Below are 57,671 nucleotides of genomic sequence, written 5' to 3' on the forward strand. Positions count from 1 at the left end.
AGGTCATGCAGGACCACAACCAGAACCGAAAGGGACGTAGCCTGCGTAAGTATTGCAAAGATGAAGCAGTGGATTATGACTGGCTCATCCAGTACAAGAAGAACTATCGTCTTTTATTCCAAGGACTATCGTAAGGTAAAAATCTTGCATTATGATATAAATGGTTGGGTTCTTTGCTCGAAGTGGTTTACTGACGGTAAGTTTCTCAAGCCGTTAAATTTTAGAAAATCAAAACTTTATTCAAAAATACTGATATGTGTTACTGATTGTAATATAGTAGGGATGCAGTATTGGCGATATATAAGATTCTGAAGAATAATTATTTCGTCCTCTTGACAAAGGACACTATATGAATACTTTTATGACTATTACTTTTTTGCAAGCTTATAATGGCGATGGCATTCACATAGAACACGATGGGCACCATGTTATAATCGATGGTGGACCAAAGTGTGAGGAGTTGGAGTCGTTGGTTGGGGAAATTGTAGCTAATCACGAAATCATCGATTTGCTAATAATTACTCATTACGATGAAGACCATATATTGGGAATTTATAAAATCTTATCAAAACTGTCCTCAACAGTAACTACTCAGCACCCCTATAGAAAACTTCTCGTTAATAAAGCATAAACTTGATTTTGCTTATTTTCTTCATCATTACAAACTTTTTAATGATTGAGTCGATGAGGACGTAGGCTGTTTAAAACAGTTCATTTAACGAGTTCTTTTCCGATGATGCCTCCAACATGTCTCCTTTGTCTATTATCGCCTTTCAACAGATTATCTGCCAGGAGATGCGTTTTTGCATTCCCCGTAAGTCAAAAGTCTGCGTTAATGGATGTAAATCGTGATTTTGCCATGTGGAGAAAAATGCTTATCTTTGCACCAAAAAAATGGCAAGCGACTGTACTGACATAGATGTTGTTTTGCGCCAGATAAACCAGCGTCTGCGCAAACTTGAGAAGTCCGACTCCGAGAAGACTGAGGAGATCGGACGCCTCAACCGTGTCATTAACCAGAAGGACGTGGAGATACATAATCTAAAGACAGAACTTGCTTCCACAAAGGCAGAACTTGCCGTTGCTAAAGAGCGCATCAAGGAACTCGAGGGAGCTGATGACGATACATCAAGTACACCAGGAAAGCCCGAGAAAAACAGCAGTAACAGCAGTATCCCTCCATCCCAAGAAAGTATCGCTTCCCGTGAGCTGCGCAGGACAAAGTCTCTTCGCAAGCCAAGCGGAAAGCCGAGCGGTGGACAGCCTGGCCACAAGGGTCACACACTGCAGACTATAGCAGAACCAGACGTAATTGTAAAGCACGAACCAGTCTATTGTAAATGCTGTGGTCGGCTCTTGATTGATATACCATGCCAGAAGATCCGTAAGACACAAATTGTTGATATCAAGGTGGTCGTAGAGACCTGCGAGGAACAGTATTACGAGAAGGTCTGTGAATGCGGTTGCGTAAACAACTGCGAAGCTCCCAACTGTCGTATCAAGTATGGTGACAACCTCCGTGCACTGGTGACATACCTTAATGTAGTGCAGTGTATTCCGTTCAAAAGGATTGCAGAACTTATATCCGACCTGTCCGGCCAGAATATAAGTGAGGGTACAGTGCAGAACATACTCAAAGAGAATAGCGGCAAGGCAGACTGTGCATATGAGGAAATACGCAAGAGGCTGGAAACAGCGTCTGTCGTAGGAGCCGATGAAACTGGTGCTACGGTAGGAAAGCATCTGCATTGGAACTGGATATTCCAGAACGACCTGCTTACATACGTGTTCCAGTCAGAATCGCGAGGTCAGAAGGCCATAGATTCCAGGTTTCCAAAGGGACTTCCCTATTCGACACTTGTGACTGACAGACATCAGAGCTACTTCAAGATGAATGTTAAGGACCATCAGGTCTGCCTGGCTCATCTTCTTAGGAATGCAGAGTATCTGAACGAACTGGATCCAAACCAGAACTGGTCACGGAGATTCATCCATCTGATAGAACACTCTATAAATCTCAGAAGAGAGGACAACATTACCTCTAGAAAGATAAAGGTACTGAAGACAAAGATGAAGAACCTCTTGGGTGAAAGCCTCACGCATTTAGATAACGAGTTTGAGAAATTCAAGAGGGGTATCCTTAAAGTCAAAGACTACCTATTTACCTTTCTCTCCAATCCAAGTGTGCCTTACGAGAACAATGCCAGTGAGCGGGGAGTTAGGAAAATCAAGATAAAGCAGAAAGTCAGCGGTTGCTTCCGAACAGACAGCGGTGCCGATGATTTTGCCAAGTTGCACTCCATTGCTGAAACTGCTATGAAGAACGGAAATTCTAAATTCAATGCAATTCTTGCTGTAGTACAACAGTAAGACGATTACTCATGCCCATAGGGGTGCTGAGTAGTTACCCTCAACAGTATCGCTAAAAAATATGATTGGCGAAGTGTGGTTTAATGCAACTAAAATAGGGGCTAAAGGAAATCCATATATGTTATCAGCCAATCAGGCATTGAAAATGGGAAAATTGCTTATACGAAATGATGTAAATTGGATTTCCGAAGTGCAAACAGGTAAGCAATTCAATATTGGAAATGATGGATGGTTGGAAGTGATTTATGGAGGTGAAATATTTGAAATAAACGCTGAAAATACCAACTTAAGTAGTGTTTATTGTGATTGGAAAAGTACATTTCAAGTTCTGGAACCTTTTGTTGATGACAAAGTAAAGGATGTATCTCCTGTAAATGCTCAATCAATGATATTGGTTCTACATATCGGCAAAGACAAACAGGTGCTTTTAACGGGTGATGCTACTCCTGATAAATTGTTTGCTGCTCTCGGAGAATATCTGGAAAAGGGAAACTCTAATTGTTTTGAGCTAATCAAGCTTCCTCATCACGGCAGCTACAGAAATTTAACAAAGGATATTCTAGAGCAGGTTGTTTGTTTTGACTATGTGATTTGCTCTAATGGGGATAGATATTATTTGCCTGATAAAAAGGCTTTAATGAAGATTTTCAAGTGGGGGCGAAAAAAGGCGACCGAAAAAATTCGAATTCATCTTAATTACTATGCAGACTTGTTTCCAAAACTGAATATTTCGGAACAAGATATGCAAAATAATCATTTCTTCTGTGATGGTAAACGAATCTTTGAACTATAATTATAACTCTTGTAGTCAGGGCGGACGCATCAAAATGCGTTCGCCTCCAAAAGTTTTGACAGGTAATTTTCGTCCCAGCCAGCTTTCATTCTTTTTAAGTTGAGACTTCCCTTGATCGTTTTATCCTTTTTAAGGATGGACAAAGCAATCTTAGTAATAGTAGAGAAGTTCCTTGCTGCATTTTTCACCTTTCTACTTTCGTCTTCTCTAAAGGTAAAGTCTAATTGCCAGTGCAAATTATTCTCTATTCCCCAGTGCTTTCTTATTGCATTGGCGATTCCCTCAGGCCTTTCATTTCCTAGGGAAGTTACGTAGTACCTGTTTTCCTCGGAAGTTTCACCTGTTGAAACGATAGTTCTTCGTGACAGAATGCCAACAATAGATTTTAGCCCTTCAAATTTGTTCTTGAACATTTTTTGAGTAGTGCTGCCATAACTCACCACTATACATTTCCTTTCTTCTAATCTGCCATGCCCTCTGTCAAAGGAAGTATGCTTTGAAACTATACCCTGATAGTCACGATCAGTGTATTCGGCTATGATATCCTTTGCAAAATCATAGCTTGTCTTTTGATTTTTCTTCAATGCAATAATATAATCTCCGTTTCCCTCTCTTATTTTCTTGGTTATAGAGGTTTGGCATCCCATGGCATCAATCGTTACAATGGTGTCTTTTAAGTCTATTGCGCTAAGCAACTTTGGTACAACGGTGATTTCGTTAGTCTTGTCGCCCACCTTCTCTTGAGCCAGAGAGATATTGTTATCAGAAGACCATGCCGACACAATCCACATGCGAAAATCATCTTTGCCCAATGTGTGCTCTGAATCGCATTTGCTGGAGCCACGCATTAACTTGCCGTCAATGGCTACTATGCCTTTGACCTCACCAACAATTTCCTTGACCCAATCGCGAAAAATTTGTTCAAAGCCCTTTGGGTCAAATATAGAGAAGAAACGATTGAAGGTGTCATGGCTTGGAATGTGCTCCAAACCTACCAAACGAGATTTGAAGAACTCCTTCTTAGTTCTTCCAAACTCAGCAATATCATCCCATGTTTGACATCCAGCCAGTACTGCTGCTATGGTAATATAGATAATATGTTCCATTTTATGAACAGTTCGTCCTGTGACTCTTGGGTCTGGAATTTGTTTAGATAACTTAATTATGCTCATTTTGTAACTTTTAAGTGTTTAATTATTCTTTACAAAGATACAAAATATTTTTGGTACAAGCAAATATAAATAGTTAATATTCAATAAGATACAACATTAATATCTATATGTTAAAAGGTAAAAAGTTTGATGCGTTTACCCTGCTCTTGTAGTATATCTCTGTTAGTAGCTGGATCTATGCAAAGCGGATCTGGTTTTATCTATGTAACTCCACCTACCTGTGATTACAATTACATCATAACGGCGAAACATATATTCCAGGAGGGTAATTCAACTGTTGCAATTAATAGGCTAAGTGATATTACCGTAAAGAGGTATTTACTTGAGTCTAAGTTAGAAGAGCTTATAGTGAAGCAAGCTTCTTTGGCAAACAGATTGTATTGCTCGGATAAAATGGATTTAGCCATCTTGAAGATTGACAAGGAATGGATGCCTAAAGCTAAAAGAATATATGTCCGGAATATTATGGATGTAGAAAATGAATCTTTGTGTGAATCGGTATCCTTTCCAACAATATTGAGGGATGAGCGAACTAAGCTGACTTTTGAAGTAAAAGACAATGAGCAGTTTTGCTTGAGATTAAAGGATGCTGTTAAAGACATAGCCCATTTTAGTGCGATTTCTGGATCTGGAATATTCTTGAAATCTGCTCCATATCTGATTGGAGTGATTGCTTCATATAGGCTACAAAACTTTGAGCTGAATGAGATTTGCGTGTCTAAAATAGACTGGGGAATCGTTAACTTAGATCTGAAAGCACGTAAATGGTTTCAGCTGGAAATGAATGAGTCGAAATATTCAAAGATTTCAGATAATAGAGAAATCATCAATATAGGCGATGTTCTGGTTAATGGGGTTTCATTTGATTTCTACAGAGGTATAGATAATCTTGGATATGATTTGAGAGATGATTGGTTTTTCGATCCTTTGCATTATGCTGATATGTGTAATAAGGCATTTGTTCTTGAATATTTCTCAATTCAAGAAAATCCTGACTTTGACTATGCGTCACCCATCTTGGATTTTTCTATTTTTCGGGGGCAGAATCGTCACTTTTGCCCCCGTCTAGTATCTTTTGAACATCAAACAAGGGCTTGATAGAGTGTTGGGCAGGAGTCAGCAGCAATGTTTCTTGCCTGACCTTCCCATTATTCGGCATGTTGATTCTGATAGTAGCTATGGTCTTAGCAATTTTCAAAACTGAATCTACACTTTTGTTTATCTTGGCAATTTTTAAGATACGCTCCAGTTCTTTATACACCTTGTATGCAATGAAGCATATGCAGATATGTGCCTCTATTCTTTTCTCTGTGAAATGAAAGATGGGGCGTGCCTCCAAGTTCCCTTTGGTTACACGAAAGGCTCGTTCCACGACCCATAGACCGTGGTATTGTTCGACAACTTCCTTTGGTGTGATGGAAGTATTGGTTATATAACCTTTCAAGCCATCCCACTGTGAATCTTCCTTGATTTTGTCTTCGCTGATAACTACATCTATGTCTTTGCTGATTTCCAAGAATTTATTATAGCCACGCTTATTTACGGAGGCTTTTGTGATTTTTCCATTTGCATATGCCTTCTTGAGCCTTGCCACTCCCTTATCACGATTATGTGCATCCTTCTTTGCTCGTTCTTCGGAATAGCCGAGGATCAATCTTGCATTGTCACCATATCTGTATTCGTGAAATTTTCCAGGCATCTTGTCTTGCTGCAAGATCCATTCTTTTATCTGCTCAGACTCTGTATGAATACGAGCACCTATTATATATTTGTATCCTGCATCCTCCAGTAACTTTACATTGCGCTTACTCATGAGCCCTGCATCAGCCACCACTACAAAATCGTCCAGAAAGAAGCGTTGTATGAAATCATCTATGATAGGTAGCATGGTGTATCCCTCGTATTGGCTTCCATTGAAAATACAATACGACAGAGGATAGCCATCACGGCTGACCAAGAGGCCTAGCACTATCTGCGACTCTGATGTCTTGCCATCCTTTGAAAAACCAGACTCTCGCAGCACATCTGTTCTACTGGTCTCAAAATACAGTGTGGTCACATCATAGAACATCAGACCTACATGTCCACCGAGTATGCGCTTGGTGTGCTCTACACTGATGCGTTGTACCTCTTCTTTTTGGGTATAGTACAACTTGTCCATGTAGCGATAAAGCTTATACAACTCGACATCTTCATCAAAGTATGACTTCAGGTAATCTACTGTTGCGTGTTTGCTCATGGGTTGAGAGATGCGAGCGATAACCAAATGGCGAAGTATGGAATCTTGAATTTGGTTGAAACCTATGCTGTCATATACTTGGTTTAGGATAATTTGGTGTCCATTTAGAAGCAGGGAGTCTATGTTAGACAGTACTCGTTCTGTCTCTTCCTCTTCGTTTTGCTTGATGTCTGGTTCTGTGAAGTTAATCTCTTGCTGTCCACCATAAGTTCTTATCCATTTGTTCGCTTCTAGGCACAGAGCATCCGCTTCGGCATCTGTCTTCGCAACACCGAAACTCTTGATTTCACGGAACTTGCCATTGCTCTTGTCCACCACAAGCACTCCGATATGCCCACTGCGGTGCTTCTTCTTACGTACAAACATGGTGCAAAGATACAAAAAATAGTCGTTGCGTCACCCATTTACAGAGATTATTTTTGCTAAATGCCTGAAAATTAGGATATGTTATTTTATAGGTACACATTTTGTCAAAGTCAGGAAGAAAATCGAATAAACTATAAGGCTGAAAAAATGCCAATAGCTTATTTGCCTAAAAAAACACTTATCTTAAGAAAGGCTATGATAGGTAGATTCATAGACCGCCTTGTTTACACTTCTTTACTGCAAATCCTAGGTCCTGCTATAGATAGAAACTTGAGCCCTTATGTCTTTTCGGCTAGATATAATAAGGAGAATGTTCCAGGCTTGATAGTAAATGGGGTCCAGCAGTGGATAAAAATGAATTATCTTATCAAGGATTGGATTGAGGAAGGAAAAGGCTGCCTGGTTAAAGTTGATTTACTCAATTATTATGATACAATCAACAAGGAAATTCTCATCAGGTTATTATATGAGATAGCTAGTTCAAATGAAGAAAAAAAAGCAGTAGTTTTTTTAAATGGGTTCTTACAGCAGATTGATGAGCCTGAAAACAAGGTGGGGATTCCGCAAAACTGTGACGCTTCTTCGTTGTTGGCAACTTTCTATGTAAGCCATGTTGATGAATTTATGCTATCAAGAGCTCTGAATTATTGTAGGTTTATGGATGATATCTACTTCGTTGCAGCTGATGTTTACGAAGCTAGGCATCTGCTACAACTTATGGAGAAAGAATTGCGTTCTATCGGCTTGGCCCTAAATGCTCAAAAAGTGGAATTCATAAGCTTAGATGACCAGGAAAAAACTTTTCGTTTCAGGGAGAACATTTATTCTTATGATCACACCAAGCAAATGATTTATGTGCTAATGCGCAGTCATCAAAAGGCAAGACGTATGAACGCAATGGCTAAACTAATGGAGGAGGTGAATCAGGCATTGTTTAATAGAAATGCGCAAGACATTGATAGAGCAGAAAGATCGCTGAAATTCTGTTTGCATATACTTAGTACTTGTCCAATTAAACTATATACAGGTTGGGAGGGATTTCTTAATGCTCTGCTTGAACTTGTAGATATGCAAGAGAATGATCCTTCTTTAACGCCATTGTTGTGTCAAATACTGGCTTCATTAAGTAAGGCTAGAGATATCAGTAACATAAAGGAAAAGATAGCTGCTTCTCTGATGAAAGGACATTTTACTTATGAATGGCAAACATACAATCTGTGGATGTTATTGGCGTATCTCAAATATCAGACTCCAGAATTACTAAAGTATGCAGCCCAGCAGATTGATTCTAATGATGAAACTAGAAGAATAGAAGTTGCTGCTATTATGATTTATATGGCAACAATCAAGCCTAAATACAATAGAATCTTATTGCATAAATTGAGAAATGGGCAAATTCATGGTTATGTTCAGCAACGATGTGCGTTGATTGCATGTCGGGCTATTGAGAGTGAGGCGATAGATGATGCGGTAAAAGCTGTACTTCCTAGCGATTTACAGGTATGCCATTCTTTCTTGAATAAGCATAAAGAAAGTGGCTTAATCTATTTTCATCGTATTAGTTCTACTTATCTAAAAAGTAGTAGTAGTTTGTTTCCTGAATTTTATTCTGGCTTATGAAAATTTATATCGTAGTAGTATATGAACAGGTTGCTTATGCCATTAGTGCTGAAGAAAGTGATTCTATAGAGACTATAAAGAAAAACCGATTGTATCCGAACTGTCTGTTTGTGACTCCTCATGTATCTGAATTGTTAAGCTGTCTTGATGACGGCTGTATGGCTAAGATCTTAGATTTTGAATGTCTGGATAAGGAAATTAGACAATCCTTAAACTATGTGGATATACATAAATGGGAATGGAACGAAGCGGAAATGATCAAGTATTATCTAGATAAAGATTTGGAAGGAGAAGAGAATCAAATTGATGCGGTATTACTTCTTTTAAAGGAGTGCTTCTGTGAAATGAAAAATAAGGGAAATGGTGAATGGGAGAGAATAGAGAAGATAGAAATTCCTGTCAATTCATTATTATTTAGAGCTCAGCGCAGAGGATTCTATGTAAACCATGAGGCAATTTTGGATGAATGTGAAAATTGTTTTTCTGAGATGTATCATCTGAAAAATAAAATTCAAATAGAGTATAATCAGGTTGTACCAGACGTTACTCAATATATGCTTGATCATCATATTTCTCAGTGGACAATTGATCATTATAAACTTAAAATATTGGCAAAAAAACATCCAGAATTAAGTACTTATATTCAGTTGAATAAAACAGAGAAGGCCTTCGAGTCTTTGATATATATGTCATCTTTTTCTGAAAACAGAAGATGTCAACCTCAATATAAAGGTTTTGGTTCTGCCACAGGAAGGATAATGATGAGGGAACCGGCTTTGCAGAATTTAAAAAGAGAATACAGAAAATTTCTGAAGGATCCAGATAAGGAATACATCTATATAGATTATAGTCAATTTGAAGCTGGAATTTTGGCTGGAATTACAAAAAATAAAAATCTTATAGATTTATACAATAAGGGTACAATCTATGAAGAATTGATGAATTTGACAAAAGTAGATAAGGATATGGCCAAAACTTACTTTTATTGTTTTGTTTATGGAGGTATAGTTGTTGATGGTGCAAAGGATTTTTTTGAAAAGTATTGTCCGCAATCAGAAATAGATAAAATTATAAAAGAGTATTCTCAAAAAGGTTATGTTAGTTCTCCATTAGGAAATGCTAGAATGTTGGATGCTACTAGTGAAAACAAATGGGTTGTAAACCATCTTATTCAAAGTACTTCCTCCTTGATTTTCAAACAGGCTTTGCTAAATGTAGAGAATTCCATTTATTCAAACAGGTATCAACTTGTTATGCCTATGCATGATGCTGCATTGTATATTGTTGATAATTTGGATAAGGCGTGTAAAGATGATATAGAAAAACAGTTTAAAATGGCTTTTAAACACTATTTACCGAATATAACTCCCATTGTGAAGTTTAAAAATTACTTTGAAGGAGAGTAGGGTTTGGAAACAATAATGATTTATATTGAGGGCTATTTCGTATCGGGAGTTTTCGCAGTGATAATGTTGAAAGCATCTTATCCTGATGCTCTTTTATCTTGATTCCTATCAAATGATATGAAATAGGGGACACTTTACGTTAAAAAGATATTATTTTTGATAAAAAACTTGCTTGATGTTGAAAAAAATAAGTATATTTGCGCTGTTAAATAAAATGCATCGTTATGGATGAAGATGAAAAATTATACTTAACCAATAAGCATCGTGGCGGTGAAAGTGGTAGACGAGGTAATCTCTATGAAGCCTATTATGCTGTTTTCGCAATATTCCGTGAAATAGCTAATGGGAATGATTCGACTATCGTCTCAGGGCAAGTTGAAGATGCTTATGTGGATGATTTGCTTATTTCTGATGGTACAACGAATGTTTATCATCAATTAAAGAATAAGAAAAATCCATCTTGGGGGAGTATGAAACATGGTGAATTGAAATATGATTTCTCCATGCAGAAGAAGCTATGTGAAGAGCGGGCTGAAAGGTTCTCTTTAAAACTCGTGGTTAGTGGCAGAAAAGATAGTTTAATAGAGCGTATGCCTGATGGCTTGAAAGGGGTTACCTCTGTAGAATCCTATCCGATGTTGCACTGCTTGAATGAATACATTTATTGGCAAGATTTTGCAGATGTTGCTTATAAGGCTGTAGGTTGTAAACCTGGCGAGAATAACAAGATTGAAGTAGTTTCAATGATTCTCATTTCGCTATGGCAAGCTGATGCGTATAGCAACTTGGATGTAAAGGGGTATTGGACTCTGATGGAAGATAAGTGGTATGGTGGAATGCCAATAGATGAAACTTTAAAAAATCAATTGGTTACACTGCTGAGTGGCATGGGCTTCTCTTTAAAGGTTGATAAAAATGTGATAGAATGGAGTTTTCGGCATTTTGAGGGTACTCTTAAGTTAAACGACAAAAAGATGAGTAGCTTATTGGAAATTCAAGATGTAGAAACTATGATCCAAAACTTGATTTAAAATGGAAAGGTTATGGCAAGAATATTTGAAAATTTAAATCATGAGAATAAACTGAAGGTTAAACAAGCTTTAACTCAGCTCATAATGCCGAATGTTGATTCTGCACAATATCGTATGGCCTTTTCTGAATTAGGTTCAGAACTTGGGGTGTTGATTGCTAAAAGATATCCTGAGTTAGGAAATGTACTGCTTGTCTGTGCGTCTGAAGATGCTGATTGGTTGGCGAAAGGTTTGATTGATAGTTTGCATCATGATATTGGACTGGCTGTCTTGTGGTCTAATAGGATTACTATCAGCCAAGATCCAAAGATAGAGGTTTCTGAAATCAATAAATCTTATGTAGACATGGAGGGTGATACTTGTGATACGATGATAGTCGTAAAATCGATTATCAGTACTTCCTGTGTTGTAAAATCACAGTTGAACTATCTTGTGAAACGTGTAAACCCTCAGAATATTATAATCGCAGCTCCTGTCATGTATGTAAATGCCAAGGATAGTTTAATGAAGGAGTTTCCTGCTTCTGTTTCATCAAAATTTAAATTCCTTACATTTGCAATTGATGATGTCAGGGATGATAATGGTGTCGTATTACCGGGAGTTGGTGGTATGGTGTATCCTAAACTTGGTCTTGGCAATCAGGTTGAGAAGAATTCATATATGCCGCAGATTGTAAGGGATAGAGCTTTTGCTTCCTTGAGAGCCTGATATCTTTTGGTACTGATTCACCGCTACAATTATATGATAATAGCGGTATATTGGTACCAAAAGTTATGATGTTACTTCTCTCATATCGAGCTTAGCAATCCTTCACCCTATAAATAATATTAAATGTAAAAAATAAGCGTTTAGCTGCGTGTGTTTTTTTATGATGTTAAATCGAAATAATCATTCTTATACAGTAGATGAACATTTTCTTCCAGGAAAGGTTGTAGTAATGTATATAAGATATAGATTTCTTCATAACTGGGTATTTATTTTTCTTACATTATTATGGCTGTCATTCTCTATATTACTTTTGAGCCTTATTTGGAATGAAGAATTTAAAATGTTGTTTGGTGCAGGTTTTATATTAATTATCTTATACTGCTTTTTGATGGCTGCATGGAGTAAGATAGTTGATTATAGAAATCTAGGTCTTGAAAAGAAAATAGTATATCCTATCGTTGATAGGTTACTAGCCAAATCAACAAAACTATCTTCAAGAAAATGTAGAGTAAAAAGAAGAAAACTTATAAGTATAGAAGATGGTTCTATAGATTCCCCCAGTGAATCTGTTGTCGTTTTCTTTGGAGATGGTAGCATTTGTGAATATCCTTTTTCCTTTATGGCAGAAAAATGTAAGGGGGCAGTAATCGTGAGATCTTTAAGTCTTACTCATTATGTCTGTAAGAATGAAAGGAGAATATCCGAAGCAAAAAGTTTGTTACCGGAACTGTCCTTCAATAGTTGGCTTAAGCTTGTGTCATTCTTAATTTTATTTTTAGGTGGCATATCGTTTTGTATATTTACCTTTCTGCCACCAGAAGTATTTTCCATCATTATCTTTTTGGGGGTAGTTTTAATAATGTTGTTTATATATTTATGTCCGCAACTGGAGTCACATAATGTCCAAAAAGTGACTTGGAAGATGGCCCTGTTTAAAGTAATGAAAACTCCGATTAGTGTAATTTATCTTTTTTCTACATTAAACTTGCCGTTTATGGCATTGCTTATCGTGAGTGTTGTATCTGTTATCTCGGCTGTGCTTCCTGTATTTATTGTTATTTTTCTCACAAATAAAGTCGCTCCGGGACTGATTTGTAAGCCTACAGAGTATTTTGTTATTTTAGTACTGAGTTCATTTATCCTAGTATATTGTCCATCTTATATAAAGCGGGTAATCTGTAAAACTCCATTCGTTACTCATACCGAAGGGAAAAGGCTTAAAAAAAGAATAGCAGAATTAATTATATATATTTACGATGCAGGTTCTGTAGAATTTCTTTTGAATGTGGCCTATGCTGTATTTGTTTGTATCATATGCATAAAGAAATTTCAATTTTCAGAATTTTTGTTTAGCAAAGATATTGATGAAGCAATTCTGAACGCCTTTGTTGTGTTTCTGTCTTTTGAAGGGATTAGAAGTTCATATAAGAGGATTCATTTATCTGCAATATCATTATTTCAGAAAATATGGAGGCTATTAGATACATAGTAAGTATTTTGTGATAGCCGTAATAAGAATCGTAGAGATAGAAAACTTCGTAACTCTTCTGCGTATTCCAGTCGATACTCGTTCACTAATTCCGATGATATCCGTTTACTCCATTAGTAATCTTCGTAAGCGTCCAGTAAATTACCATTAGCCCGTATGGCGGTACCTATATAATATATTACCTTTGCATCCGTAATCAAAACAGCTTGATAATGGAAACAAGGGAATATTTCGAAAAAGTAATGCAGGATTACAACCAAAATCGTAAAGGTCGTAGCTTGCGCAAGTATTGTAAAGATAAGGCAGTGGATTATGACTGGCTCATTGAGTTTAAGAAATCATATCGTTCAAATAAGCTTCACCCAAATGAAAACAAGAAGCTAGGCGAAGGTGAGTTTATCGCTTTGACAGTTGAGGAGAATTTTGTTTCTGAGCAACAAATCTCCTGCAGGTTGGCAAGTTGAGAGACTGATATTGAAGTCTCCGACTGGTGATGAGATGGCTCGCTTCTTGGAGGCAGCTTGCTGTCATAAAATAAGCCGTGAGACATTGATACTGTTGCTATCAACATCCGTACAAACGGAAATCATATTATGAATACTGATATTTTGGTACGGAAAACATAGCTTTTATGTTCTCACTTTTTGAGAGCTGCAAGTTGAATGACATTAATTTTGGTGATTATATAGAAGATATACTCACCCGACTGATGGAGGGGGGGGGAGCAAGACTTCATGTCCCTAATCCCATGTAATTATAACTCGAACAAAAATGTGAATGTCAAGGCTGCCTAATTGGCTGCTCTGACAATACCAATTAATAATATGCTTTTTTTGAAAAATGTTGGATGTGCTAACTGCTGAAAATCAGTAGTTACGTTCTAACGGTGATTTACTAATGTGTTAATAGTTTTATCTTATGACTCTTATAGAACGTGTTTTAGACGAACGGAACATTTATGCTGCTATATATGCATTGCCAAGTTATGTTAATGAAATAGGTCTTTTAAAGCAGGAAGATATAAGTAACTATAGTGCTTTGTGTCTTGATCGTTATCTTGCTAACAAGGAGTTTGTTTCCTCTTGCCAGCAAACATTGAAGAATGCCTTAGAAGACGGAGATTATGTTTTCTCGATTTCTGTACATTTCCAATTGAAGAAGGTTAATGATGATGGCTCGCCAGAATATAGACCCATTCATTTTGCTGATATACAGACATTGGTTTGTCTGCAAGCTTTGAGCAATATTGTATTCTACGATGATGAATTAGAAAAAAGTATAAGGCAAATCAATCCTATCTGTATGCTTATCCCAGATAATTTCTGGGGAAATAGGCTTACTAATCAAGTTGAGTTTGTTTATAAAAACTGGGTTGGTCAATACAAAGGGTATGTGCAGGCAACAATAGATAAGCACCGCAATTATGCTAATACGAAACAGTTTACTCATGAGGCCTATCTTGACATAAAGGATTTTTTTCCAAATATTAATGTTAATAGTGTTTATGAGGAAATATTGGGCCGTTTCTCATTCTCTTTAAATGAGAATTGCGAAGATGCTAAATATGGCAATCCCGGTAAGGTTTGTAAGTCCGATAAGGATTGTTTGGCAAGAATATTGCAACTCTTATTGTGTTTTAAGCTCAATGAATGCCTGAATGAGAAAGAGCGGTATATTTATTATGGTACAAATGTTGGTGAAAGTAATGTATACTATGCAAAAGGTTTGCCACAAGGATTACCTCATTGTGCATTTTTTGCCAATTGGGTAATGAAGGATATAGCTAAGATTGTCGATAGACATTTGATAGGAGATAAAGATTATTATGTAGATGATATTACTGTATTTTGTAATGAAGATCAGAAAAAAATAAGAGATTCAGTAAAGAAGATAAATCAGGAATTGGCTGCTTTTACAAAAGAGTGCCTTGCTCCTGTGGATAAGGTATGTTCATTTCTCAAAGAGAATAAGATACCGTTTATTCTCCAATTACATGATGTTGATGATAAATGTTGTTCTTTTCCTATAGATAAAGTAGACGAGTCCATTGGAAATCTCATGATATTGAACCGAAAGACTTCAGGGCTCATGCAGCATATCAAGGTAAATCTTGGTGAGAATACAGATAAGTCATCTCTTTCCTTAATAGAGTGTTTATTGAATGCTATTGATAAGGAGAGGAAAAATATCGCAGGTAATTTAGAACAAGGATTATATAAGAAGCGTCTTGATAGTTTCTATAAGTTTTATGCCAATAGAAAAGTACAACTGGTAGATCGTCTCGAGACTTATAATAGTTCCTGTAAACTTATAGATATAGAGGATAATTTAGTTGAATTAGTAAATAATGGCTGGCTTAGGCAATATTATCGAGATTCTATAAAATTAAAAAGTAATGAAAGGAAACAAATTTTATCTGCAGTTGAGAATTTGGATCTTCGATATGCTAATGAGGTAGGAATTAATCATGGGAATTTATACTATACAACAGATTGTAAAGGTTATAAATACTATAAGGATACTACAAAACAAATATGTTATTATTTTTGTCTGGACAAAGAAGTAAGTGCATTCATAAAAGAAATGGATTTGGTAAAATGTACTTCATTGTGTGATTGGAAACAATTGTTTGACGTATATGAACGATATTTTCCAATAAAAGATTGTCGAAGATTTGTATTCAACGTTAGTCAAGAATACCAGCGTGTTCTGTTTCTTGCTATATTTTGCAAGTTAAACCACGTGTCGCTATCTCAAGTTGATTCTTATCAAACCACTAATTTTCAGCAATTGTCTTGGAATGAGGTTAGAATTCTTCATTATCTGAGGCAGACAGGATTTTCTTATAGCAAATTTAAAGCCTTTGTTATAGCCCTATTAGAGAATGACATTTGGGGAAATGGTGAATTTGAAATGGATTGTTCTGTTGCAAAAGTGTTGCCCCTAATACGTAGATATGTAAAAGGTCACACAAAAAATGATCAGTTGATTCAAGCACACCTTCTTGTGAGTGGGCTTTGGAAAAACGGCAGTAAGTTCTTACATTTCTTTACTCTCCATAATGTTGAACATTCTATAGCATTAATAGAAAAGTGCATTGAGATTAGTCGTACTTTTGCAATGTATGATTTGACGAGCTATGATTATTTTCTATTGTTTATGGCTTGCTATTTTCATGATATAACTTTAGTTGATTATCCGGATGTCAATAATTTCAATCGTGATAAGTTGGATGCGCCGATAGAAGATAGTATAGAGGCACAGTTTGTAAAAGCTTATAAAGAGGTAGATAGCTATTTTGAGCAAAAAATAAGAAGTAGTCATGCAAAAGATAGTTCAAATGCGATTAATTATCGTCAAATGTTTGCATTCTTGAATGAAACTACAAGAAATTTAATTTCCAATATAGCTTTTGCCCATGGTGATGACGCTGTGAATGTGTATGAAGCACCAGAAAAACTTATGGATGAATTACAAAAGTTGCAAGATAAGACAAAAAGCAAGGAGTATTTGGACAATACTTGCATATTAGACGGTGTGGTTTCTAAAGTTCATATAAAGTTCTTAAAGTCCATCATTAGGTTGGCAGATAGTTTGGATATGAGCCAAGATAGAGTAAGCCCTGTTTATTTAAAAGAAGTCTTAAGGAATATCCCTGATATTTCACGTTTTCATTGGATAAGTCATCTGGCGGTGAAGAAAGTCATGTTAGAAAGTACTTATTCTCTTGATAAGGATATAACAAATGTTAGTTATTTATCTCCTAAGGGAATGAATGAGGATGTTACTCTTCGCATATTTTTGAATACAAACAACAGATTGTTAGCACCTAGTCCTCTAAAAAAGACTTGTCAAGGTATGAATGTAAATAATACAGAGGAGGGATTTGAAGTTGCAATAGAAGAGGGCCAATGTAAGACAACGTGCTGTCCTTTTGTTTGTCAATGGATGCATTATAAGAATCCTTATTTGAACCAGGAACTTGTGAATATTAGAAAAATGTCGAATCAGATAGATTATTCTAATTTCAATACTTCAGTTAAGATCATATATGAGCTGACACAAAATAAATGTAATGTGGATAAATACTTGCATTATATAGATGACTGGCTCAGTGAGCTGAATTCTAAAAATGAGAAATCCGATGTTAATTTGAACATCTTGGTTGAAGAATTTGAAAACAAGCTTAATAGATTAGAAAAAATATCAGCATTGTTGAGTGATATGGCTATAAAGAGCAAAGATAATATGTTGTTTGTTTTGGTACATAAAAAACTGATACATACATTATACGTTGAATTTTCACAATTATGTCAGGGGTTGTCTGAACTTGGCAATGATATAATAGCAAAGTTTGGTGCGCAGATTTCTGATGTAGAAATGGTGTACTATTTGGGTGAGTTTGCTAAAGAACATTCATCTGAAAAAAATACGCTTGTTGATGTCTTTAAGCAATTACTTGACTTATTTAAGTTTTTATTAGATAAGCTACCTAAAAAAGATAGTTTTTAAATAACTGCTGGTATATGTCAATAGAGTAGTATCGGTACAATGTTCACTATTATATCTGATATTGAGCGTGAAAAATTATTGAAACAATGGTTGGGTATCTCTATAGGCATAGATGATATATCAAAAGAGCTCTTATAAAAGAGCTGCCAAGATATACTGAAACAAGCACAGATGGAATATGGCAGATAAAAAAATAAGAGAATAATATGAAGAAGAATATTATTTTTGCACTATTTTCGGCATTCATGGTCATTGCTATTGCTGTCGGTTTTTACATGCAATGGAATCCTACAGTAATAGTTATATTGTTGGGAATGTCATTTATGGGTACCATTTGCTATTTGATAGGTATTTGTAGACATTTGATTATGTCAAGAGTTATTTTCTGCAAGGAAAAGATAGATAAAGCCTATCGAAAATACATTCGTAAAATAGCTGTCAATTGTAGTCGTAAAGTCAACCGATGGAAATTAGAAGATACGGGGGAAAACCACATATCCTTATTGTCTCCTATAGACGATTTCAAGAGACATAAAGAATATATTATCCGTCTAAAAAATGCGATAGACCAACCAAATGTATTCAATATAGCTTTGACTGGCTCTTATGGAGCTGGAAAGAGTTCTATACTTAAAACTTTCAAAGCATATTACCCGGAATATCATTATGTGAATGTGTCGCTTGCGTCTTTTGTTGAGGTTAATATGTCTGAAAGTGATAGTACACCAAAGAGTAATGAAGACAGCTTTGAGGAACAGTTGGAATATAGTATATTGCAACAACTTTTCTACCATGTAAAAGCTACAAATATACCAGAATCAAGATTCGGACGAATTGAAAGGACATCACGCAAGAAGAGAATTTTTGTGGTTGTGTGCATATTGTTGTTTGTTGTAGCAAACTTGTGCCTGTTTTGTCAGGAACAGGTGACAAAGTACTTCTTGATTCCAACAGAAGTCTTAAAATCTTCATTCTTATTTGGGTTAAGTATATGTGTATTCATTCTTGGTATATGTGTTATTCTGTTTCAACTTATTCTTTTTATAAAGAAGATTAGTATCAAAAACCTAACGTTAGATAAGGCTACCTTAGAATTTGAAGAGAAGAAGAATGTTTCCATTATGAATCGCTATTTGGACGAGATTCTTTATCTCTTCCAGGAAAAGAAGTATAATGTTGTAATATTTGAAGATATTGACCGCTTTGAAAATACTCATATATTTACAAAATTGAGGGAATTAAACCTGATTCTTAACCAGTCTGAAGAAATAGGAAGGAGAATTGTCTTTCTATATGCATTGAAAGATGACATTTTCGCCAATGCAGAAGAACGAACAAAGTTCTTTGACTATATCGTTCCTGTTATTCCTTTTGTGAATGCTTCTAATTCTGGTGACTTGTTCAGGAGAAAAATAGCAAATTTACATATTCCAGAGGCTGAGGTGCGCTCTTCATTTATTACGGATATATCCGCATTTGTAAACGATATGAGGGTATTGACGAATGTCGTGAATGAGTTTGACCTATATCGTAACTTACTTGACAAAAAATTGAATAAGGAAAAATTATTGGCTATGATTCTGTATAAGAATCTCTATCCTACAGATTTTTCTTTGTTGCATCAAAACAAGGGCGTGGTCTATGAGACTTTTATATCTACAGGATTATTAAAGAATGAAATCAAAAAAGATGATTGGAAACGATTAGAGGAGATAGACTTGGAGATACAAGCTATATCAGAAGAGTCTCTTCGGTCTATAGAAGAATTACGCGCAGTTATTGTTGGAAAGTTATTGAAATTATGGCCAGGCCTTGATTGGGAAATATACTGTGATGGTTGCAAAACAGATATAAGCAGTCTATTTTCAGAAGATAATATACATCATATTCTTGAAGGGCATATATTCTTTAGAAATACCTACTACAGTTATGATGTAAAGCATCTTACAGCAGATGAAATCAAATCTACTTTAGGGGAAAGTTATAAATATAGCGTAAGGAAAAAAATCATTCAATCAGTTGCAAATAACAAAATAGAAAATCTTAGAGATGAGCGCAGGGCTTTTATGGATGAAATAGCAGCCATAGATAAATATACACTCACAGATATTGCAAAATCAGATAGGGATATCTTCGAGCATGTGAACATACCAAAAGGTGAAGAAGAAAAACATAAGGTCCTCAAATATCTCTTGGAAAAGGGATATATAGACGAAGAGTATTTCTTCTATATTTCAATATTCCAAGAAGGAAGACTAACACCTTCTGATCAGGAATTCCTTCTTTCTATCAAATTCAATACACCAAAGGAATTTGATTATAAGTTGCAAGAAATTCCTTCTCTTATCCAGAACCTATCTGTTGTAGATTATGACCATAAGGGAATATTAAACAAAGACCTGTTGAAATTCTGCTTACTGCATGAAGATGAATATGAGGATGAATGTGATGCTATTCTTAAACAAATGGTTGTTCATGAACAATATATAGATTTGCTGTATCAATTCATGCAAGAAGGCAATTGTGTACCGACCTTCATCAAGCGATTAGTCCATATTGATAAAAATGTTTGGAAATCATTAAATATGGATATGAATCATACTAATAAGGATAAAGACAGGGTTATATCCACGATGTTTAAGTATGCAGACATAAACGACATAAGATCTGTAAATACCTCATATCCATTCAATACTTATGTAAACGATAACTACAATTATCCTGATCTGTTTGAAGATATAGATCAAAAAAAGGTTCGGGAGCTTCTTGATTTGCTGGATTTAAATGTTCAATCGTTGATAGATGACAGCAATGCTGCTGACACATATTCTTATATATATGAGAATAATATGTATGCTCTAACATTGGATAATATCAAGGTGATATTCAAGCATAATGATTTGCCTGTAGTTAATTTGGATTCTGCAATTTATACTTCTATAGAAGAGACAGAACTGAATGAACTTCAGGATTATGTTCTTCTGGAATTACCAGCATTTGTGGAAAATCTTATGCTTACTTCAAGCAACACCCATGAATCTTCTGATACAATAGTGTCTTTAATGGATGAAGATATTAATTTGGACGATATTATTAAACTTATCAAGCATAATAATACTTTGTGGGATGATTGTAAGGATATTACTGATAAAGATGTTGTAAGTACCTTGTTCGCTGAAAATAAAATAAAAATGACGTTTGAAAATGTGAAACATTACTGCTCTTGCATAGGTTCATGGAATATCGACGGTACACTGGTAGCATTCATGAATTGCAATGAGGAAAAATCCATGGAAGAATTCACCAAGCTTGTGGAAAGTAATGATGAACATGAAAAAGAGTTGTTGTCAAGTGTTGTAGAATCTGATGGTATTAATGACAAAATTGCTTTCTCAATATTCAATAATCGTATTCTTATTGATATATGGTGCAAGGATTTATCACAATTAAACGTAAAGAGAATAAGATATGTTGTAGATGAAGGCATTATTAGTATATCTCCAAGTACTTATCAAGACATAATAGCAGAACATCCACTGCTGAGCAAATACCTCCTTTGTAAAAATCCAGATAGTATTATTTCTGAGTGGGATGAATTTGCTTTTAGTATAACTGATGTAGTCGAGATGCTGAGTTGGATAGAATATAAGAAATACCATAACTTCATATTGAATAAGATTGAATTGGAAAGTATTACGCCAACTATTGCGAATGCTTTATTATCGTATTTCTGCAAATCGTACAGTGAGTTTAACTTGTCTTTGTATACAGAAGCTATGGAAAAGTCAAGTAATCCAGTTCTAAAGGTTTTAGCAAGTACATGTTGTATTGCGAAAAGATTAATAGCTATGAATGAACTGGCTGGCATCTTCGCTAAAACAAAAGGTATATTTGAAGGACTTGAAAAGCAAGGAGAGGTTTATTCTATTTCTAAGCAAGTGGAAGGAGCACAGAATTTTATGAATGTCCTACACCAATTCAGATATATTGGTCAGGTGAAAAAGAAAGGTGATTATCTGACAGGAAAAGTTTTAAAACGTAAACCAAAGTAAAATGGAAGTCAACACCTCCCAACACAAATTCTTTCTCTAGCATCTCGACTTCGAACCATTCACTTGGCACACCTTCTACGGAGAGCAATGCCCGCCATTCGTTACCGAAGAGAACAAGGAGGCATGGCGGCGTTATCTGACAATAGTCATCAAGAAGCATCTGAAGGCAGAGGTGATGAATACACCTGAATTCAAAGATATTGAAATCCAGATAAGGGAAGAAAAGCTGTTGCGGATCAAATGGGACGAGCAGCGGAAACGGTCTATTGAGAAGCAACGGTATCGCGCCAAGATGGAGCGACCGAGGAGAAACGCCAGGAGGTATGCCGTTATATCAAAGAGACAGCAGGACAATACCCCAATCATCGGGGGATGAAGAAGAAGTTGATGGACTTGATGCCAGAGACACCATTTGAAGGAGAGCCGATGGCTGTGACTCGTGAGCCAAACGACATGGAGAAATCACTCCTGTAAATTATCAACTACACCAATGATGAAACAGAAACAATGAGATAATCATAGCACTCTAACAGTACCGCTTGCATCAATCAAATGATACCACCTCGTTAGCGTGGTTACAGGTGTCGCCTACTACGAGAGCTGGAGACACCTGCTGTAATGACATCTTATAGTTCGTTGTCTAGGATTTCCATCATTTCTGCAGCTGTAATCACTTGCGGTTCTTTTGGGAAGTGTTTGAGATTACCTGTTACTAAGAAGGAGTCTTCCTCGCTCAGGCAGACTTCGTAGAAGACTCGGTCGTCCTCATCTGGCATGTTGCCAGCATAAGGAAAACGGGACGTATCAATGACTGCATATACCATTGCGTTCTTTTCTTAATCGTCTGACTTCTCTGATTTCTTCATTGATCTCATCAAGTGACATATCAATGTTATTCTCTCTTGCAGTGTCACACATATACTGGAACGCAGCTTTTGCTTTTGCAGTCACTTCATCTTCTTCTTCATTCTTTGCTTGAATGGAGAAGGGAATGCTCTTACTGCGAATTACTGCCTTAACAAAGATGTTGATAGCGGTATTCGCACTCATGCCGAATTGCTCGCAGAGTTTATCAAACTGTGCTTTCTGCTGGTTGTCCATACGGACTGTCATTGCTGTCTGTGCCATAAGCTTATAATGTTTAATTGATAATCATTCTGATTGCAAATATACATCATTATGACGTAAATTGGTGCGATAGTATTAATAATTTAATAAAGATTAATAGTTGAATGAATGATATAACTGCTTTTTTCGCTTTCCTGAGATATTGCCTTGGATATAAGGTTCCTTACCGTTAAAGAAGGCTCCACCTTTCATCTCGGTCTTCTTCTCTTAGGGAAGAAGAGGGAAACCGCCCTTAGTGCTATATTTGCCCCACCTGTCTTCAATAGTCTTTACGACCCTTTCGGTTCCCCTTGTAGGGGACAGAAACCCCTGGGGGAGGGTCCTTAACCCACTCCCAAGCCCTCGCCCTTTCCAAAAGGGCAAGGGATGTAACCGCCCTCCGGTGCTCGGAACCGCTACGCTCTAAGGTTGGCGGACCAAAGCGGTCTTCGCCATATTTTGCGGGATGGGACCGCCTGGGAATAGCAGTTTATAGTTTACAGTTAATAGTTTATAATTTACGGTTGATTTCGTGGTTATTTGCAGATAACTTGCAGATTTCTTTTGATTTTCTTTGGCGGTTTCAATAAAAAAGCGGAACTCTGCGGCAATAAACTATAAAATGAATAATGACTATGATGGGAATATTACAAGTTGCCTCTTATATATACAAGCGCTATATGGATGATTTTGGCGTTCGTATTGATGAAATGAAGTTGCATAAGCTACTTTATTTCACGCAGCGTGAGTGCTTGATTCAAAAGGGCGAGCCTATGTTTGATGCACAATTTGAGGCTTGGAAATATGGTCCTGTCATGGTTCAGATTCGCCAGCATTATAAAAATGATTCTCTCCCAGAATTGATGGATAAAGAGCAGCGTGGCTGTAGGATGAATATAAAAAGAATATAAAAGGAAAAAGCGTGCAAGCCACATCATAGTCGCCTGCACGCTTTTTTTTTGTCATCTAAATTTCTGATGATTTCCAATCGAACACGATGGTGTTGTCATCTTTGATATTGAAGCTCATACCTACCTTGATAATTTCCTTGCCGCTCATGGCAAAGGCATCGGCATAATGCTTGCTTTCTATCTGCTCAAGAGCCTCCTGGGCAGTCTTTCCAAACTTCAGCTCCATTACATAGATAGTATCGTCCGTCTCCATGGTTATATCAATTCTCCCCTTTGACGTATGTTGCTCCACTATAATCCTGAAATTCGTGAGCAAGGCAAAGATGATATACATCGTTTGCTGGTAATGACCTTCGTAATGGGTGTTGTTGCAATAAGGCACAGTCTCCCAAAACGATTTCAGCAACTGTAATGCTTCGTCTATCTTGCGCTGTTTAATAAGCACCGACATCTTGGCGATGGTGGTATTGCACATTGCAGTCTTTGAGGTCAGATAATGAGGCAACAAACTTCTGTACAATCCAACTCTTATTTCCTTGTTGGGAATGGCTAGGGTATAGAGCTCCGTTTCTTCATCATAATCCTTGATGGTGATGTAGCCACTCTGATAGAGCAGCGGCATGATGGTGGTCATGGTTTCCGTGGCAGCATCAAAGTCATCCTTTCCGGCTTCCATGCTCTCGCCCAGGTTCGCTGGCAGAAAGTTGAAATTGCGCATCATATTGATCAGATAAGTAGGAGTGCCTGATCCAAACCAGTAGGAATCAATCTTCTGCTTGGCAAAGCAGGTTAATAAGCTGAACGGATTATAAACGTCTGGAGAAGGCCATGTAAAATGATAGCCGTCATAATTATCCTTTAACTTAGCTAACGTCTGCTCATACGATAAGTTTAATTTTTCTGCAAGTGCCTCTATGTCATCCCGCATTCCGTTCACCAGTTCATCTTCCGTAATTCCGCAAATGCCGGCATACGGCTCGTCCATACTGATATTGGTGATGTTGTTCAATTCGCTGAAGATACTGAGCTGAGAGAATTTGGTGATGCCTGTGAGGAATACGAAGCGGAGCAATTTCTCGCATCCTTTTAGCGGACTGTAGAAATTGCGCATGGCGTTGCGAAGTTCTTCCAGTTTTTCATCCTCGTGCACCACATCAAGCAAAGGGGCATCATATTCGTCAATCAGTATTACCACTTGCTTGCCCGTTTCCCTATAGGCAGTCTGGATAAGTGAGATGAGGCGGACGTTGGCATCAACAGCCGGATTCGTAATGCCCCATTTCTGCTCTTGTTCTGCAAGTTGCTGGTCGAAATATCTTTCCAGCTGGGCTATCTCCATGTGTTTGCCCATGCTCATATCGAAATGCAGCACCGGATAGCTTATCCAATCCTTTTCCAGCTTTTCGATGGCGAGTCCTTTGAAAAGCTCCTTCTTTCCTTCAAAATAGCTCTTCATGGTAGTCAGCAACAGCGACTTTCCGAAACGGCGTGGACGGTTCAGGAAGAAATAAGTACCATCAGTATGTGCCATACGATATACATATTCCGTCTTGTCGATGTAGAACTTATCTTCCACTCTGATTCGTTCGAAAGTTTGTAATCCTATCGGATATAGTTTTCTTGCCATAATTGCTCGCCTTTCTTTTAAGTGATATTCTCTTTGTTGGCAAAGATATGAATAAATGGTGAAACCACCAAATTAAAAACATCTTTTCTTCATTTATGCCCCTTATCTCATTTCCTTATACCTTTTATTTCTTTTCTCCCTTCTCTTATTTCTTTTCTCTCCTCCTTTTATTTCTTTTCAGGCTTCCTCTTATCTCCTTTCTTCCTTCTTGCTGTATTAATAATGGGTTAATCTCGGGAAAAGTCTTGGTTGATTATAGGATAAAATGTTCTTTAGCCCTATTGAAATCTCCGTTCATAGACGTTGAACCGCGGTTCAGCGTCTATGAATGGCGGTTCATCGACGTTGAACGGACATTCAACGTCTATGAACGGAGATTTTATCTAAGTATAAATGTTTCTTTTCTTAGTTGAAAGAACTGTTTTAGTAGGTTAAAATAGGCTAGGATACCATATGAGTGCAAAGGTACAAAATCAAATCGAATACACAACTTCTAGAACATAAAATATTGGATATTAATAACTTATATAATAATCGTCCAGACTAAACGGGACACTAGTGCAGATTTGAGTGAAGCTAAGAATCAAGAAATCCACAGCTGGCTTGTTAGCCTGCTGTGGACTCTCTGTTATTTTACCCTGAAATTATAATAAAAGTGTAAGCATCCTTATAATATTGTCTTAGTTATCAATTATTTTCTTACTTATCAATCTGGCATCGCTTTGTAGCGGCCTGTGTTATTACCATTACTGCCACTCACGAAACTGATGTAGGTATGGGTTTTTCCCTTCACCTTCACAACACCATAATAGAACAGGCCTTTCACCTTCAGGCTTTCATCTCCACCCTCTGCTAATTCGTATTTGTTTGCCATATCTATCGTTGAATTCTCTTGTTTGTTTTACAACACTAAGATAAGTGAATTCTTCGACATGAGAAAAATCCTGGGCAACTTTTTGTTGCCCAGGTACTTAAAAAGTTTAATTTATAATAGTGTTGCGAAATGAAGGAAATATAATTATTCGAAAGATGAGTCGTGAACGGTAAATACTCGTTGGTCTCCCACCAGTTTCTTTTCGCCAATCCATCCATCGTCCTCTAGATCTTTGGTACTCTGTCGGAAACGGATGTACAACGGTTTGTTTTCGCCAAACGATTCCTTTATCCGTTCAGGGTCGATCATATCGTAGTAGATGGTCGTCTCAGAGCCACCCGTGCTTCGTATCTTCTCACCGTAACGTCTGTTCCTGTATTCATTGTTTTCGGTATATATGTAGATATACAGTGGTTGCGTGCTTGTTCTTTTGTCGTGTATCGTTAGTCGGTTTTTGTCGAGCACGGCACTGCTCGATTTCACACATCGGGTGTTCAAGTATTTATACACAACGGTAGAATTTTTGCCATCTACATACCTAACATTTTGCATGCCTTGTGAACCACTCGACAGGCGCGCCACGTTGTACCAATAGCCATATTCGTTGCTGCTGAAATCGAAACCTTGGTTGCCCGAAACGATGGTAGCCGACCAATAGTAACCTATCGATGGGTTGGTCACCTCATATCCGTTATTCATGCCTCCACGGGGGAACCGTATGCTTTTGCTTTGGGCGGTGGTGGCAGCCGGCAGTTCGACAGACTGGTAGGTGGTGCCGTTGCTAGTGGTGCGTGTCACCAGAGTCATTTCAGGTGTCAGTTGCTTCCACAGTGAGGCGGTAGGTATAGAGAAGCCCGGAGGACAGATGTCGGCCATATCCGAGGTCTTGTCTCCCTTTTTTATGCGATAGTAGCCTCCGGGGTCGTTCACAGAAGCTGCCCCTAGGTTTCGGTCGAGCATCTTCACACCTTTTTCACTCTCTATCAGCTCATAGTAGTACCATCCCGTTGTGTTGGTTCGGTTGCTTGCCGGCTGATAGGTGTTCTTTTCCTCCCAGAATATGCCCGTATGGTAGATGTCGTATATTATTTTGTGCCCATCTTTGGTTGTTATGGTGAATCGTCCGGTCCATACGCTTTCGTCGTTCGGGTCTTTGGCCTTGATGGTGTAGACACCACCATCGGCTTTTACCTCGGCTTTTTCCTCGACTGCCTTGTCGACCTCGTAAGAGTCTCCGGTTTTCTTCGCAATGGTATAATAGTAGTTGTTTTCACTGCCTATGCCTAGTTGCAATCCATTGTCGCGCTCTGAGGTTCCGCCCATGGCTGTGCGTGATGTACCATTCACCTCTTTGGAAATGAACTTGATGTAGTCTCGTCCATTTTCACCGTCGCCTTGCAGTCCGTAGATTTTTGTTACTCGGGCTTTTTTTAAGTTGCTACCTTGCTGCACTATCACGATGTCGCGTTTCAGTACGCCGAAAGTCACGGTAAGTTTGGTTTGCCTTATTTCCTCACTGGGATTCTCGAGGCACTTGAAGGTCAGTTTGTAGCCTTTGCCTGCCGACGAATAGTCGGCTGAAGAGATGTCTGTTCCTCCATCTTTGCTGACTTCTGTCAGCCAGCTGTCTGTGGGTGTGCTGAGCTTAGGCGTAATGTTTTCAGCTTTTACACCGTTGCCCCACATAGTGACGAAGTAAGCCTCTCCGCTACTGTATGTCTTCTCACCGGCCTCTACCCGCACGGTATCGCAAGTGCCTAGTTCGTAAGCCCCGTTGGATATGAGGTTGGTCACCATGAAATTGTAGTCTTTTATCTCTACCTTGATGTTGCCTGCCGGGGCTTTCAGAGCTTCTTCTTTAGTGTTGTAGCCTTCACCTGTGGCGGTCACGGTTATCTTGTAGTGGTGGTTGCGCAGCAGGGACAGTTTGCTGCCCTCAGCATCCAGAAAGTTGGCCGTGTAGTATTTTTCGTTTGCTTTGATTACTATGCGCGAGTCGACCTTTGCAGGGGTTTCGAAGAGATAGAGTGCTTCTCTGGCGTTGGAGCCTTCGCAATTGCCTATCGTTTTGTCCAGCTTGTCTCCGGTCGGTTCGTTCGTGTTTCCGACAGTATAGTCCTTATAGTCCTTGGGAGCGATACTGCCTTGGGTGGCCGTTTGGGTGATTTCCCAACCCGTTATCTCGAACTTATCTTTTATCGATTCTGCTTTGTTCAGAGTGGCCATCGCCACATTGCGCAACAGGCTGACCGTGTTGTTCGTTCCGCTTTTCAGATCACTCATGTTGATATGTCCCCAAAGTACGGGTGGCGATGGTATCTCATCGCAGTACACACCATCAAGTTTCGCAATGTTGTCTTTGCCTTTCAGTATGGCATCGCCGTTGGCAACAATGTGAATGTCGGTTGTCTTGGTATTGACATCATTGATGGTCAGGGTGTTGTCGCTGAAATTGCTTGGCTCGACCTTTCTCATTGCCACAAAGCTGCCTTGGTCACCGTATTCGATGACATATAAATCGTTGCCACTGATTGTCTCATCGGTATTGGCTCTTGTGTTCACTACGGTAGTGGCGGGAACGACCAACCGTAGTGTCACCTTGCCGTTATCGAAATAGTCTGATCCGCTGAAAATGTCGTCTGAACAGGCCGACATCAACAGACATATCGTCAGAGCCAGTAAAATCTTTGTGTATTTGCTGTTCATCTTCTAGTTCTTCTTTTTTGTTTTGTGTTTGTGGTTGTCGGGGGAGTTCCCTCATACCATCTTCCATCCTTGTAATATCCGGTGTTGTCCTTGAAGCGTTTGCCACCGAAGAGAATACCGTATTCTTGTCCATTTTCCTTTTTCACAATGACATATTTGTATTCTCGCCCTTTGACACACCAGAATGACAAGGAGGTGAGTTTCCAACCAGCGTATCCGTCAGGATCGACTTGGGTGCTGAATCCTACATTATCTTCATTACCTTGCTTACCGTATAGGGATGTACTACCAGTATTTATGTACCAGTTGTCTATGATATCACCTTGATAGTACATTTTAAATGTTACCAGATGGATGTCGGGTTTGCTCTCGAAAAATTCGTGTAGGTTGGAAGTAGGGTCGTAGACAAACCATCCTTCGCGGTTCTTGAAATCGAAGAGCTGCACTCCCGGTTCCATTTCGTACGGATATCGCTGGGCGTCATTACCGCTATTGAACATTATCAGTGTTTCGCCGGGTTTGGGATATTTGGATTTCGCTCCTGTGATGCTGCACCATCCTTTTTGTTGTGTGGATAGTTCGAAAAGCTTCCACCCCTCGTTTTCCAGGTCGACCTTCATCTCTACTCCCGGCCAAGAAGGCTTATCTTGACCTTCTTTTTTGTCGAAGAAATACCACACGCTTTGGGGGATACCGTTTCCATCTTTTTTATCGGTCATGCCATACTGGGTGTATAGGTATATGTTATAGTTTGGCCATTTGTTGTCGGTAGGCTTGCCGGTGTTGTTGTGTTCTTTATTTGCCCCATCTCGGCTATCGTTGAGGGCAATGAAATGTATTCTATAGTTGTTCAGACGAGGAATGACCGTAACCTTCACTGGCTTCTTCAAATCGTCGTATCCCGAACTGCTTGGGGAGACGGTGAAAGATGATGTCCATGTGTTTGTGGCTTTTCCGTCTGATTGGAGCATTATTTTTCCCTTTGAAGTTCCCGTATACGTTATCGTCACATTGTCGTCTTTGTTGGCGCTGGTGAGACTCGTTTTATCAATCGTTATTCCGCCAAGGTTGGTCTCGAACGAGACTGCATACGTACTTTGCTTACCTTCCTCCGTGTTTATCTCCACTTCGAGCGGTGTGACGTTGAGGAAAGGCGTTACATTGTATTGCACGTCAATGTATTTCACGAGATTGTTGGCGCGGATGGCTACCACTGCCGTACCTTTAGTTTGCCCCTCATATTCGTTCATCTGTATCGCAGGATTGACGGTGAAGTTGATTTGTCCGCTCTTGACTGTTGCCAGAACAAGAGGTTTTACGCCGATTTTATCCACGCATTCCACCTGTATATCTTTGGCGTTTGTTTTATATCCGATAGAGTCGTTGTATTGTGAGGTGACGAGTATCTGTTGGCCGGTTTTCTTGTCGTGGTCAAAGTTGCTGTCGTCGTGCTTTCCTGTGCGCGACACCCATAGCCATGTTTGGCTGAAGTCGGCATACACATCCTGCAATGTCCACTCAAAGACACTCATCTTGATCTTCATATCCATTTTACCCTTGCCAGTGACGCTGGCAATCATGTCGTAGAACGTACCTCGTTCCAAGTCGCCTCCCGATTTATTCCCTGCTACGCCTCCCAAGGGCAGTATGTAGGTGTGGGTGATTGTGGTCTCGTCTCCTTTGGAAGTAAGTTCTGTACCTTTAATCTCAAGATAGGTGTTTTTTTTGTTGTTATAGTTCTCTGGCAAATAGAGAATGTCAGTGTAGCTCCATTCGTCTTTGTTGAAGTCAACTTCATTTTTGACCGTGAGCGTCTGTTCTTGTGTTCCATTGTTTCCCTTTCCGTCAAACAGTCCCCCTGTGTTTACAATGTCTTTCACCGTGATTGATGTAATCTTCAACCGGTTGGATCCGAAAGAGTTTTGGGAGAAAGTTTTGTTGTTGAAACGCAACGAGAACTTCACCTTGGAGCAAACAAAGATCATGTTGGCTGTTATGGTGGCCGAGGTGTTTGGGCTCACTTCCAGCTTATTGTTATCTTCGTTATTTTTGTATTCGTATAGTAGTGGCAGCTTACCTTGCACCGGCAAATTGCCGTTGCTGAAGTCGAGCGTTTTTGCCTTGAGTTGTTCTTCTGTTGTGTATATGCTTATGCCCGGAATGTTGGCCGTCAGATATATTTTGTATTCCCCTTGCTTGAGGTCGCAGTAGAACACTCGATAGTTGTTGTCGGATGAGAGTTGGTCGATGTCTATTCTGCGCACCACGGCCTCACCTTTTCCGATGGGATAGGCGAAGAACCAAAGGTCGGTTATGACTCCTTCATTGCCCTGAATATCAACAGCGTCAGCGTCGGGAGTGTCGCTGCCTTCTCGTGTGACATTGCTGTAGGGGATATATACAGTCACGGAATGTGTCGGGCCGTCAGGTCCAAACCCGCAGTCCGAACATCCTGTTGTCATCAGTAGGATGGCTATGTTGAATAATAACAAAATATACTTTCTCATAATGGCAGTTGTCTTTTTTACAGATCGTTGTCGTTGAACACTATTCGCCATCTGTTGATTTGCAGCGACAGCACCACTTCGGCGTTGTTTCTGTCACGGCCGATAAGCAGTATGATTTGATAGTTGTTCTCACGGTCGAGATACTCCTGTAGAGACATGTCCTTGTATTTGTCTAGGCGCATCATCTCCAGGTATTTCACCAAGTCGATGTTGAACACATCCCGGTTGGTCTTTTGGTTGTGTACGACGAACCGCGACGCTTTGTCGGTGGTTAGTCTGAGGGTGGCCATCTCTGCCAATAGGGCGCTATTGGTTGGAGCGGTCTGATTGTCTATAACGGCCTCTTTCATGCTGTAGGGGCGATATTCCAGCACCGGGCAGTCTGCGAGGTTGTTGTGGTAGTCGTAGGTATGATTGGCCGCTTTTATGACCAGTGAATAGTCGCTGGCCGTAAGAGGCTTGTCGTCCGCCGACTGTATCAACACCTTGAATCGGTTGACATCTTTTACCAGTGGGACTACAGCCAGGCTGGGTGCTGTCTCGCTGACGGTGAAATGTTCAGTGATACCGTGCCACAAGTCTTCGGGCGACTTGTCGTAGACGGTCTGTGTATCGCCGAGCTTCAGATTGAGCTGCAGCTGGTCGATGCTGTTTCCTGTGGTGGGTTGTTGGGGTGAGATGTTGTAGCACGAAGGCGTGTTGTCGGTTCCTGCCCATGCCACCAGTGTGTACGTTCCGGCTTGCAATCGGAGTGGCAGACTATAATTCCCATCGTGTCGTGTGATGTGGTCTTCAACGGTTGAAACGAACCGCCCACGGTCATCATAGATGAACAGCTTCACCCAGTTCACCTGCGATGGAAAGGCATCGGCGAACTCCATGTTGTAGTTATAGACGAAGCGCACCTCGCACGGACATGGCTTCTCATCCTCGTATACGCAGGAGGACAACAGGGCGGTCAGTGCAAGACACAACACTATCATCGGATAATAAAAGCGGTTGTTATGCATAATGTTAATATTGGTGGAATGTTTTGTTCCATTGGGATATCTCCTTCTTGTTGTCAGGAAGGAGATACCGAGCTTTTGTTTATATTCGTATTCTGTATTTATTGGCGGCTTATTCCAAATCTAAGTTTTGTTTAACCACACGCCATTTCTTGATGTTGACTTGCACCTGTATGGCTGCTTCTGCCTTGTCGTCAGGATCTGTAGGTTCCTTATAGGTTGGCTGGCTGTAGCCCAGCTTCTTGATGCTGTTTACTGTCAGTTCATACCAGAAGTTGCGCACCACTCCATACTTGTCTTGCTCCATAGTTACTGTGCTTGTTGGGTTGTGCTTAATCCATGCGGTGTAGTAGCAGTAACCCTTCTCGTAGGTCTGAATATCTTTATCGTTTTCAGACATTGACTTTGTGAAATCTTTGTTGACAGTTTCGGCTTTATCGTCCGTATTTGTTGCAATGGCCTTGTACAAGCATGCACCTGCCTTACTTTTGAAGACATAGCCGTTGTATGAATAGAATGTTCCGTCTGTTATGTCTGTTCCGTCTGTATTTTTTGCTTCAGTGAATATCTTATCCGTGATGGCAGCGTCTTTTCCAGTAGTAAGGTTCAGTACTTTTTCAAACATCTGGCTGTAGCTGTCTGTTCCATTTTTAGCAGCCAGTTCTGTATAATACTTGCCTTCAGGTACGTATTTCACTTTATAGACAACGCCGGTGGTCTGACCGTTTAACTGGGCAGAGGCTTCCATCGTGTTTTCCGGACAATAGAATTTGGCTTCGCTTGGAGCAGAGAAATCCTTTGCGATTCTTTGCTCGAAGTTTGTTTCACAGTAAGCTGCGTCTATCGAAGTTTCATTATAGTTAGGATCTTTTGGGTAAGGCCAATCGTTAGTAACAAGAGGTCTGTTCATTGCAAGTGTTCCTTCCTTTACAAGATACATCTTTTTATTCAAGTTAATCAGGCTGACACCTTCCAACGTGGCCTTGGCTATGGTGGTGGCTAGGGTGTTGTCTCCTTGTTTTATATCAAAGGATAGGTGGTCGACGTCATTGTTGAATGTGACCTTTGAAACGGCACGTTCAACGTCTACTTTCAAGAGATTCAAGTTGGTTTTTCCACCTGTTATCTCTGTTCCAGCATCATCTACTTCTTTATCAGTTGCATCCGTTTTAATTTCTTGCGCTTCCGGGGCAGAAACATTGGTCATGAAGAAATTGTCCTTTGTATAGAGTTTGGCGATTTCGCCTATACCGAATACCGCCTTCATATCTGTAGACCCTTTGATGATAGGGCTTAATGAGCTTTGGCTGTACTTGTAGTTGGCCAAGACGTATACCTTATACTTGCCGGGAGTACATTTGAATGGTTCTGTAACACGAACTAGTTTGTCATTCTCGTCTTTGACCGTTGCTTCTTTCATTTTTGGAGTAATGACCTGCATAGCAATGCCATTCTCATTGGCCAACACCACAGTAAGGTCGTTGACGGTGTATTCTGCATCGTCACCATAAGCTTCGTCACCGGTAATACCTGCGAGGGCACGCGTGGTAGCACTGTTTGCTACAGAAATGGCAATCTGTGCGTAGGTTTTGCCTTCGCTAGTGGTTCCATCACCACCATTTAAAGCTTCATCGTTCGATGAGCAACTGGCAGCCAACAGGGCTAACCCCGTCAGACTACAAAAGAAAAGTTGTTTTGTTTTCATGTGTTAAGTAATTAATTAATTGATTATATATCAGAATTTCTCTTTCTCACTTCTTCCAGATTCATAGCCGCTTTCGGGTCGTTGGCCTCTGCAGCCTTTTTCCACCATACCACGGCCTCTTCTTCCTTGCCTTCTTTCCAAAGCAGACAGGCACGCGTGTTCCATGTAAACGGTTCGTTCGCCGTGTGCAGCAGGTATTTCTCAGCCTTAGCGGTGTCGTTTCGTTGCAGTGCGATTATCGCAGCGTTGAGGTTGGCTATGGAGTGGGTAGGGTGGCTGTCGGCAGCAATCATCAATGTGCGGTCTCTTTGCGCTTTGTCGTTGCCATAGAATGTGTCGGCCACGGTGTAAAACTCGTAGACGTTGAGTTCTTCGGGATGGGTCTCAACCATCTTTCGTGCTTCTTCCGGTGTTCTTTCCCGGCTGTAGTATTCCACTCTGAATATATTCTTCCTCAGCATGGGATAAACTGTGGTCAGCAGGATTCTGTAAGGTTCGCCACTGCCTATCGACTTGATGGACTCTTCCCTTTTGTCCAAATCGTTTTCTCTCTTTATGACTTCCATGATAGAACTTTTGTATGGTATCTCCATCTTGGACAGAATTTCTTTCAGTCCATCCCAGTTCTCACCCCTAGGTGTTACTGTCAACAGCGAGTTGGCAAATGAATATCTTTTGCTCACGTAGCTTTTCAATGCCTGGGCGCGGCCTTCTGCCAACCACTTGTTGTGGTTCAGCGTGCCTTCGGGCGATGCATAGCCTGCGATGTCAATTCGGTTGATGACATAGACAGGGTTGTTCTCGACAGCTGTCAACACCGAATCTATCTTGTTTAGTTCTTGGCGGTTGCCATAGCGATTGGGTAGCAGGATGGTCTTGTTGACAGGGTATATCAGAAAGGCATCGCAACTCTTCGTCCTGATATCGTATTCTTTAGGACATTTCATCTCGGTCGACAGTGCCAGTTGCGGTGCATACAGCAGGTCGCCTACGGTCTGTTCGTTGTCGAGCAGCCCGCCACAGGCACACCCTACCACCTCTTCTCTTAGTATCAATCGAGCCTTGTCCATCCATGGCTGTCGGTCGATGTTGGCTTTGTATTCCACAAATCGGGTCTTTTTGCCTTCCAGTGTGATGTAGGGCTTGTCGGTTGGCGCGTATGAATTACCGGAACGACGGTCTTTCAAGGCTCGTGTGCGTCCGCTTACCACCACAGGAGCCAGCTCTACCGAGTGGCTGTTGTCATCGGTGCGTATGATGGGTATGATGGTACGACGGTGCTGGCTCTTGACGGTCTGTTTTCCTAGGTCGAGTGTGAACGACAAGGCTATCTGTCCGGCTTTGAGACGTATGGTCTCGTTGTTCACCCCACAGAAGTAGCCATGGTTGTTGTCTGCCATGGTAGTGGCAGGCTGTATGTATAGGAGGACGGCTCCCAAGAGGCATTTATTTATAATGTTCATTTTCATATTTGTTTATGAGTTAACGTTACAGACAGTATATCAGACTTATGGCGGCCTTGGTTGGACCGATGTAGTTGTAGTGTGACTTTTCAACGGGCTTGCCACACTCCCGACATTCGTACTTCTTGTAGTCGACATAGAGATAGCCCACGCCCACCGACAGCTCAAAGTTCCATCGGGGTGACATTACCCATTGATAGCCATAAGACAAGCCTCCACCGGCGGCCCAGCCTTGATAACGGTTGTCGCGCAACGATGGGAACAACCCGAAAGGCAGCTTTATGCCTCCTGCATTGAATTGTCCTCCCAACGCATGGATGCCGAAGAAGTGTCCGTTGAAGGTTTCGCACGTCCAGTATCGCAGTTCGGGTTGCACGAGCCAATGTTTCAACTTCTTGGTATCTGAGAATTGCCAAGGCTGCCACCCTCCACCTACAGAAAATGAGTGCTTGTCACCAGTTGCGACTTCTATCGCCAAGTTGGGGGTTGATGTGGCAAGATAGGGTATATTTGTCTTTATGGCTACTTTCTGCGCTCTGCTAGAGAAAACAGCCAATACAAGTAAGACAGACACTATAAGTAATTTTTTTTGTTTCATCATCCGAATCAATTTCATTTTTTGCACTTCTATTGAGAACTTGCCGGCTTATCCTTGTAACATGGTGGATGTCACCGGGTTTCCTTTTCGGCTGCAAATTTAAGAGAAAATCCAATACGAAGCAAGAAAAAGTTTCAAAAAGGCTACATTTCTTTGTGCAAACGTTTGCACACTTCATGCAACCTGTTTACGCACACACATCATCAAGCACATGATTGATGGCTGCCTTAATCATTTCCAGTGCCATGCCATGTTTCTTCTTCAAAATACTTAATGTGTTGAAAAGCAGTTTTATCATCCATCTAACTATTAATCTTTATTAATTATACATAGAGATATACCATATATATGAAATATATTATGTATCTTTGCACCAAAGTAGAACCATTTAAATAAATACACTTATGAGTACAGTTTCAGTAACACCTTCTAAAAGAAAGATTATTGACTTAAAAGATGATACTTTTAAGACTCTATCCATTATGGCTATTCAGAAGGGAACCAACCTCAAAAACTATATTGAGGATATACTCAATGGCATAGCCGAAGATTACGAAGACGCAAAGCTCTATGCTAAATTAAGAAAAGAGCAGCCAGAGGGTCTCATCCGTGCCAACAAAGAAGAACAAGAAGATTTTGAAAAGTGGTTAGGCGTATGAATGTCGAATTTTCCAAAGCCTTTGTCAAAGCTTCCAAACGTCTTTCAGGCAAGATGCTCGATTCTTTAAGACGTACGATAGTAGAAGTTAAAGCAGCCAAAGGTATTCAAGATATCTCTGACTGCAAGAAACTTGTTGGGTATCGTAATATATATAGAATTCGTTTAGGTGACTATAGAGCACTATTTACTCTAGAAATTGAGTTTTCTGGCGATACTATATTCTTTCAATATCTTGCTCCACGAGGCGAAGCCTATGGTAAAAAGATGAAAACAGAACTTAAACGAATAGACAAAGAATAATTATATTATTCAGTCTCCAATGTATCAATCTTCTTAGTAAGAACTTTATTACTAATTAATTTTTTAGTTGTGATATTGGCAGTATTTCCTGATTCCAAGAAGCGTACCTTGGAGATGGAATGGAACTACCCACAAGTCTTTCGCTTGTGGGTAGTTGAATACTATCACTCTCTTTGATGGAAAGAATCATTGAGAATTTTACACATGTCATCAAGGTGTTCTTCTGCCAGGAAGAATGAGGGTGAAGAGGCCTGGTCTATCATCATGACCAGTTCCTGGTCCAGCACATACTGGTTCGGTATTTGTTTTTAGATGAATGTTTCCAAATATCCTCTTGCCCCGTAGAGTGGTACATTTGTGATGCCGTCCTGCTCCCGATAGTCGCTCATGGAAAAGCGCAAGCCTTTCATTCCGGGATATTTGGCTATAGTCGCTTTCAAAGACTTTGACTGAAGATTCTCCTCTGCCTTCACTTCTACCGGTATGACCTGCATTCCTGCCTGAATGACAAAGTCTAGTTCCAGCTGGCTGTTTTCCTTACTATAATAATATATAGGAATCTGGCGCAGCGATTCCAGCTGACAGCAAACGAAGTTTTCCGTAAAATCACCTTTCCCGGTATTGTCATTACTAGGCAGCAGAAGCATGGCTGGCGGAGTTTTACTCATAGCCCCCAGCAGTCCACAATCCAAGAGATACAATTTGAAGGCACTGACATCCTCATGAATCTTCAGAGGAAGACCCAAAGTCTTCACCCTACTGATTTTATATACCAGTCCTGCATCTATGAGCCATTGGATGGCCAACTCATAATCCTTGGCTCTGGCACCTTGTTTTACAACACCATAGATGAACTTTTTATTCTCTTTGGCTAGTTGGGAAGGGATGGAGTTCCATACCTGGTTGATTCTTACTACCTGCTCTTTTGGTGCAAAAATACTGAAAATTAATGAAATAGCAAAATACATCACATTTTTATGAGGGACGTTTTGAAAGATTAACACACTTTTATGAGGGACTTTTGGGGCTACATATACACTTTTATGAGGGACTTTCTGTTATGCTTTGATACAAGCCAACAGCCTATTGGCTATTGGAGCATCACCTATCATGGCGCGTGCCGAGGAAGAAGTGGAGGAAGGCAGTAATGCCGGCAGATTTCTGCGTTTAATTTAATACATCTAATTATTCTTTAAAAAACTTGATAACCCATCTTATAATAAAGTAAATTATGTATTTTTGCATATCATAATTAAGATTAAAGCTATGACAAAGAATACAATGGCAAACAAACTTCCAAGGAAGTTGATTCAAAAGATGGAAATCGTGGGTGAGCAGATTAAGCTTGCCAGATTACGGCGCAACCTGAGCATGGCACAAGTTGCAGAAAGGGCAACATGCTCGGAAGTTACACTTTGCAAGGTAGAAAAGGGATTACCAACGGTTTCCATCGGAATTTACCTTCGTGTACTCTATGCTCTTCAGCTGGATGATGACATCTTGCTCCTGGCAAAGGATGACAAACTCGGAAGGGCATTGCAGGATATGGGACTGAAGAATCGTCAACGAGCATCTAAAAAGGAGTAGGAATGGAACGACTGTTTGTTTTCGCTGATTTTAACTGGCTTGGCAAAGCGGAGCTGGTAGGGGAGTTGTGCTATGAAAAATTGCACGGCTCTGACAGTTATGCATTTAAGTTTGATGAGAATTGGCTTAAGGTTCATGCCGGAAGTTTAGCTACTCTGCTTCAAATCCCAGCTAGAGAGATAGATATGTTTAAGGAAAGGTTTAAGCTTAACCTATAATATAATGAAGCATCAAACCTATTTACTTCATTATATTATGGGTTATTCTGCAGTCTCTATCATGTCGATGATGGTATAGATTGGCAAGACATCCAATGCAAGTTGGGTGTTAAAATGGTAAGAAAGGAGATTATTTATGTCACAAAAGAAGATATTCAGATGCCAGGATTGTGGGTACGAGACCGAAGTATATGAGGGACGTGGCTTCATGGGACAGCATATCGAAGCCATGTCTTGTCCTGACTGCAGAAACATAGTACCTCTTGTGGTGGGTGGAGTAATTGGTGATGCTGCACCTAGTTTTAATTCTCTTGTAGGAAGGCTATGTCTAAGATGTGGTTCTGACAGGATTCACAGGTGGGATATGCATACTTGCCCAAAGTGCGGGGGCAAGATGCAACCCACTGGCGAAGAAGAGTTTTGGACATGAAAATTCTAGCCTTTATAGGAAAAAGAAATTCCTTTTTAAACCTGTTTTTCAATCCATGCCATCAGTACTGCTACAGCATACTGCTGTTCTTCTCCTGTCAGCTGTCTTCCGGCAGGTATATGATGCCATTTGAAGAAACAACCACGGCAACAGCAGCCTGTAGCATGCTGGGCAATGAATACAGGATGCCCTCTCATAGGCGTCTGCTTGCCGTCATTGGGAATCACGGCAGGAGCAAGGCGTTTGGCAACGAAATCCTCCGCATGCTTACGGATGGTAGCCAAACCCTTTTCTGCAATATATTCCTTATCCTTCTTCGAGAGATGGAATCGGCTGCGAAATGTTGATTTGGAAAGTCTTTCAAACAAATCAGTCAAGTCATACTCTTTGTCTGGAGAAGTATCGCTTTCCATGTCTTCTGAAGAGATAGAGTCTTTCTGATGCTCCTCTTTCTCCTCAGGAAACAAATTGAGTTCTACATATTTTGCTTGGTTTACTTTTGATTCTTTTTTCATTTCTATTAGCCTCCTATATCTATGAATCTCCTATATTAATGGATATCAGACTCTTCCGCTGCAGATGCTTTGTTTTCCTTGGGTTGTGGGTTGGGTACGAAGCCAAGGATGGCAACCAGACAACTCATCAGAGGACTGATGATGTTGAAGAAGCAGAAGGGGAGATAGACAAGTGTCGGGATACCAAGAACCGTACTCTGCGTCATACCGCAGGCTGTCCATGGAACCAATACGCTCGTTACGGTAGCGCTATCCTCTGTACTTCGGCTCAAGAGTTCCGGACGGTAGCCTCGTTCGGCATACTCATCCTTATAGATAGATGCATTCATGATGATGCTCAGGAACTGGTCACCCATAACGAGATTGAGCAAGACGCCTGATGTCACGGTGCTGCAGACAAGTGATACGGTGCTGTGGATGCTTTTCAGGAGCATGTGGGTAATGGCGTGGAGCATGCCGCTGGCTACCATACATGAACCGAAACACATGGCACAGAGGATGAGCCAAATGGTATTGAGCATGCCAGCCATACCTCGGGTGGCTACGAGATCATTGATGTTCGCCATACCGCAATCTACCTGGGTATGGGTATAGCAGGTGGTCATGATTCCTTCAAAGAGGCTTTTGGCAGAGATGCTGTCTTCACCTGCTATCCCTACAAGTACTTCCGGCTGGAGAATGAGGGCACAGATGCATGCTGAAAGGGCTGAAAGAAGAAGGGTGATGAGAGATGGAGTCTTGCGGTAGATGAGCCATCCTGTAAAAGCCGGAACCAGCATGGTAAACAGAGAGATATTGAATCCATGGCTCAGACCGGTAAGATACTGGCTGATATCCACTGGCTTGGAATCATAACAGAGTCCGATGATGAGATAGAGTACCAGCGAGAGCAGGATGCTTGGTATGGTAGTATAGAGCATATAGCGGATATGTGAGAAGAGATCCGCTCCGGCTATACTCGAAGCAAGGACGGTGGTATCGCTCATTGGCGAGAGTTTATCCCCAAAATAGGCACCGGAGATAATAGCTCCAGCGGTGTAGGGAGCTGGTATTCCCAGGGCATCACCGATTCCCATCAGAGCAATACCGATGGTGGCAATAGTGGTCCATGAGGTTCCCGTCATCACAGAAATGATGCTGGAGATGATGCATGCGCAGGGAAGGAAAAAGGTTGGCGACATGATCTGTACACCATAATATATCAATGTGGGTACCACACCACTGATCATCCAGGTAGCTGACATCATTCCGATGAGCAGCAGGATCAGGATAGATACTCCAGCATCGCCCACGGTCTTTTTGATCATCTCTTCAAAGATATTCCATTTCATCCTATAGATGCCCATACCGAGTGCTACACATACTGCTGTGGATATCATAAGGGCCACCTGAGAGGCACCAGCCAAGGCATCATCAGGGAAGATTTTGACAACCAGGACGATGAGGGTGATAAGTACTGCCAGCGGTATGACAGAAATAAAAGGATGTGGTTCAACTGGCTGCAGAGACGAGCAGGATGCCTGATTCTCTGCTGCTTGAGATTTCTGTTTCTTTTCTTCTTGTTCCATTTGTTAATATTCTCTTTTCATTTTAGTTTTTCATTTACTTTGCGTTTTCATCCGTTTCTTCAACGCTTTTCTTCTGTGTATTCGGCAAGAATCCTGCTATGATGCCGAGCAATGGCAGGAAGGCACTCACCTGGAAGATAAACTCGATGCTCGTCTTGTCTGCTAACCAGCCGAAGAAAGCAGAGCCCAAACCTCCCAAACCAAACATCAGTCCGAAGAAAATGCCGGCTATCAGTCCTACTTTATCTGGCATCAGGTCGGTGGCATATACCACGATGGAAGAGAAAGCCGAGGCAATGATCAATCCTGACAGGAAGGTAAAGATGATGGTCCACGTGAAGTTGACGAAAGGCATGGCGATGGCGAAAGGTGCTGCTCCCAGAATGGAAAACCAGATGACATACTTTCTGCCGAACTTGTCACCCAGCATTCCTCCTGCCACAGTTCCTATGGCAAAGGCTGCAAGGAACACGAAGAGACACAGCTGTGAAGTCTGTACCGAGACACCGAACTTATCCATCAGGAAGAAGGTGAAGTAGCTCGTGATGCACGCCGTATAGAAATACTTGGAGAACACGAGCATGATGAGGATAAACAGTGCCCAATACTTCACCCTTTTAGAAATATGGGTATTGAGAAGCGGTTGTTTCTGCGGATGGTTCACCACGTAAGCCAGTCGTGCCTTGTACCAGACTCCCAATCTTACCATGATGATGGCAGCGAGGAGGGCTGCAAGGGCAAACCAGGAGATGGCATGCTGTCCGAAAGGCAGGATAATGATGGCAGCCAGCAGCGGACCTACTGCCGATCCGCCATTGCCGCCCACCTGAAAGATAGATTGTGCCAGACTCTTCTTGCCTCCCGATGCCATCTGTGCCACTCTTGAAGCTGTGGGATGAAACACGGATGAGCCCAGACCTACGACGCTCACAGCCAGGAGAATCAGAAAATAATTCTCGGCAAAAGCCAGCAGGAGCAAGCCCACCAAGGTGAAGCACATGCCGAGGGAAAGAGCATAGGGACGGGGATGCTTGTCAGCATAAAGCCCCGTAAAAGGTTGCAGGATGGAAGACGTCATCTGGAAGACCAGCGTGATGATACCTATCTGTGCAAACGAGAAGTCGAACTTATCCTTCACAATCGGATAGATGGAAGGGATAATCGACTGAATCATATCATTCAAGAAATGGGAAATACTACAGATGATGAGCATGGAATATACCGTACCCTCTACCATCTTAGGATTTCCCTTGATTTTACTACCTATTGACTTGATGTTCATTGTATTAATTTAAATTATTATTTTTCATACAGTTCTATCGGCAAACCATCTGGGTCGCTGAAGAATACAAATCGCTTGCCAGTATATTCATCTGTACGGATGGGTTCATGAGCGATGCCTTTATTGTCAAGCTCATCTATAGCCACCAAAAGGTCATCAACCTCAAAAGCAAGATGGCGCAGTCCGGCAGCTTCCGGATAGGAAGGACGTGCAGGTGGATTAGGGAAGGAGAAGAGCTCTATGACATACGAGTCATCAAGCCAGCAGTCTGCCTTCCAGGAGTCACGTCCTTCACGATAATTTTCACTTACTATATTCATTCCGAGCACATCTGTATAGAAATGCTTGGATTTCTCATAGTCGGAGCAAATCACGGCTACATGATGGATTTTGTTAAGTTTCATTGGATATTATTATATTGTTAATCAATGATTTATCAACTACTCATGTCTTGATAGTCCGGGAATGATTACCCTTCATGGAGCTCATTCTGATTTACGTTTGAATCTTTGAATTCTTTCTTTGACTATTCGCAAATAGGTAAGTTTCATCTTACCGTCCAAAAAAGGATAGCTTTTCTCATATCCTACTATATTTAAATGGTTTGACGAATCTCATATTTAACCTCCATGCCAAGGATATCCATGATTTTTTCAACCGTCGATAGGGATGGGTTGCCTTTGCCGCTCTCTATTTGCTTGATGGTAGAAATGGCTACCTCAGACATGTCAGCAAGGTCTTGCTGGGTTATTCCCAAGGCCTTACGCTGCAATTTCATTACTTCTTGAATTTTCATACCAAGTAGTGTATTATATTGTACTTTTCGTGCAAAGGTAACAATAATTTCTAGATTATGCAAGAAAAGGTCCAATATAATATTCTTTTTATAAAAAATTATTATTTCATGGAATTTTTCTTGATTATTTGCCATTGTTAAGCATTTTTTCTTAACTTTGCATGCACAATTCATTATAGAAATCATGACTATAGAAGAAGCTATCAAACAAAGACATAGTGTACGAAAGTACATACACAAACCTCTTTCAACTGAGGTAGTTAGAGCACTTGAAGAAAAAATCATGTTTGATAAGGCAGACAGGAAGCTTATGGTAAATAGAATGTTTGCAGTACACCCTATTGAGAGGAATCACCATATAACTTTAGCTATTAGTTTTTTTAATGATAAAGCATTTAAATTGTATTGCAAGGATTATTATCTTAAATATCCGTAAAAAAATTACGGCGTATTGATATTTTGTATATCTTTGCAACTGCTTAGCTGCACTTGACATTATAATAAAAGATGGTTTGCATTGTTTAAGTGTGTATTAGCTTTGCACCAACAAAATTGTTATCAATTAAAAATAAAGTATTTATAAGCATGCTAGTAAAATTTGCCGTAACGAACTATAGAGGATTTGCCAATCGTATAGAATGGGATTTGTCGAAACCAAGTAACTATTCGTTCAATACTTTTGCCATTAAAGATGGTATCATCAAGAATGGCATCGTATATGGACCTAATGGTTCTGGCAAGTCGAACTTTGCAATGGCCATCTTCGACATTACCAATCATCTTTCACAGAAGTGGAAGAAGGTGAACTATTATGATAACTTTACATATACGGGAAAGTTGAACTTCCCCGTAAAATTTGAATATACATTCAAGTTTAGAGATGATACGTTACTGTATACATATAGCAAATCACCTGATGGAAAACTGGAGGAAGAAGAACTTGTTGTGAATAACAAGCTTATTTTCTGCAACAAGAATTCTGTCTTGACATTGGATGATGTTGAGTTCCCGATGGATTCTGCGGTGAAGGCAAACCTTGCCAATAACGCCAACAATGTATCCATCGTAAACTTTCTGCTTACTTCCTATCCTCTTGCCAAGGAACATTATCTTCTGAAACTGCAGCAATTCGTAAACTCAATGTTATGGTTCAGAAGTGTTGAAAAAAATGAGTTTATGGGGTTGGCTACTGCTCCGGCAAATCTCGATGAGTATATCATCAAGAATAAGCTGACTCGGGACTTTGAGGAATTCATCCATCGGGTAAGCGGACAAAGTTTTGAGTTTCAGGAGCCAAAGGATGATGATAAAGAGTTGTATTGCGTATTTGGATTAGGTCGCATTCCATTCGATAAGATTGCATCAACGGGTACTCAATCTCTGATGCTGCTATATTACTGGCTGAAACAGATGACAAAAGCATCGTTCGTTTTCATAGATGAATTTGATGCATTCTATCATTTCAGACTCTCTTATGAGGTTTGCAAAACCCTCTTTTCCCTTCCATGTCAGGCTTTTACGTCATCACACAACACCTATCTGATGACCAACGACTTGCTTCGCCCAGATTGCAATTTCATCTTGCAAGACAACAAAATCAAGCCGTTGAGCGACTGCACTCAAAAAGAGTTGAGATTCGGGCATAATATAGAAAAAATGTTTAGAGGTAACGCATTCGAAGTATGATACTATTCGTTTTTGAAGGAGTAAAACGGGAGCCGGATTTGTTCCGCACCATCCAGCGATTATACTTTGCAAATAGAGAAGAGCAGATAGTATGTTCCTATAACAACAACATCTATCAGCTATACAAAGATTTGCAGGAGTATGATGGCGATGGAGATATTGTGTCTTTGCTGATGGAGAAATTTGCTGGTCAAGCAGACAATCCGCTCAAGGATATTGATGCATCTGCTGACATTTCTGAAATCTATCTGTTCTTCGACTATGACTTTCATAACCGGAATTTATCTCTCGAAGAAATCAACAGGCAGGTAAAGGAAATGCTTGAAACATTCAACAACGAAACGGAGTTTGGTAGGCTATATATTGACTATCCGATGGTTGAGTCTATACGATATACTAAGCAGTTGCCCGATGCAAACTATTGGACGTATTCTGTAACACGTTCTGAGTGTGGTAAGTTTAAAGGTGTATCTGCAGATTTTTCTGCGTATGACAGTTTCGATTTCATCCTACTGAAAGATCATCGAGAGCCAACAGAAGTAGAGATGGAGGAAGTTAAGCAAAATTGGGAATATTTAAAGGAAATGAATGTGGGAAAAGCGAACTATCTATGTAAGGGGAAGAATACGATGCCTGCATCTAAAGAAGACATACTTCAAGACAAAATATTCAACTCACAAGTAGAACAGTATGTGAATACCGAAGATTGCAAAGTAGCTGTACTCAATGCTTTCCCAATTTTTCTGTTTGACTATTTCAAATAATATTTTAAGAGAAGGTTATCATACGAGGACATTCTATTAAGCAACAAATTTGGACTATCTAAAATTATAGCTGTCTTGCGAATTGATAAATTCGTTTAAAAAAAAGGGCTAGCCCCATAATCAGGACTAGCCCTCTGTTTTAATTATTTTCTCGATGCAATGAATGTATCTTGAAAGCTGCATAGCACTTCAAGAAAGATTACTTAACCTCAATGTGTTTAACATCGTCTTTCTTCTCCTCCTTGGCAATCTTAGGAATCTCAATCTTCAAGACACCGTCACTGACCTCAGCGGAAATCTTCTCCTGATCAGCATCCTCTGGCAAAGCATAACTCTGAGAGTAGCTGCTGTAAGAGAACTCACGACGCAAGTAATGCTCTTCCTTCTCTTCCTTCTTCTCATCCTTGTTCTCGATGGATACATTCAGATAACCATCCTTATCGATGTTCATCTTGACCATATCTTTCTTCAAACCAGGAGCTGCAACCTCCATCGTGTAAGCTGTAGCACTTTCCTTGACGTTGACTGCAGGAGCTGTTGCGTTCATGTGTGGCATCAAGCCTGTATCAAAGAAGTTGTCATTAAACCAACTGTTCAACCAATTTGAAACACTGTTATTTCTACGAGCTAACAACATCATGTAAAACCTCCTAATTCTATTTTACTCGTCCTCTCTTCGCCTTCCGGCTCAGTCGGGATTTCTCATTGTTTTTAATTTATCCTTTATAACGATTGCTTCGGCTTACGAGGCTCAAGAATTTCTAGAAACCCTCAACTGTCATTACTTAGGGTTCTTGTCGTTCCCCTTGCCCTTTCGGCTTCGGCTTTCATCCTGGGTAAGAGCAAGTTATGTGCCAGTCTCGGTTTGTATATCTAGAGTGAGCCATTTTTGACAGGATTGGCATCAAAGGATAATTAATTTAAACTTTGCTGCCAAATTTATCCATTTTCATCCGTTTATTCTCTGCTCTCCTATCCGTTTTCTAAGGGTGATTATGATAAATAGGTGGTACGTATATATAAATATCATCAGTTTGGAATTTGTACTTCGGAAATATGCGGGTGTCAAATATTGTTTCTTAATTATCGCAATTTCCGTATTTTCAATCTAGAAGGTCATGATGATAAAAATCTTTTGGTTTGATAGCGTATTACTTGCTCTCTGAAAGACGAATCACCTATAGTTGTACGACCGTAAGGCTACAGTTGTACGACTATATAGGCTATAGTTGTACAACTCTGGAGTTATAGTCGTACAACTATAGGGGTTATAGTTGTACGACTACAGAATTCCGGATTTCCGAAGAAATTTGTGAGATTTATAACACGTTGAATATCTGATGATTACGAATTTCGCCATATTTTCAATATTCTTCAAGAAATATTTTCCGAGCGGAAATTCGTGATTTTCAGAGGATTTAAATCATGATTTTGTAAAAAAAATAAGCCTGGTCAACTAACGGAACATGACATCTGTATAATGACCACTGATACCTGAAATAGGGCTATTTTTGATTAATTAATAGTTATTTTACTCACATTTTAGCAAATATCATTACCTTTGCAATCAGTATGGTTATATCATCGACTCACAGACGGGTAAACTGACAGAAGTAAAATAGAAACAGAATAAAGAAATTAGTTTAAATTAAAACACGTAATATTAAGAATATGATTTCATTTGAAAGTGATTACAACAATGGTATGCTGCCAGAGATTCTAGAAGCTCTTGGCAAGACAAACAGTGATAAAACATCTGGTTATGGTTTTGATCCATACTCTGAATCTGCAAAAGAGAAAATCCGCAAGGCTGTGGACAAAGAGAATGCAGAAGTGTTCTTCCTGACAGGCGGTACGCAGACCAACACCACGGTCATTGATTCCGTCCTCATGGGATGCGAAGGAGTAATCTGTGTGGAAACCGGTCATATCGAGGTACATGAATCAGGAGCAGTAGAAGCTTTCGGGCATAAGGTCATTACCCTACCAGGAAAAAACAGCAAGCTGACAACCGGCACCCTGTCAGCCTATATGGATACCTTCCTAGCCGACGAATCGCATCCTCACATGGTACAGCCAGGCATGGTTTATATCTCGATGCCGACTGAGTTCGGAATGGTCTACACCAGAGAAGAACTGGCTGCGCTGTATGCAACCTGCCAGAAATATGGCCTCCGTCTCTTCATCGATGGTGCACGACTGGGATACGGTCTGGTTTCAGCGGCATGCGACTATGACTTGCCATTCCTTGCAAAACATTGTGATGTATTCTATATCGGCGGAACCAAGGTGGGTGCCATGATGGGAGAAGCTGTGGTATTCTCGGGCATGAAGACACCGAAATACTTCTTCACCAACGTGAAGCGTCATGGAGCCTTGCTTGCCAAGGGCAGAATGCTCGGCATCCAGTTTGACACGCTGTTTACGGATGAGCTCTATTTCAAGATATCGCGCCATGCCATCGCTACGGCTACCCGCATCCGCAGCATCTTCGAAAAGCATGGTATCACCATTGCCTACGATTCTCCAACCAATCAGCAGTTTGTAGTACTCTCACCTGCCCTCTACGAAGCCCTTTCCCAAAAAGTAGCATTCGAGATATGGGAAAGAAAGAGCGAACATGAAATCATCTGCCGATTCGTTACAAGCTGGGCAACAAAGGAGGAAGAACTCGACGAACTAGACCGTATTCTTCAAGCTTACGCTTAAGAAGGCTAAGGATGGTTCTCCTCCAGAATCATCCTTAGCAATTCTTCATTTGCCTCGTTGTTAATCTCTGCATCCTCCAACTCAGAGAAATAGTCAAGCGTAGCTGAACATTCGCCTGTAATATCTATCCCTATCACTTTCTCATGGGCATAGATGATGCGAAGCACGGCTTGGAGCTGCATAAGTGTCATATCTCCATTGCTCCAGTCGGTGATGGCATCCTGCTTTCTCAATACATCCTTATCTATGGATATGTAAACCGGCTCATGTATAAGTTTACCAGCCTTCGACGGCCAAGCCTGGTGATGGTCTATCTCTGCCTGACTGTAGAACAACACCCTCTCTCTTAAGTGAACAGGCACCTGGGCTATCAACTCGTCCGATGCCCCCACAATGATAATGTGTTTGACAAACGGGTTCTTCTCCAAAACATCTCTCACCCAACCGCCACATGACACAACACCCTCCCATTCCGGTTGCTGCATATCCGGATGATGGTCGAAAACTATGAGCGAGAAAGGTTCATGAATTCTTGACACCCAATATTCCGTAAGATAATGGAAATCTCCGGAATCTATGAAATGAACGGCTTTGGCAGGAAAAGGAGCCAATCGGCGGTGCAGTTCCTCCCTACCCTCTTCGTCACAATAGCAGTCTACCCCTTTCATGTCCCGGCAATCTACATGAATTATATTCTTATTTGAGGCAAATGCCTCCAATTCGTATACGCCGGTAAAGTTAAGGAGAATGATAGGTATTTTCTTTTTCATATTGAATCAATTTTCTAAATGCTGATTGCAAAAATACCTAATATTCATAAATACTTGATGAATTATACATTATATTATTGTTAAAATTAGATTTTTTTATACTTCTACACAAATTTGCCAAAATCATATTAAAACAATTTAATTTTCAACAAAAACATATTAGATTCATTTTTTATTCAGTATTTTTGCAGAAAATTGAAACATATTGTGATGATACATATAAATGCACTTATATTGGATAAACATAGATGTAATGTTCCCCATTACATCCTCAACTGTAGTCTTCGGAAATAATATCTATCTTGCTTGAGATAACATATTATTAACGAATTTAAAATTACATGGGTTTAATCATTTTATATTTTTTAGGTGCTCTGTCACTATCCTTTTTGTGCTCCGTCCTGGAGGCGGTATTACTTTCTACTCCGATGTCGTTTATCTCGATGAAGGAGAATCAAGGCAACAAGACTGCCTCACTGATGAAACAGTATAAGAATAACGTAGACCGTCCGGTGGGTGCCATCCTTTCGCTCAATACCATCGCCCACACCATCGGTTCTGCCGGTGTAGGAGCCGAGTCTATGAAACTCTTTGGCGAAGAATACTTCGGTATCATTTCCGCCATTCTCACTCTGTTGATTCTGGTACTTTCAGAAATCATCCCGAAAACCATCGGAGCTTCATATTGGCGCTCTCTTGCCATGACATCTACCAAGATCATCCGTGTGCTCATCTTTATCACCTATCCTTTGGTACTGCTTTCGGAACTTATCACTAAGGTATTTACTCCGAAGAACCACCAAGCTTCCGTGAGTCGCGAAGAGGTATCGGCCATGGTAGACGTAGGTACTACAGAAGGCATCTTCCGCGAATCGGAAAGCAAGATCATCAAAAGCTGCATTCGCCTGGCAGGAGTAAAGGCCAAGGAGGTGATGACTCCATCCATCGTAGTAGAATCAGCCAACATGAATCTGACGACCAAGGAGTTTTACGAACAGAAAGAATGGAATTTCTCACGCATTCCCGTTTATGACAACAATAAAGATATCATTGTGGGATACGTATTGAAAGATATGGTTCTCAAATTGGTTTCAGACGATGAGTTCCAAACCAGATTATCCGAACTGATGCGTCCGATTCTTTCCTTCAACGAGGATGAATCTCTATACCAGATATGGGAAAAGATGTTGGAAAAACGAGAACACATCTCTATCATCGTAGATGAATACGGATGTCTGAGAGGAGTGGTTTCCATGGAAGACGTAATCGAAACGATGACTGGCGTAGAAATCGTGGATGAAGACGATGTGGCTGTAGACATGCAAGTCTTGGCTAAGGAAAAATCGCGTATGATGCACCAAGGTGTTGCTTCTGCCATTCCTGACAGTAAAGCTTAATATTTACAGAACATTGCATTTTAACAAGAGAGGGTGGGTCATAACTCCATGACCCACCCTCTCTTGTTTATCCCGGAAATATCGCCACCTTGATGACTCCATCCTTGCGGTTCTCAAAGACATCGTATGCCTCTTCTATTCTTGAAAGCGGGAAACGATGGGTAATCAGAGGAGTGGTATCTATCTTTCCCTGGGCTATCAAATCAAGGATTTCCCCACAGTCGCATCCATCCACACCTCCCGTCTTGAAGATGAGGTTCTTGCCATACATATCAGGAAGCGGAAGCATCTGCGGCTTGTCATACATGGCTACGACAGTGACGATGGCATTAGGACGGGCACACTTCCAGGCAAGCTGGAAGGTATCAGGTCCACCTGCAACCTCCATCACCACATCAGCTCCCCCATGCAGACTATGTTGTTTGACAAATGCCTCACAATCCTCCGGTTCAACAACCATCACCTGCGGATAATGCTTCTGGATGAACCCTCGCCTATCCTTTGATTTTTCACAGACGATGATGTTTCTCGGATTCTTGAGCAGGGTGCAAAGCAAACAGCAGACACCCGTAGGGCCAGCACCGATAATCAAGACAGTATCCTCTTCTGTAATTTCAGATATTCTCGTAGCCCAGAATCCAGTAGCAAGGATGTCGCCAACGAAGAGCGCCTGCTCATCGCTTACCGAATCAGGAATCTTGTTCAAGCCGGTTGTAGCATAAGGAACCCTCACATATTCCGTCTGCCCGCCATCGATTCTGCATCCCAGAGCCCATCCGCCATGTGGAGAAGTACAATTGTTCACGTATCCATGCTTGCAATAGAAGCATTCTCCACAGAAGGTCTCTACATTCACGGTTACTCTGTCTCCCGGCTTCACATGGGAAACCCTCTCCCCTACTTCCTCTACAATGCCTACCATTTCGTGGCCAACAGTAATCCCCGGTACTGCACGAGGCACAGAACCATGCTTGATATGAAGATCACTGGTGCAGATACTGCTCAGCGTTACTCTTACGATGGCATCATGCTCATCTATTATCGTAGGCTTCACTTTTTCTGTGAAGCCAAACTTTCCTTGCTGGATATATGTAAATGCTTTCACCTTAATTATATATATAAGTATTATTATTCACGTTAAATCATGCTGCGAAGTTACAAAAAACATTTTAATCATACAAGAAAAAATACAGATTCTTTCTCACCTTTTGAGCTGTAAACTATTAAAAAGTCTGTCTTTTTTTACAAGTAAGACCATTTTTTGTGATTTTTCAGCAAACAAAACCATAAAATATACTCTGATGTTCAAATAGTTAGCCAAAAATTTGGAGAATAGAATATTTTTTCTTACCTTTGCAAATGAAAGATTTGAATTCAATTTTTTACAAAATATAGCATGTATCAAGATTTAGATTTTACTGATAACAATCACTATCAGGAAGATTATATAGATTCACCGGTTGATGATTTCGACTGGATGCCTAATTTATTTGCCAAGCTCGCAAATCACCTGCGAACTTCAACTTCTGCTGATGTTATCAGACTGGGAACCATCGGCTGCATCAGAAACCATGAGCCGGGAGATGATGCACTTCTCCAATGGGAAGAAGTAGAAACAATGCGTCGCTATATAGATAGCGTTAACAGAGGCTTGGGTGCACCAGAAGATCCCACACTCCAGCAGTTGCTCCATTCTACAGAATGGACTAACTATGGTATTTTTACCATGAACTTTATCTCGGATAAGAACCTTGACTATAAAGGAATCTGTGAGGTTGAAAATACAAATCTCTCATACGCCAGCATGGCTTTTTTAATTGCTCTGGTAAAAGGGATGAGTATGATTAATCTCAAACATCCTTCAGCAAAGGGAGAAAACAATCATATTTTCACATACGTAATTCCAAGTCAATTCTCCACCTTCTCCTTTGCTTCATTCCTCAATGTGGCCAATGCACGTCTCGCTAACAAAGAAGATATTTCTGAACAAGAGATTGAAGAGTTGACCCAACTTGCTTTCAAGAGTCGCTACTGGAAACAAGAGACCTCACTCAAGAGTAAAGACAGCGAGTTGTTCATCTATGTCCTCAAGAACATCATTTCGGAAATTCTGGGACTGAAGCTTGACATCAATGCGGAATCTTTTGCCAAACAGGCAAAGAAGGAAGAGAAAAAGACTGTCACTCCAACTGTAGATAACCATAAAAAGAAGGAGAAGAAGGAAAAGAAAAAAGAAAAGACTATCCTGAAAGATAATTCCAAACCTTCTTTGGCATCTACGATGGTAAAAGTCTTAACAGAGGAGTCCCTCCCGCAAACCAAAGAGAGTCTTATTGATAAGACTATGCAACTCTATCCTACTCTCAAGATAAATTGTTTCAACACCACCCTATCAAGACTCCATAAAAATGAAGTTCTGAATTATTATAATGGTGGACTGATTGGAATAAAAGGCAAAAGATACGGAAGAGGCTACAAGATAATTAGCCGTTTACATAAACATAAGGAAACAGATTAAGGCTAAATTTTGTGCCAAGAAAATCTAAAGGCTAAAAGACCCTTGGGCTTTCTTGGCACTATTTTTTCTTGAAAGTTTGCAAGAGTTTCCATCAGGCGCAAACAGTTCATTCCTGACCTCAAAAGTTGATGGCTCTGGTTTCACGTTGGGCCATGACTGGTATAACCATCATAGAACTTGTGAATGCGGTGAGAACTTACTTGAAAGCAGTTCAATGACAAAATAATAACCTAAAAAGAAACTTACTTATAGTTTTTCCGTCAATTAGTCAATTCTACAATTAGACAATTATGAATTTGATTCTCTATAAGGAGAAAACCACAAAACTGTTTACCTAAAACCACAAAACTACGCATAAACCACAAAGTTGTTTACCAAAAATCACTGCATTTTGTAGCACAAACCACATTTTTGTTTACCTAAACCACTATTCTATTTACCTAAACCACATAACTGTTTACCTGAAACCACTATTTTGTTTACCAGAAACCACAAAACTGTTTACCTATCCTAGTAAAAAGCAGTTGCTCCTCTTTAGGTAAATAGAAATGTGGTTTTTACCTAGTTAAATTCATGAGAAAAACAGGTAAACAGAAATGTGGTTTATGAGAAAAATCGATGAACGTTCTGCCAGGTAAACAGTTTTGTGGTTTTTAAATTCTTATTCAGTTGCTACTAAAGAAAGAATCAAAATGTCTAGACAACTCCTTTAGGCGTTTCACATAACATACTAATATACTGATAGTTATACATATACTCAAATTGTGTTCAGGTGCCTGATTTCAAATAGAATAAGATAAAAAATAGTATCTTATCAAGATAAAAACCACAAAACTGTTTACCTGAAACCACTATTTTGTTTACCAGAAACCACAAAACTGTTTACCTAAGAATAAAAGACTGATATAAAAATGATATAACTTATTACATATCAAATTATAACACGGGATTTGGTAAATAATTAATATAACCTCAAAATGGAATGAATTATATACATGACATTTCAGGTAAACAGTTTTGTGGTTATGATGATAAGCCATTCTTAAAAGTAGGTAAACAGAAATGTGGTTTTACATATCAAAAAGAGGAAGTACGGTACTCCCCTACTTCCTCTTCTGCTTTCTTGTTCTGCTTAGCCTCTATAGAATACAGGCATGAATGAACCGACACAGTCAAAAAATTCTTGTGCCAGCCTTTCAAGACCCGATGTTTTCAAAGCAGCAAAATCATCATCACTAGCAGCAATACAGAATCTGTCATTCTTGATTCCTATGAATTTGCATCTGCCCAACAGGGCTTGCTGACTGGTATCCTGTACCATCGAAATAAACTGATTCCATTGCTCAAAACCTTGAGTCGTGTCTACTTCTATCTTCTTGTCAGGATTCTGATATACATGCGCAAAAAGATCTCCCTGCTGCGTGGCATCATCAGATGTTTTCTTTCCCCTATTACGGTTTATTTTTTCATTCAGACGACGAGCAATATCTGCATCTTTATCTCCGATATGATTGATACCTACATCCGTCCGCTTGATATGGAAGATAACATATTCAGGATCTCCCTTATGCTTTCCGTTCCGATAAATAAAGTCTTCTTCAGAAAATTCATCAAATACGATATCTGTCTCACTGCGACTAGCCATTCTGTTGAGATCTTCCCTTACCACATCGAGTACCTGTTTTCTGAATTGTGAGAATTTAGGATATTTATTCATCACAGGCTCCCCCTTGTCGTCAAGCAGAATATTGCCATGTTCATCAAGTTCTACCAGCCCCAAATACTGTTTCATCGGCAAAAACTCAACCTTAACATCCAAGCTCTTGTCTAGTCCCATCTGACGAAGCAGATATATATAGAGTCGAGGTGTATTCACCTTCTTGGAATATTTAGCAATCATGGAGATATGGTGAATATATCCCTGACGCATGTCAAAAAGGCTCATAGTGAGTTTTGGATCTATCTCAAGTATTACTTCACCCTTGATGCGTTCTACTTTCTCACCATCGCTCTTTGTATAGCCTTTCTGCGTTGTCGGAATCTCGATGTTTGAAAATACGTGCTGTATCTTCTCTGTCTTGCTATCCGTCTTTACACGCACCGATAGGTTGAGGATATCGTTCTTCAGCGTATCACGCAGATTCTTATAATTATGAAACTCCGTTGATACCTGAAAATCCTTGATGTCTATTTTGATGGGCGGAATCTCCATAACAGCATGCTCTATTCCTTTCTCGAAAAGATAGTCGGAGCGTGCATCTCCAAGCACTCTCTTCTCGGTAAAATACTCTTCAACATACTTCTGCAGATGGGTACTTGCAACCATCAATATGTTTTGTTGCAATAATGTATATTGCTTATCCAATTTTGTCAGCGAAAAAGGTGTGTTAATCCACACCAGATTCTTGTTTCCTTTTGGTTCACTCATATAAAAACCACATTTCTGTTTACCATAAACCACAAAGTTGTTTACCTAAAACCACTTTTTTATTTACTTAAAACCACATAAATATTTACCCGAAACCACCAAGCTATTTACCATAAACCATATTCCTATTTACCTAAAACCACTTTTCTATTTACCATTTCAAACATAACCCATTATTAATCAAGCTATTATGCTCTCTGTAATAAATAAGAGATATATAATTTATTATAAAGAATAATCTATAATTATCATTCTTTTGGTAAACAAAAATGTGGTTTTTGTAGGAACTTATACCTTATTTTTAAGCTTAGCGCTTTTTTAGGTAAACAGTTTTGTGGTTTTCACCCTTTTAATAACTACTTTTTGTTTGCTTACTTTTTCAAGTAATCCATCAGGATATTATAGAGCAGGTTTTCCTGTGGGATATCATCTGAGAGGCATTTCATCTTCAGGAGAAGGAGTTCTTCCTTGTTAAGATATGTAGCCACACTCGTTCTAGTGCGTCTTTCCTCTGCAGTCCAGTAACTTTTTCTCTTGCGACCACCTTTAGATATATTTTTATCCTCTTCGCTTTTTGCCATTTCTGTGTTTAATAAACTTGGGCGGTCGTTCATACCCATATTTTCAAGAGACTCACCAATTTCTTCTAAATTTCTTTTTGCTACAGCCATAATTCTTATATTTTATAAGTTTATCTTCTTTTGTTTTATTAATACATGTTTCAACCTACCCTACCAAGATTAGATTTTGATGTTGAACATGCGCTTGATAGCAATTTCGTAATCGATACCTGTACTTGAGTAAGGTGCATATTCGAATATGCTTTGTCCGTGTGCCTGAGCTTCCAGGAACTTTACAGAGCGTCGGATACGGCAAGGCAGAATTAAGTCGCCATGTTTTTCGCCTAAAAGTTTGCTCAACTGCTTGGTAATCTTGGTTCGTTCATCTACCATAACTGGCAGGAGTCCAAGTAATTCCAAATTATCGTTCATGTGGAACTCTTTCACTTCATCCATTACGCTGAGTACTTCACTTACTCCCTTGACAGATAATGCTTCCATCTGTACTGGAATCAAAATCTTGCTCGCAGCAACCAAAGCATTATAAGTGTTCTTGGAAAGTGCTGGAGGACAGTCTATGAAAATGTAGTCGAAATCATCAAATACGTTTTTCAGTCCTTCTCCTGTCATGTCATGGCAATCGTTGTCCTGCAAGCATCCCAGTAATACCGTGTAGCTCTTCATCTGTTCTCTCAGTGAAGGGCCTCCTGGAAGGTGTTGTTCTATATTTTCCATCTGAGCAGATCCTGGAACTGCATATACCCCATTTTTACATTTGTAGACTGGCACACCGCTCTGTTTGCACATGGCGTTGTATATGTTATCATTTTCGTTATCTCTCACTCCGAAAAGCGAAGAGAGGTTGCATTGTGGGTCTAAGTCTATTACCAGAACCCTGAGATTGTGATTCAACCGGACTATGCCAGAAGCCAGAGACTGCACAGTAGCCGTCTTGCCTACTCCACCCTTGTTGTTCACTACTGCAACAATTTCCTGTAGTTCATGTTTCATATTTCTTTTTTCCTTATTTCACGTTATTGTTTAATACAATTTACATATATTAGAATTGCTGGCAATTAGAATAAACGGATTGACTTATATTCTTTCGTTCTGAAAGACTAAAAGTCTTATTTCTGGATTATCTAATGTTCTTTTGTTCTAATATTGGTTGCAAAAATAGCCAAAATAGTTGATATAAAAGAATTTATCTTCTTATTTC

The 57,671-nt window shown here is 39.9% G+C and carries 49 protein-coding genes (1 of these 49 only partly in view); 26 read left to right on the plus strand and 23 right to left on the minus strand.

The genetic code is table 11. The annotated features are described in order from the left end of the window. The 5 genes from KUA46_RS16520 to KUA46_RS16540 form a co-directional block, all read left to right on the plus strand. Positions 1-134, plus strand: the 3' portion of a protein-coding gene (locus tag KUA46_RS16520; protein WP_218487706.1) for a hypothetical protein. Its footprint begins 25 nt before the window's first position; the window shows 134 of its 159 coding nt (coding positions 26-159); its start codon lies off the left edge, out of view; it ends in the stop codon at positions 132-134. Beyond that, positions 76-312: an IS66 family insertion sequence element accessory protein TnpB gene (gene tnpB, locus KUA46_RS16525; protein WP_420493284.1), complete on the plus strand. Its 237-nt coding sequence runs from the start codon at positions 76-78 to the stop codon at positions 310-312. The genes KUA46_RS16520 and tnpB overlap by 59 nt, the downstream gene beginning before the upstream one ends. A gap of 37 nt (positions 313-349) precedes the next feature. Next, the gene (locus KUA46_RS16530; RefSeq protein ID WP_218487680.1) at positions 350-631 is read left to right on the plus strand and encodes a hypothetical protein; all 282 of its coding nucleotides are present in this window, start codon (positions 350-352) and stop codon (positions 629-631) included. A 263-nt stretch (positions 632-894) separates the two neighbouring features. Next, positions 895-2,370 carry an IS66 family transposase gene (tnpC, locus tag KUA46_RS16535; protein ID WP_434725783.1) on the plus strand — a complete coding sequence of 492 codons (1,476 nt, stop codon included), beginning with the start codon at positions 895-897 and terminating at the stop codon, positions 2,368-2,370. Between the two features lie 61 nt (positions 2,371-2,431). Beyond that, positions 2,432-3,163: a hypothetical protein gene (locus tag KUA46_RS16540; protein ID WP_218487991.1), complete on the plus strand. Its 732-nt coding sequence runs from the start codon at positions 2,432-2,434 to the stop codon at positions 3,161-3,163. 29 nt (positions 3,164-3,192) lie between these two features. On the opposite strand, the gene KUA46_RS16545 is transcribed toward KUA46_RS16540, so the two are convergent. Further along, entirely contained in the window at positions 3,193-4,335 is a 1,143-nt protein-coding gene (locus tag KUA46_RS16545) for an ISAs1 family transposase (RefSeq protein ID WP_211421283.1), read from the minus strand. Positions 4,336-4,512: 177 nt separating this feature from the next. Here KUA46_RS16545 and KUA46_RS16550 point away from each other — a divergent pair, with 177 nt between their 5' ends. Then, entirely contained in the window at positions 4,513-5,433 is a 921-nt protein-coding gene (locus tag KUA46_RS16550; RefSeq protein ID WP_218487989.1) for a hypothetical protein, read from the plus strand. On the opposite strand, the gene KUA46_RS16555 is transcribed toward KUA46_RS16550, so the two are convergent. Further along, positions 5,363-6,940 carry an IS1634 family transposase gene (locus tag KUA46_RS16555; RefSeq protein ID WP_218487981.1) on the minus strand — a complete coding sequence of 526 codons (1,578 nt, stop codon included), beginning with the start codon at positions 6,938-6,940 and terminating at the stop codon, positions 5,363-5,365. The genes KUA46_RS16550 and KUA46_RS16555 overlap by 71 nt on opposite strands. 195 nt (positions 6,941-7,135) lie before the next feature. Between KUA46_RS16555 and KUA46_RS16560 the strand changes: the two genes are divergently transcribed. The 8 genes from KUA46_RS16560 (at position 7,136) to KUA46_RS16595 (ending at position 21,758) form a co-directional block, all read left to right on the plus strand. Next, a complete protein-coding gene (locus tag KUA46_RS16560; protein WP_218487430.1) occupies positions 7,136-8,560 on the plus strand; it encodes an RNA-directed DNA polymerase in 1,425 nt (474 codons plus the stop codon). Continuing rightward, positions 8,557-9,966 carry a DNA polymerase gene (locus tag KUA46_RS16565; protein WP_218487429.1) on the plus strand — a complete coding sequence of 470 codons (1,410 nt, stop codon included), beginning with the start codon at positions 8,557-8,559 and terminating at the stop codon, positions 9,964-9,966. The genes KUA46_RS16560 and KUA46_RS16565 overlap by 4 nt, the downstream gene beginning before the upstream one ends. Positions 9,967-10,190: 224 nt before the next feature. After that, the gene (locus tag KUA46_RS16570; RefSeq protein WP_218487428.1) at positions 10,191-10,997 is read left to right on the plus strand and encodes a DUF4297 domain-containing protein; all 807 of its coding nucleotides are present in this window, start codon (positions 10,191-10,193) and stop codon (positions 10,995-10,997) included. 12 nt (positions 10,998-11,009) lie between these two features. Continuing rightward, positions 11,010-11,705 (plus strand): uracil phosphoribosyltransferase, encoded by a 696-nt coding sequence (locus tag KUA46_RS16575; protein ID WP_218487427.1) that lies wholly within the window; start codon positions 11,010-11,012, stop codon positions 11,703-11,705. 160 nt (positions 11,706-11,865) lie between these two features. Continuing rightward, the gene (locus tag KUA46_RS16580; protein WP_218487426.1) at positions 11,866-13,194 is read left to right on the plus strand and encodes a hypothetical protein; all 1,329 of its coding nucleotides are present in this window, start codon (positions 11,866-11,868) and stop codon (positions 13,192-13,194) included. Positions 13,195-13,406: 212 nt separating this feature from the next. Further along, complete coding sequence (locus tag KUA46_RS16585; RefSeq protein WP_218487425.1) at positions 13,407-13,658, plus strand: hypothetical protein; 252 nt, start codon at positions 13,407-13,409, stop codon at positions 13,656-13,658. Between the two features lie 454 nt (positions 13,659-14,112). Next, positions 14,113-17,706, plus strand: coding sequence for an HD domain-containing protein (locus KUA46_RS16590; protein ID WP_218487424.1), 3,594 nt, complete (start codon positions 14,113-14,115; stop codon positions 17,704-17,706). 206 nt (positions 17,707-17,912) lie between these two features. Then, a complete protein-coding gene (locus tag KUA46_RS16595; RefSeq protein WP_218487423.1) occupies positions 17,913-21,758 on the plus strand; it encodes a P-loop NTPase fold protein in 3,846 nt (1,281 codons plus the stop codon). Positions 21,759-22,562: 804 nt separating this feature from the next. On the opposite strand, the gene KUA46_RS16600 is transcribed toward KUA46_RS16595, so the two are convergent. Further along, positions 22,563-22,886: a type II toxin-antitoxin system RelB/DinJ family antitoxin gene (locus KUA46_RS16600; RefSeq protein WP_117729522.1), complete on the minus strand. Its 324-nt coding sequence runs from the start codon at positions 22,884-22,886 to the stop codon at positions 22,563-22,565. Between the two features lie 614 nt (positions 22,887-23,500). On the opposite strand from KUA46_RS16600, the gene KUA46_RS16605 reads away from it, so the two are divergent. Next, entirely contained in the window at positions 23,501-23,776 is a 276-nt protein-coding gene (locus KUA46_RS16605) for a Panacea domain-containing protein (protein WP_217326944.1), read from the plus strand. Positions 23,777-23,831: 55 nt separating this feature from the next. Here KUA46_RS16605 and KUA46_RS16610 read toward each other — a convergent pair whose 3' ends face one another. The 8 genes from KUA46_RS16610 to KUA46_RS16645 form a co-directional block, all read right to left on the minus strand. Beyond that, entirely contained in the window at positions 23,832-25,403 is a 1,572-nt protein-coding gene (locus KUA46_RS16610; RefSeq protein WP_218487422.1) for an ATP-binding protein, read from the minus strand. 706 nt (positions 25,404-26,109) lie between these two features. After that, the gene (locus KUA46_RS16615; RefSeq protein WP_153137195.1) at positions 26,110-26,277 is read right to left on the minus strand and encodes a hypothetical protein; all 168 of its coding nucleotides are present in this window, start codon (positions 26,275-26,277) and stop codon (positions 26,110-26,112) included. Between the two features lie 144 nt (positions 26,278-26,421). Continuing rightward, entirely contained in the window at positions 26,422-28,983 is a 2,562-nt protein-coding gene (locus KUA46_RS16620) for a BACON domain-containing protein (RefSeq protein ID WP_217746027.1), read from the minus strand. After that, on the minus strand, positions 28,980-31,490 hold the full coding sequence (locus tag KUA46_RS16625; RefSeq protein WP_217746028.1) for a hypothetical protein: 2,511 nt from the start codon (positions 31,488-31,490) through the stop codon (positions 28,980-28,982). The genes KUA46_RS16620 and KUA46_RS16625 overlap by 4 nt, the downstream gene beginning before the upstream one ends. A 17-nt stretch (positions 31,491-31,507) precedes the next feature. After that, positions 31,508-32,500, minus strand: a complete 993-nt coding sequence (locus tag KUA46_RS16630) for a FimB/Mfa2 family fimbrial subunit (RefSeq protein WP_218487421.1) — start codon at positions 32,498-32,500, stop codon at positions 31,508-31,510. 109 nt (positions 32,501-32,609) lie between these two features. Beyond that, a complete protein-coding gene (locus KUA46_RS16635; protein ID WP_218487420.1) occupies positions 32,610-34,202 on the minus strand; it encodes an Mfa1 family fimbria major subunit in 1,593 nt (530 codons plus the stop codon). Positions 34,203-34,225: 23 nt separating this feature from the next. Beyond that, positions 34,226-35,665, minus strand: coding sequence for a DUF3868 domain-containing protein (locus KUA46_RS16640; RefSeq protein WP_218487419.1), 1,440 nt, complete (start codon positions 35,663-35,665; stop codon positions 34,226-34,228). A gap of 25 nt (positions 35,666-35,690) precedes the next feature. Beyond that, complete coding sequence (locus tag KUA46_RS16645) at positions 35,691-36,281, minus strand: DUF3575 domain-containing protein (protein WP_337506553.1); 591 nt, start codon at positions 36,279-36,281, stop codon at positions 35,691-35,693. Between the two features lie 464 nt (positions 36,282-36,745). Here KUA46_RS16645 and KUA46_RS16650 point away from each other — a divergent pair, with 464 nt between their 5' ends. After that, complete coding sequence (locus KUA46_RS16650) at positions 36,746-36,922, plus strand: hypothetical protein (RefSeq protein WP_233339456.1); 177 nt, start codon at positions 36,746-36,748, stop codon at positions 36,920-36,922. Next, a complete protein-coding gene (locus KUA46_RS16655; protein WP_117695134.1) occupies positions 36,919-37,224 on the plus strand; it encodes a type II toxin-antitoxin system RelE family toxin in 306 nt (101 codons plus the stop codon). Before KUA46_RS16650 ends, KUA46_RS16655 begins: the two co-directional genes overlap by 4 nt. Positions 37,225-37,532: 308 nt before the next feature. Here KUA46_RS16655 and KUA46_RS16660 read toward each other — a convergent pair whose 3' ends face one another. Beyond that, positions 37,533-38,192 carry a DUF4143 domain-containing protein gene (locus KUA46_RS16660; protein ID WP_420377699.1) on the minus strand — a complete coding sequence of 220 codons (660 nt, stop codon included), beginning with the start codon at positions 38,190-38,192 and terminating at the stop codon, positions 37,533-37,535. Between the two features lie 298 nt (positions 38,193-38,490). Here KUA46_RS16660 and KUA46_RS16665 point away from each other — a divergent pair, with 298 nt between their 5' ends. The 3 genes from KUA46_RS16665 (at position 38,491) to KUA46_RS16675 (ending at position 39,459) form a co-directional block, all read left to right on the plus strand. Further along, the gene (locus KUA46_RS16665; RefSeq protein WP_006848192.1) at positions 38,491-38,811 is read left to right on the plus strand and encodes a helix-turn-helix domain-containing protein; all 321 of its coding nucleotides are present in this window, start codon (positions 38,491-38,493) and stop codon (positions 38,809-38,811) included. Positions 38,812-38,813: 2 nt separating this feature from the next. Beyond that, positions 38,814-39,029 (plus strand): hypothetical protein, encoded by a 216-nt coding sequence (locus tag KUA46_RS16670; protein ID WP_217326933.1) that lies wholly within the window; start codon positions 38,814-38,816, stop codon positions 39,027-39,029. Between the two features lie 136 nt (positions 39,030-39,165). Beyond that, complete coding sequence (locus tag KUA46_RS16675; RefSeq protein WP_006848190.1) at positions 39,166-39,459, plus strand: hypothetical protein; 294 nt, start codon at positions 39,166-39,168, stop codon at positions 39,457-39,459. Positions 39,460-39,494: 35 nt separating this feature from the next. Here the strand turns inward: KUA46_RS16675 and KUA46_RS16680 are convergent, their stop codons facing one another. The 5 genes from KUA46_RS16680 to KUA46_RS16700 all read right to left on the minus strand — a co-directional run bounded on the left by KUA46_RS16680 (position 39,495) and on the right by KUA46_RS16700 (position 43,755). After that, entirely contained in the window at positions 39,495-39,974 is a 480-nt protein-coding gene (locus KUA46_RS16680; protein WP_420377698.1) for a DUF4186 domain-containing protein, read from the minus strand. Positions 39,975-40,009: 35 nt separating this feature from the next. Then, the gene (locus tag KUA46_RS16685; RefSeq protein WP_256625064.1) at positions 40,010-41,542 is read right to left on the minus strand and encodes a Na+/H+ antiporter NhaC family protein; all 1,533 of its coding nucleotides are present in this window, start codon (positions 41,540-41,542) and stop codon (positions 40,010-40,012) included. Between the two features lie 34 nt (positions 41,543-41,576). After that, positions 41,577-42,824 carry an MFS transporter gene (locus KUA46_RS16690; RefSeq protein ID WP_117588116.1) on the minus strand — a complete coding sequence of 416 codons (1,248 nt, stop codon included), beginning with the start codon at positions 42,822-42,824 and terminating at the stop codon, positions 41,577-41,579. Positions 42,825-42,841: 17 nt separating this feature from the next. Continuing rightward, complete coding sequence (gene gloA2 / locus KUA46_RS16695; protein WP_218487418.1) at positions 42,842-43,228, minus strand: SMU1112c/YaeR family gloxylase I-like metalloprotein; 387 nt, start codon at positions 43,226-43,228, stop codon at positions 42,842-42,844. A gap of 191 nt (positions 43,229-43,419) precedes the next feature. After that, positions 43,420-43,755: a helix-turn-helix domain-containing protein gene (locus KUA46_RS16700; protein WP_228114870.1), complete on the minus strand. Its 336-nt coding sequence runs from the start codon at positions 43,753-43,755 to the stop codon at positions 43,420-43,422. 49 nt (positions 43,756-43,804) lie between these two features. On the opposite strand from KUA46_RS16700, the gene KUA46_RS16705 reads away from it, so the two are divergent. The 3 genes from KUA46_RS16705 to KUA46_RS16715 all read left to right on the plus strand — a co-directional run bounded on the left by KUA46_RS16705 (position 43,805) and on the right by KUA46_RS16715 (position 46,070). After that, positions 43,805-44,056: a hypothetical protein gene (locus KUA46_RS16705; protein ID WP_228114869.1), complete on the plus strand. Its 252-nt coding sequence runs from the start codon at positions 43,805-43,807 to the stop codon at positions 44,054-44,056. A 149-nt stretch (positions 44,057-44,205) separates the two neighbouring features. Beyond that, positions 44,206-45,306 carry an AAA family ATPase gene (locus tag KUA46_RS16710; protein ID WP_153119134.1) on the plus strand — a complete coding sequence of 367 codons (1,101 nt, stop codon included), beginning with the start codon at positions 44,206-44,208 and terminating at the stop codon, positions 45,304-45,306. Next, positions 45,303-46,070, plus strand: a complete 768-nt coding sequence (locus KUA46_RS16715) for a hypothetical protein (RefSeq protein ID WP_217326932.1) — start codon at positions 45,303-45,305, stop codon at positions 46,068-46,070. Before KUA46_RS16710 ends, KUA46_RS16715 begins: the two co-directional genes overlap by 4 nt. Positions 46,071-46,269: 199 nt before the next feature. On the opposite strand, the gene KUA46_RS16720 is transcribed toward KUA46_RS16715, so the two are convergent. Further along, on the minus strand, positions 46,270-46,707 hold the full coding sequence (locus KUA46_RS16720) for an Hsp20/alpha crystallin family protein (RefSeq protein ID WP_119238328.1): 438 nt from the start codon (positions 46,705-46,707) through the stop codon (positions 46,270-46,272). 1,034 nt (positions 46,708-47,741) lie between these two features. On the opposite strand from KUA46_RS16720, the gene KUA46_RS16725 reads away from it, so the two are divergent. Next, positions 47,742-48,779 carry a threonine aldolase family protein gene (locus KUA46_RS16725; RefSeq protein ID WP_218487417.1) on the plus strand — a complete coding sequence of 346 codons (1,038 nt, stop codon included), beginning with the start codon at positions 47,742-47,744 and terminating at the stop codon, positions 48,777-48,779. 5 nt (positions 48,780-48,784) lie between these two features. On the opposite strand, the gene KUA46_RS16730 is transcribed toward KUA46_RS16725, so the two are convergent. After that, positions 48,785-49,549, minus strand: a complete 765-nt coding sequence (locus tag KUA46_RS16730; protein ID WP_217326930.1) for an arginase family protein — start codon at positions 49,547-49,549, stop codon at positions 48,785-48,787. A gap of 341 nt (positions 49,550-49,890) precedes the next feature. Between KUA46_RS16730 and KUA46_RS16735 the strand changes: the two genes are divergently transcribed. Then, a complete protein-coding gene (locus KUA46_RS16735) occupies positions 49,891-50,946 on the plus strand; it encodes a CNNM domain-containing protein (protein WP_218487416.1) in 1,056 nt (351 codons plus the stop codon). Between the two features lie 67 nt (positions 50,947-51,013). Here the strand turns inward: KUA46_RS16735 and KUA46_RS16740 are convergent, their stop codons facing one another. Continuing rightward, the gene (locus tag KUA46_RS16740) at positions 51,014-52,051 is read right to left on the minus strand and encodes an alcohol dehydrogenase (protein WP_218487415.1); all 1,038 of its coding nucleotides are present in this window, start codon (positions 52,049-52,051) and stop codon (positions 51,014-51,016) included. 291 nt (positions 52,052-52,342) lie between these two features. On the opposite strand from KUA46_RS16740, the gene KUA46_RS16745 reads away from it, so the two are divergent. Next, a complete protein-coding gene (locus tag KUA46_RS16745; protein WP_218487414.1) occupies positions 52,343-53,464 on the plus strand; it encodes a hypothetical protein in 1,122 nt (373 codons plus the stop codon). A gap of 1,132 nt (positions 53,465-54,596) precedes the next feature. Here KUA46_RS16745 and KUA46_RS16750 read toward each other — a convergent pair. From KUA46_RS16750 to KUA46_RS16760, 3 genes are all read right to left on the minus strand, one after another. After that, positions 54,597-55,892 (minus strand): RepB family plasmid replication initiator protein, encoded by a 1,296-nt coding sequence (locus KUA46_RS16750; RefSeq protein WP_117695614.1) that lies wholly within the window; start codon positions 55,890-55,892, stop codon positions 54,597-54,599. 371 nt (positions 55,893-56,263) lie between these two features. Next, a complete protein-coding gene (locus KUA46_RS16755; protein ID WP_006848167.1) occupies positions 56,264-56,563 on the minus strand; it encodes a hypothetical protein in 300 nt (99 codons plus the stop codon). A gap of 69 nt (positions 56,564-56,632) precedes the next feature. Next, complete coding sequence (locus KUA46_RS16760) at positions 56,633-57,463, minus strand: ParA family protein (protein WP_118066514.1); 831 nt, start codon at positions 57,461-57,463, stop codon at positions 56,633-56,635. Positions 57,464-57,671: the final 208 nt, after the last annotated feature.

The organism is Segatella copri (genome assembly GCF_019249765.2).
Lineage (GTDB): Bacteria > Bacteroidota > Bacteroidia > Bacteroidales > Bacteroidaceae > Prevotella > Prevotella copri_K.

Bases quoted from the DNA above. Each gene is read 5' to 3' on its own strand.
- KUA46_RS16530 (WP_218487680.1), top strand. From the start codon at position 350: ATGAATACTTTTATGACTATTACTTTTTTGCAAGCTTATAATGGCGAT.
- KUA46_RS16640 (WP_218487419.1), bottom strand. From the start codon at position 35,665: ATGAACATTATAAATAAATGCCTCTTGGGAGCCGTCCTCCTATACATA.
- KUA46_RS16565 (WP_218487429.1), top strand. From the start codon at position 8,557: ATGAAAATTTATATCGTAGTAGTATATGAACAGGTTGCTTATGCCATT.
- KUA46_RS16670 (WP_217326933.1), top strand. From the start codon at position 38,814: ATGGAACGACTGTTTGTTTTCGCTGATTTTAACTGGCTTGGCAAAGCG.
- KUA46_RS16610 (WP_218487422.1), bottom strand. From the start codon at position 25,403: ATGGCAAGAAAACTATATCCGATAGGATTACAAACTTTCGAACGAATC.
- KUA46_RS16560 (WP_218487430.1), top strand. From the start codon at position 7,136: ATGATAGGTAGATTCATAGACCGCCTTGTTTACACTTCTTTACTGCAA.
- KUA46_RS16705 (WP_228114869.1), top strand. From the start codon at position 43,805: ATGACTATAGAAGAAGCTATCAAACAAAGACATAGTGTACGAAAGTAC.
- KUA46_RS16735 (WP_218487416.1), top strand. From the start codon at position 49,891: ATGGGTTTAATCATTTTATATTTTTTAGGTGCTCTGTCACTATCCTTT.
- KUA46_RS16690 (WP_117588116.1), bottom strand. From the start codon at position 42,824: ATGAACATCAAGTCAATAGGTAGTAAAATCAAGGGAAATCCTAAGATG.
- KUA46_RS16745 (WP_218487414.1), top strand. From the start codon at position 52,343: ATGTATCAAGATTTAGATTTTACTGATAACAATCACTATCAGGAAGAT.
- KUA46_RS16605 (WP_217326944.1), top strand. From the start codon at position 23,501: ATGATGGGAATATTACAAGTTGCCTCTTATATATACAAGCGCTATATG.
- KUA46_RS16575 (WP_218487427.1), top strand. From the start codon at position 11,010: ATGGCAAGAATATTTGAAAATTTAAATCATGAGAATAAACTGAAGGTT.
- KUA46_RS16580 (WP_218487426.1), top strand. From the start codon at position 11,866: ATGATGTTAAATCGAAATAATCATTCTTATACAGTAGATGAACATTTT.
- KUA46_RS16715 (WP_217326932.1), top strand. From the start codon at position 45,303: ATGATACTATTCGTTTTTGAAGGAGTAAAACGGGAGCCGGATTTGTTC.
- KUA46_RS16600 (WP_117729522.1), bottom strand. From the start codon at position 22,886: ATGGCACAGACAGCAATGACAGTCCGTATGGACAACCAGCAGAAAGCA.
- KUA46_RS16720 (WP_119238328.1), bottom strand. From the start codon at position 46,707: ATGTTGTTAGCTCGTAGAAATAACAGTGTTTCAAATTGGTTGAACAGT.
- KUA46_RS16700 (WP_228114870.1), bottom strand. From the start codon at position 43,755: ATGGCAAATAATCAAGAAAAATTCCATGAAATAATAATTTTTTATAAA.
- KUA46_RS16620 (WP_217746027.1), bottom strand. From the start codon at position 28,983: ATGAACAGCAAATACACAAAGATTTTACTGGCTCTGACGATATGTCTG.
- KUA46_RS16540 (WP_218487991.1), top strand. From the start codon at position 2,432: ATGATTGGCGAAGTGTGGTTTAATGCAACTAAAATAGGGGCTAAAGGA.
- tnpB (WP_420493284.1), top strand. From the start codon at position 76: ATGACTGGCTCATCCAGTACAAGAAGAACTATCGTCTTTTATTCCAAG.
- KUA46_RS16680 (WP_420377698.1), bottom strand. From the start codon at position 39,974: ATGAAAAAAGAATCAAAAGTAAACCAAGCAAAATATGTAGAACTCAAT.
- KUA46_RS16675 (WP_006848190.1), top strand. From the start codon at position 39,166: ATGTCACAAAAGAAGATATTCAGATGCCAGGATTGTGGGTACGAGACC.
- KUA46_RS16545 (WP_211421283.1), bottom strand. From the start codon at position 4,335: ATGAGCATAATTAAGTTATCTAAACAAATTCCAGACCCAAGAGTCACA.
- KUA46_RS16660 (WP_420377699.1), bottom strand. From the start codon at position 38,192: ATGTATTTTGCTATTTCATTAATTTTCAGTATTTTTGCACCAAAAGAG.
- KUA46_RS16585 (WP_218487425.1), top strand. From the start codon at position 13,407: ATGGAAACAAGGGAATATTTCGAAAAAGTAATGCAGGATTACAACCAA.
- KUA46_RS16730 (WP_217326930.1), bottom strand. From the start codon at position 49,549: ATGAAAAAGAAAATACCTATCATTCTCCTTAACTTTACCGGCGTATAC.
- KUA46_RS16595 (WP_218487423.1), top strand. From the start codon at position 17,913: ATGAAGAAGAATATTATTTTTGCACTATTTTCGGCATTCATGGTCATT.
- KUA46_RS16570 (WP_218487428.1), top strand. From the start codon at position 10,191: ATGGATGAAGATGAAAAATTATACTTAACCAATAAGCATCGTGGCGGT.
- KUA46_RS16615 (WP_153137195.1), bottom strand. From the start codon at position 26,277: ATGGCAAACAAATACGAATTAGCAGAGGGTGGAGATGAAAGCCTGAAG.
- KUA46_RS16760 (WP_118066514.1), bottom strand. From the start codon at position 57,463: ATGAAACATGAACTACAGGAAATTGTTGCAGTAGTGAACAACAAGGGT.
- KUA46_RS16755 (WP_006848167.1), bottom strand. From the start codon at position 56,563: ATGGCTGTAGCAAAAAGAAATTTAGAAGAAATTGGTGAGTCTCTTGAA.
- KUA46_RS16685 (WP_256625064.1), bottom strand. From the start codon at position 41,542: ATGGAACAAGAAGAAAAGAAACAGAAATCTCAAGCAGCAGAGAATCAG.
- tnpC (WP_434725783.1), top strand. From the start codon at position 895: ATGGCAAGCGACTGTACTGACATAGATGTTGTTTTGCGCCAGATAAAC.
- KUA46_RS16725 (WP_218487417.1), top strand. From the start codon at position 47,742: ATGATTTCATTTGAAAGTGATTACAACAATGGTATGCTGCCAGAGATT.
- KUA46_RS16645 (WP_337506553.1), bottom strand. From the start codon at position 36,281: ATGAAATTGATTCGGATGATGAAACAAAAAAAATTACTTATAGTGTCT.
- KUA46_RS16590 (WP_218487424.1), top strand. From the start codon at position 14,113: ATGACTCTTATAGAACGTGTTTTAGACGAACGGAACATTTATGCTGCT.
- KUA46_RS16555 (WP_218487981.1), bottom strand. From the start codon at position 6,940: ATGTTTGTACGTAAGAAGAAGCACCGCAGTGGGCATATCGGAGTGCTT.
- KUA46_RS16665 (WP_006848192.1), top strand. From the start codon at position 38,491: ATGACAAAGAATACAATGGCAAACAAACTTCCAAGGAAGTTGATTCAA.
- KUA46_RS16710 (WP_153119134.1), top strand. From the start codon at position 44,206: ATGCTAGTAAAATTTGCCGTAACGAACTATAGAGGATTTGCCAATCGT.
- KUA46_RS16630 (WP_218487421.1), bottom strand. From the start codon at position 32,500: ATGCATAACAACCGCTTTTATTATCCGATGATAGTGTTGTGTCTTGCA.
- KUA46_RS16655 (WP_117695134.1), top strand. From the start codon at position 36,919: ATGAATGTCGAATTTTCCAAAGCCTTTGTCAAAGCTTCCAAACGTCTT.
- KUA46_RS16625 (WP_217746028.1), bottom strand. From the start codon at position 31,490: ATGAGAAAGTATATTTTGTTATTATTCAACATAGCCATCCTACTGATG.
- KUA46_RS16635 (WP_218487420.1), bottom strand. From the start codon at position 34,202: ATGAAAACAAAACAACTTTTCTTTTGTAGTCTGACGGGGTTAGCCCTG.
- gloA2 (WP_218487418.1), bottom strand. From the start codon at position 43,228: ATGAAACTTAACAAAATCCATCATGTAGCCGTGATTTGCTCCGACTAT.
- KUA46_RS16750 (WP_117695614.1), bottom strand. From the start codon at position 55,892: ATGAGTGAACCAAAAGGAAACAAGAATCTGGTGTGGATTAACACACCT.
- KUA46_RS16550 (WP_218487989.1), top strand. From the start codon at position 4,513: ATGCAAAGCGGATCTGGTTTTATCTATGTAACTCCACCTACCTGTGAT.
- KUA46_RS16650 (WP_233339456.1), top strand. From the start codon at position 36,746: ATGGCTATTCAGAAGGGAACCAACCTCAAAAACTATATTGAGGATATA.